General features: G+C 72.7%; 52 protein-coding genes (2 of these 52 only partly in view). 32 read left to right on the top strand and 20 right to left on the bottom strand.

Translation table 11 applies throughout. The features are described from left to right. The 5 genes from E8D34_RS12785 to E8D34_RS12765 form a co-directional block, all read left to right on the top strand. Window positions 1-974, top strand: the end of a protein-coding gene (locus tag E8D34_RS12785) for a chemotaxis protein CheA (protein ID WP_136595018.1). It extends 1402 nt beyond the left edge of the window; 974 of the gene's 2376 nt are visible here — the last part of the coding sequence; its start codon lies beyond the left edge, outside the window; the stop codon is at window positions 972-974. Then, the gene (locus E8D34_RS12780; RefSeq protein ID WP_136595017.1) at window positions 971-1465 is read left to right on the top strand and encodes a chemotaxis protein CheW; all 495 of its coding nucleotides are present in this window, start codon (window positions 971-973) and stop codon (window positions 1463-1465) included. The genes E8D34_RS12785 and E8D34_RS12780 overlap by 4 nt, the downstream gene beginning before the upstream one ends. Window positions 1466-1518: 53 nt before the next feature. Beyond that, entirely contained in the window at window positions 1519-3150 is a 1632-nt protein-coding gene (locus E8D34_RS12775; protein ID WP_168929427.1) for a methyl-accepting chemotaxis protein, read from the top strand. Between the two features lie 122 nt (window positions 3151-3272). Further along, window positions 3273-4436: a chemotaxis response regulator protein-glutamate methylesterase gene (locus E8D34_RS12770; RefSeq protein WP_136595015.1), complete on the top strand. Its 1164-nt coding sequence runs from the start codon at window positions 3273-3275 to the stop codon at window positions 4434-4436. Continuing rightward, a complete protein-coding gene (locus E8D34_RS12765) occupies window positions 4433-5293 on the top strand; it encodes a protein-glutamate O-methyltransferase CheR (protein WP_136595014.1) in 861 nt (286 codons plus the stop codon). The genes E8D34_RS12770 and E8D34_RS12765 overlap by 4 nt, the downstream gene beginning before the upstream one ends. Window positions 5294-5466: 173 nt before the next feature. On the opposite strand, the gene E8D34_RS12760 is transcribed toward E8D34_RS12765, so the two are convergent. From E8D34_RS12760 to E8D34_RS12750, 3 genes are all read right to left on the bottom strand, one after another. Next, window positions 5467-6243: a response regulator transcription factor gene (locus E8D34_RS12760; RefSeq protein ID WP_136595013.1), complete on the bottom strand. Its 777-nt coding sequence runs from the start codon at window positions 6241-6243 to the stop codon at window positions 5467-5469. 88 nt (window positions 6244-6331) lie between these two features. Beyond that, window positions 6332-6775, bottom strand: a complete 444-nt coding sequence (locus tag E8D34_RS12755; RefSeq protein WP_136595012.1) for a hypothetical protein — start codon at window positions 6773-6775, stop codon at window positions 6332-6334. Between the two features lie 146 nt (window positions 6776-6921). Next, window positions 6922-8802, bottom strand: coding sequence for a phospholipid carrier-dependent glycosyltransferase (locus tag E8D34_RS12750; RefSeq protein WP_240771326.1), 1881 nt, complete (start codon window positions 8800-8802; stop codon window positions 6922-6924). Window positions 8803-8868: 66 nt separating this feature from the next. Here E8D34_RS12750 and rsmI point away from each other — a divergent pair, with 66 nt between their 5' ends. Genes rsmI through E8D34_RS12735 form a run of 3 tightly spaced genes read left to right on the top strand, consistent with a single transcriptional unit; the run spans window position 8869 to window position 11459 of the window. Beyond that, on the top strand, window positions 8869-9750 hold the full coding sequence (gene rsmI, locus E8D34_RS12745; RefSeq protein WP_136595042.1) for a 16S rRNA (cytidine(1402)-2'-O)-methyltransferase: 882 nt from the start codon (window positions 8869-8871) through the stop codon (window positions 9748-9750). Further along, complete coding sequence (locus tag E8D34_RS12740; protein WP_240771325.1) at window positions 9737-10594, top strand: alpha/beta fold hydrolase; 858 nt, start codon at window positions 9737-9739, stop codon at window positions 10592-10594. The genes rsmI and E8D34_RS12740 overlap by 14 nt, the downstream gene beginning before the upstream one ends. A gap of 1 nt (window position 10595) precedes the next feature. Further along, window positions 10596-11459, top strand: a complete 864-nt coding sequence (locus E8D34_RS12735) for a TatD family hydrolase (protein WP_136595041.1) — start codon at window positions 10596-10598, stop codon at window positions 11457-11459. Between the two features lie 67 nt (window positions 11460-11526). On the opposite strand, the gene E8D34_RS20790 is transcribed toward E8D34_RS12735, so the two are convergent. After that, window positions 11527-13263, bottom strand: coding sequence for a hypothetical protein (locus E8D34_RS20790; RefSeq protein ID WP_168929426.1), 1737 nt, complete (start codon window positions 13261-13263; stop codon window positions 11527-11529). Between the two features lie 413 nt (window positions 13264-13676). On the opposite strand from E8D34_RS20790, the gene E8D34_RS21555 reads away from it, so the two are divergent. From E8D34_RS21555 to E8D34_RS12710, 4 genes are all read left to right on the top strand, one after another. Then, window positions 13677-14864, top strand: a complete 1188-nt coding sequence (locus E8D34_RS21555; protein ID WP_276606597.1) for a resuscitation-promoting factor — start codon at window positions 13677-13679, stop codon at window positions 14862-14864. A gap of 159 nt (window positions 14865-15023) precedes the next feature. Beyond that, window positions 15024-15944, top strand: coding sequence for a 16S rRNA (adenine(1518)-N(6)/adenine(1519)-N(6))-dimethyltransferase RsmA (gene rsmA, locus E8D34_RS12720; protein WP_136595009.1), 921 nt, complete (start codon window positions 15024-15026; stop codon window positions 15942-15944). Next, on the top strand, window positions 15941-16858 hold the full coding sequence (locus E8D34_RS12715) for a 4-(cytidine 5'-diphospho)-2-C-methyl-D-erythritol kinase (protein WP_136595008.1): 918 nt from the start codon (window positions 15941-15943) through the stop codon (window positions 16856-16858). Before rsmA ends, E8D34_RS12715 begins: the two co-directional genes overlap by 4 nt. 48 nt (window positions 16859-16906) lie before the next feature. Beyond that, window positions 16907-18757, top strand: a complete 1851-nt coding sequence (locus E8D34_RS12710; protein WP_136595007.1) for an ABC-F family ATP-binding cassette domain-containing protein — start codon at window positions 16907-16909, stop codon at window positions 18755-18757. A 393-nt stretch (window positions 18758-19150) separates the two neighbouring features. Here E8D34_RS12710 and E8D34_RS12705 read toward each other — a convergent pair whose 3' ends face one another. Next, entirely contained in the window at window positions 19151-19639 is a 489-nt protein-coding gene (locus tag E8D34_RS12705) for a MarR family transcriptional regulator (protein ID WP_136595006.1), read from the bottom strand. A 66-nt stretch (window positions 19640-19705) separates the two neighbouring features. Here E8D34_RS12705 and E8D34_RS12700 point away from each other — a divergent pair, with 66 nt between their 5' ends. The 3 genes from E8D34_RS12700 to E8D34_RS12690 all read left to right on the top strand — a co-directional run bounded on the left by E8D34_RS12700 (window position 19706) and on the right by E8D34_RS12690 (window position 22008). Next, window positions 19706-20656: an alpha/beta fold hydrolase gene (locus E8D34_RS12700; protein ID WP_136595005.1), complete on the top strand. Its 951-nt coding sequence runs from the start codon at window positions 19706-19708 to the stop codon at window positions 20654-20656. Further along, window positions 20653-21438, top strand: coding sequence for a trans-aconitate 2-methyltransferase (locus E8D34_RS12695; protein ID WP_136595004.1), 786 nt, complete (start codon window positions 20653-20655; stop codon window positions 21436-21438). The genes E8D34_RS12700 and E8D34_RS12695 overlap by 4 nt, the downstream gene beginning before the upstream one ends. An 84-nt stretch (window positions 21439-21522) precedes the next feature. Then, a complete protein-coding gene (locus E8D34_RS12690) occupies window positions 21523-22008 on the top strand; it encodes a hotdog fold domain-containing protein (protein ID WP_136595003.1) in 486 nt (161 codons plus the stop codon). Between the two features lie 6 nt (window positions 22009-22014). Here the strand turns inward: E8D34_RS12690 and E8D34_RS12685 are convergent, their stop codons facing one another. The 4 genes from E8D34_RS12685 to E8D34_RS12670 form a co-directional block, all read right to left on the bottom strand. Continuing rightward, entirely contained in the window at window positions 22015-22869 is an 855-nt protein-coding gene (locus tag E8D34_RS12685; protein WP_136595002.1) for an amino acid ABC transporter permease, read from the bottom strand. Continuing rightward, window positions 22866-23561, bottom strand: a complete 696-nt coding sequence (locus E8D34_RS12680) for an amino acid ABC transporter permease (RefSeq protein WP_136595001.1) — start codon at window positions 23559-23561, stop codon at window positions 22866-22868. Before E8D34_RS12680 ends, E8D34_RS12685 begins: the two co-directional genes overlap by 4 nt. A gap of 99 nt (window positions 23562-23660) precedes the next feature. Next, window positions 23661-24560, bottom strand: a complete 900-nt coding sequence (locus tag E8D34_RS12675) for a transporter substrate-binding domain-containing protein (RefSeq protein WP_136595000.1) — start codon at window positions 24558-24560, stop codon at window positions 23661-23663. Between the two features lie 14 nt (window positions 24561-24574). Then, window positions 24575-25336: an amino acid ABC transporter ATP-binding protein gene (locus tag E8D34_RS12670; RefSeq protein ID WP_136594999.1), complete on the bottom strand. Its 762-nt coding sequence runs from the start codon at window positions 25334-25336 to the stop codon at window positions 24575-24577. A 246-nt stretch (window positions 25337-25582) separates the two neighbouring features. Between E8D34_RS12670 and E8D34_RS12665 the strand changes: the two genes are divergently transcribed. Then, the gene (locus tag E8D34_RS12665) at window positions 25583-26497 is read left to right on the top strand and encodes a hypothetical protein (protein WP_136594998.1); all 915 of its coding nucleotides are present in this window, start codon (window positions 25583-25585) and stop codon (window positions 26495-26497) included. A 363-nt stretch (window positions 26498-26860) separates the two neighbouring features. Here E8D34_RS12665 and E8D34_RS20785 read toward each other — a convergent pair whose 3' ends face one another. Continuing rightward, window positions 26861-27262, bottom strand: a complete 402-nt coding sequence (locus tag E8D34_RS20785) for a hypothetical protein (protein ID WP_168929425.1) — start codon at window positions 27260-27262, stop codon at window positions 26861-26863. Between E8D34_RS20785 and E8D34_RS20780 the strand changes: the two genes are divergently transcribed. From E8D34_RS20780 to E8D34_RS12645, 4 genes are all read left to right on the top strand, one after another. Then, the gene (locus E8D34_RS20780) at window positions 27246-27395 is read left to right on the top strand and encodes an LPXTG cell wall anchor domain-containing protein (RefSeq protein ID WP_168929424.1); all 150 of its coding nucleotides are present in this window, start codon (window positions 27246-27248) and stop codon (window positions 27393-27395) included. The genes E8D34_RS20785 and E8D34_RS20780 overlap by 17 nt on opposite strands. A 119-nt stretch (window positions 27396-27514) precedes the next feature. Next, window positions 27515-29002, top strand: coding sequence for a tRNA (N6-isopentenyl adenosine(37)-C2)-methylthiotransferase MiaB (gene miaB, locus E8D34_RS12655; protein ID WP_206056700.1), 1488 nt, complete (start codon window positions 27515-27517; stop codon window positions 29000-29002). Window positions 29003-29171: 169 nt separating this feature from the next. Beyond that, window positions 29172-29903 carry a peptidase E gene (locus E8D34_RS12650; protein WP_136594995.1) on the top strand — a complete coding sequence of 244 codons (732 nt, stop codon included), beginning with the start codon at window positions 29172-29174 and terminating at the stop codon, window positions 29901-29903. After that, window positions 29900-30826 (top strand): aminoglycoside phosphotransferase family protein, encoded by a 927-nt coding sequence (locus tag E8D34_RS12645; RefSeq protein WP_240771324.1) that lies wholly within the window; start codon window positions 29900-29902, stop codon window positions 30824-30826. The genes E8D34_RS12650 and E8D34_RS12645 overlap by 4 nt, the downstream gene beginning before the upstream one ends. 211 nt (window positions 30827-31037) lie before the next feature. Here E8D34_RS12645 and E8D34_RS12640 read toward each other — a convergent pair whose 3' ends face one another. Next, window positions 31038-31652, bottom strand: a complete 615-nt coding sequence (locus E8D34_RS12640; RefSeq protein WP_168929423.1) for a TetR/AcrR family transcriptional regulator — start codon at window positions 31650-31652, stop codon at window positions 31038-31040. Window positions 31653-31736: 84 nt separating this feature from the next. Between E8D34_RS12640 and E8D34_RS12635 the strand changes: the two genes are divergently transcribed. Beyond that, window positions 31737-32654: a homocysteine S-methyltransferase family protein gene (locus E8D34_RS12635; RefSeq protein WP_136594993.1), complete on the top strand. Its 918-nt coding sequence runs from the start codon at window positions 31737-31739 to the stop codon at window positions 32652-32654. Between the two features lie 91 nt (window positions 32655-32745). On the opposite strand, the gene E8D34_RS12630 is transcribed toward E8D34_RS12635, so the two are convergent. Then, on the bottom strand, window positions 32746-33228 hold the full coding sequence (locus E8D34_RS12630) for an NUDIX domain-containing protein (protein WP_136594992.1): 483 nt from the start codon (window positions 33226-33228) through the stop codon (window positions 32746-32748). Between the two features lie 79 nt (window positions 33229-33307). On the opposite strand from E8D34_RS12630, the gene miaA reads away from it, so the two are divergent. The 4 genes from miaA to dapF are packed head-to-tail and all read left to right on the top strand — an operon-like array spanning window position 33308 to window position 36400. Beyond that, complete coding sequence (miaA, locus tag E8D34_RS12625) at window positions 33308-34240, top strand: tRNA (adenosine(37)-N6)-dimethylallyltransferase MiaA (RefSeq protein WP_136594991.1); 933 nt, start codon at window positions 33308-33310, stop codon at window positions 34238-34240. 29 nt (window positions 34241-34269) lie between these two features. Continuing rightward, window positions 34270-34839 (top strand): dihydrofolate reductase family protein, encoded by a 570-nt coding sequence (locus tag E8D34_RS12620; RefSeq protein WP_136594990.1) that lies wholly within the window; start codon window positions 34270-34272, stop codon window positions 34837-34839. Between the two features lie 36 nt (window positions 34840-34875). Beyond that, window positions 34876-35511, top strand: a complete 636-nt coding sequence (locus E8D34_RS12615; RefSeq protein WP_136594989.1) for a pyridoxamine 5'-phosphate oxidase family protein — start codon at window positions 34876-34878, stop codon at window positions 35509-35511. Beyond that, the gene (gene dapF, locus E8D34_RS12610) at window positions 35498-36400 is read left to right on the top strand and encodes a diaminopimelate epimerase (RefSeq protein ID WP_136594988.1); all 903 of its coding nucleotides are present in this window, start codon (window positions 35498-35500) and stop codon (window positions 36398-36400) included. Before E8D34_RS12615 ends, dapF begins: the two co-directional genes overlap by 14 nt. Window positions 36401-36433: 33 nt before the next feature. Here the strand turns inward: dapF and E8D34_RS12605 are convergent, their stop codons facing one another. Then, window positions 36434-37351: a DUF4349 domain-containing protein gene (locus E8D34_RS12605; RefSeq protein WP_136594987.1), complete on the bottom strand. Its 918-nt coding sequence runs from the start codon at window positions 37349-37351 to the stop codon at window positions 36434-36436. Between the two features lie 80 nt (window positions 37352-37431). On the opposite strand from E8D34_RS12605, the gene E8D34_RS12600 reads away from it, so the two are divergent. After that, a complete protein-coding gene (locus E8D34_RS12600) occupies window positions 37432-38208 on the top strand; it encodes an SDR family NAD(P)-dependent oxidoreductase (RefSeq protein ID WP_136594986.1) in 777 nt (258 codons plus the stop codon). Window positions 38209-38294: 86 nt separating this feature from the next. Then, entirely contained in the window at window positions 38295-39908 is a 1614-nt protein-coding gene (locus E8D34_RS12595) for a substrate-binding domain-containing protein (protein WP_136594985.1), read from the top strand. A 65-nt stretch (window positions 39909-39973) separates the two neighbouring features. Here the strand turns inward: E8D34_RS12595 and E8D34_RS12590 are convergent, their stop codons facing one another. After that, the gene (locus tag E8D34_RS12590) at window positions 39974-41335 is read right to left on the bottom strand and encodes an MFS transporter (protein WP_168929422.1); all 1362 of its coding nucleotides are present in this window, start codon (window positions 41333-41335) and stop codon (window positions 39974-39976) included. 81 nt (window positions 41336-41416) lie between these two features. On the opposite strand from E8D34_RS12590, the gene hflX reads away from it, so the two are divergent. After that, window positions 41417-42937, top strand: a complete 1521-nt coding sequence (hflX, locus tag E8D34_RS12585; protein WP_136594983.1) for a GTPase HflX — start codon at window positions 41417-41419, stop codon at window positions 42935-42937. 74 nt (window positions 42938-43011) lie between these two features. Beyond that, window positions 43012-45033 (top strand): ATP-dependent DNA helicase, encoded by a 2022-nt coding sequence (locus E8D34_RS12580; protein ID WP_136594982.1) that lies wholly within the window; start codon window positions 43012-43014, stop codon window positions 45031-45033. 27 nt (window positions 45034-45060) lie between these two features. Here the strand turns inward: E8D34_RS12580 and E8D34_RS12575 are convergent, their stop codons facing one another. After that, window positions 45061-46911, bottom strand: a complete 1851-nt coding sequence (locus E8D34_RS12575; RefSeq protein WP_136594981.1) for an MXAN_6640 family putative metalloprotease — start codon at window positions 46909-46911, stop codon at window positions 45061-45063. Window positions 46912-47042: 131 nt separating this feature from the next. Beyond that, window positions 47043-47774 (bottom strand): transcriptional repressor LexA, encoded by a 732-nt coding sequence (lexA, locus tag E8D34_RS12570; protein ID WP_136594980.1) that lies wholly within the window; start codon window positions 47772-47774, stop codon window positions 47043-47045. Window positions 47775-48100: 326 nt separating this feature from the next. Here lexA and E8D34_RS12565 point away from each other — a divergent pair, with 326 nt between their 5' ends. Continuing rightward, window positions 48101-48481 (top strand): LysM peptidoglycan-binding domain-containing protein, encoded by a 381-nt coding sequence (locus E8D34_RS12565; protein ID WP_136594979.1) that lies wholly within the window; start codon window positions 48101-48103, stop codon window positions 48479-48481. A gap of 140 nt (window positions 48482-48621) precedes the next feature. Here E8D34_RS12565 and E8D34_RS12560 read toward each other — a convergent pair whose 3' ends face one another. The 3 genes from E8D34_RS12560 to E8D34_RS12550 all read right to left on the bottom strand — a co-directional run bounded on the left by E8D34_RS12560 (window position 48622) and on the right by E8D34_RS12550 (window position 51351). Then, the gene (locus E8D34_RS12560) at window positions 48622-49158 is read right to left on the bottom strand and encodes a PKD domain-containing protein (RefSeq protein WP_136594978.1); all 537 of its coding nucleotides are present in this window, start codon (window positions 49156-49158) and stop codon (window positions 48622-48624) included. Window positions 49159-50151: 993 nt separating this feature from the next. Further along, window positions 50152-50784, bottom strand: coding sequence for a hypothetical protein (locus E8D34_RS12555; RefSeq protein WP_136594977.1), 633 nt, complete (start codon window positions 50782-50784; stop codon window positions 50152-50154). A gap of 240 nt (window positions 50785-51024) precedes the next feature. Continuing rightward, entirely contained in the window at window positions 51025-51351 is a 327-nt protein-coding gene (locus E8D34_RS12550; protein ID WP_136594976.1) for a hypothetical protein, read from the bottom strand. Window positions 51352-51702: 351 nt separating this feature from the next. Here E8D34_RS12550 and nrdR point away from each other — a divergent pair, with 351 nt between their 5' ends. Together nrdR and E8D34_RS12540 are read left to right on the top strand one after the other, a co-directional pair. Continuing rightward, the gene (gene nrdR / locus E8D34_RS12545; protein ID WP_136594975.1) at window positions 51703-52173 is read left to right on the top strand and encodes a transcriptional regulator NrdR; all 471 of its coding nucleotides are present in this window, start codon (window positions 51703-51705) and stop codon (window positions 52171-52173) included. A 158-nt stretch (window positions 52174-52331) separates the two neighbouring features. Beyond that, window positions 52332-55220: a vitamin B12-dependent ribonucleotide reductase gene (locus E8D34_RS12540; protein WP_136594974.1), complete on the top strand. Its 2889-nt coding sequence runs from the start codon at window positions 52332-52334 to the stop codon at window positions 55218-55220. Window positions 55221-56479: 1259 nt separating this feature from the next. Here the strand turns inward: E8D34_RS12540 and E8D34_RS21360 are convergent. Then, window positions 56480-56510 carry the 3' portion of a hypothetical protein gene (locus E8D34_RS21360; protein WP_240771323.1) on the bottom strand. It continues 146 nt past the right edge of the window, so 31 of the gene's 177 nt are visible here — the last part of the coding sequence; the start codon falls outside the window, past its right edge — the gene reads right to left on this strand; it ends in the stop codon at window positions 56480-56482.

Genomic DNA, 56510 nt, shown 5'->3' with positions numbered 1-56510 from the left:
CGCTCGTCGTCGAGGAGGACGGCGAGCGGTACGCCATCCCGCAGGCCAACCTGGTCGAGCTGGTCCGGCTCGAGGGGGAGGACCTCCGGCGCGACGTCGAGGTCCTCGCCGGTACGCCGGTCCTGCGCCTGCGCGGCGACCTGCTGCCGCTGGTCTCGCTCGCCGGGGCGCTCGAGCTGTCCACGGCGGAGGACCCCTCGACGGCCGAGACCATCACCGTGGTGGTGGTCCAGGCCGACGCGCTGCGGTTCGGGCTGACGGTGGCGCAGGTGCACGACACCCAGGAGATCGTGGTCAAGCCGATCGGCCGCCAGCTGAAGTCGATCCCCGTCTACGCGGGGGCGACGATCCTCGGCGACGGTCGGGTCTCCCTGATCCTCGACGTCGCGGGCCTGGCCCGGGACAGCAACGTGGAGAAGACGCACCGCCAGGTGGAGACCGAGCGCCGCAGCGAGGAGGAGGTCACGCCGATCCTGGTGCTCCAGGTCGGGCAGGGGCAGCGGGCCGCCATCCCGCTGGCCGACGTGGCCCGGCTCGAGGAGATCGACGCGAGCCGCATCGAGTACTCCGGAGCCAGCGAGGTCGCCCAGTACCGCGGCGGCATCCTGCCGCTGCTGCGGCTGGCGCCGATGCTCGGCTTCCTCGACCCCGCCGCGGGCGCCGAGGAGTCTGTCACCGTCATCGTGCACGAGCACGCCGGCGGCCTGGTCGGGCTCGTCGTCGGACGGGTGGTCGACGTCGCCGACGTGGCGTTGGACCCCAGCCCGGTCGGGGCGCGCCCCGGCGTGGTCGGCACGGTCGTGGTCCACGACAAGGTCACCGACCTGATCGACCTCGACGCCGTGCTGCGGACCTGCCTCGGGGACGTCGCCGCCGGCGGTACCGCCGTCGACGACTTCACCGACCTGCTCGAGCTGACCCACGGCCTCGACGGTGACCTCGACGGTCACCTCCTGAACGGAGCCACGCGATGAGTGAGACCACCACGCTGCCGCGCGCGGCGGCGCAGCACTGCACCTTCTGGGTCGACGGCCTGCACTTCGGGATCGACGTCCAGCACGTGCAGGAGGTGCTCCGCCAGCACCAGGTCACGGTGGTGCCGCGCGCCGCCGAGGCGGTCCGCGGCGTGATCAACCTGCGCGGTCAGATCGTGACCGCGCTGGACCTGCGCAGCCGTCTGCGGTTGCCCGGCCCGACCGCCGACGGAGCGGACGGTGCCGAGGCCGGCGCGGAGGCGCCGGTGCCTGCCATGAACGTCGTGGTCCGCAGCCGCGGCGAGGTGGTGAGCCTCGTCGTCGACGACATCGGCGACGTGATCAGCACCGGGGACCTGCCCCTCGAGCCCGCGCCGGCGACGCTCGCGGCCAGCGTCCGCGACGTACTCCACGGGGTGGTCTCGCTCGAGGAGTCGATCCTCCTCGTCCTCGATCCGCACCTCGCGGCCGACGTGAGCGGTGCAGCGTGACGACGCTGACGCCCGTCCGGTCGACCCCCACCGAGCAGATGAAGGAAAGCCCCGTGTCCCAGCCTCAGCCCCAGCGTCAGCGCCCCCTGAACGTCCTGGCCAACAGGTCCGTCGGCGCCAAGATCTTCACCATCGTCGGCATCGCGTCCCTCGCCGGCGTCATCCTGGTCGGGCTCGCCATCTTCAACCTCAAGCAGGCCTCCGACCGGGCGCACCAGCTCTCCGACGTGAGCGTGGTGGCCACCAACCGCCTCGCGATCGTCCACGAGCAGGAGCTGCACGCCCGGCTGCGGATGGCCGAGCACGTGATCGCGGCGCCGGAGCAGCGTCCCGAGCTCGAGGCCGACATGGCCGCCGACGAGGCGGACATCCAGAAGGCCTGGGCGGAGTACAAGGCCGTGACCGAGACGACGGCCGAGTCGCGCGCCGCCATCAAGGCCTTCGAGGAGGGCTGGGCGGAGTACGTCGACGTCCGCGACAACGTGCTGATCCCGGCGTCCAACGCCGGCACCGCGGCCGCGGCGAAGCGCGGCACGGCCGCCTACCTGCGGATGACGCAGGAGATCCTGCCGCCGGCCGCCTCCGCGCTCGACGCGCTGGAGGCCTACGAGGTCGAGGTCGCGCAGACCACGGCCGACGAGAGCACCGCGGCGATCAACCGAGCGATCGTCACGCTGATCGTGGCGCTGCTGGTCGCGGCCGTCTTCACCATCTGGCTGGCCACGCGGATCGTGCGGATGATCACCGTGCCGCTGCGCTCGGTCTCCGAGGCGGCGACGGGGCTCTCCCAGTTCGACCTCAGCCGGACCTCCCACGCGCCGCACGCCGACGAGGTCGGCCAGATGGCCGAGGCGTTCGAGAGCGCCCGCATGATGTTCCGTACCGCGGTCTCCGACGGCGCGGAGAAGGCGGACGACGTGGCGCGTGCCGCCGCCGACCTGCTGGCCGTCGCCGAGCAGGTCTCGGCCGCCTCGGAGGAGACCGCCGCCCAGTCGCAGGCCGTCTCCGCCGCCGCCGAGCAGGTCTCGGTGAACGTGCAGACCGTCGCGGCCGCCGCCGAGGAGATGGGGGCCTCCATCGCGGGGATCGCCCACAACGCCCAGGAGGCCGCCCGGGTCGGCGCCATCGCCGCCGAGCAGACGGCGGGCGTGCGCACCGCGATCGACAAGCTGGAGAGCGCCTCGACCCAGATCGGGTCCGCGGTCGAGTCGATCAACGCGATCGCCGAGCAGACCAAGCTGCTGGCCCTCAACGCCGCGATCGAGGCGGCGCGTGCCGGTGCCGCCGGCAAGGGCTTCGCCGTCGTGGCCACCGAGGTCAAGGACCTGGCCGGCGAGACCGCCGGGGCGACCACCGACATCGCGACCCGGATCCAGACGATCCAGGCGGAGGTCTCCAACGTCTCGGCGATCATCGGTCAGATCGTCGGCTCGATCAACGAGGTCACGGTCCACCAGTCCGACATCGCCTCGGCCGTGGAGCAGCAGACCGCGACCACCCAGGAGATGACGATGAACATCGCCCAGGCGGCCGCCGGCTCGGCGGAGATCGCCGAGAACGTGGTCACCGTCGCCACCGCCGCGGAGCAGTCCTCCCAGGCGGCCTCGCAGACCCGGACGTCGGCCCAGCACCTCACCTCGGTCGCGTCCGTCATGCAGGAGGGCTACGCCCGCTTCACCCTGTGAGCGACCGACCGTGCCCGGGACGTCCTGCGTGGCGACCCGGGCACGGTCGGCTCCACGCGCCTCGCCCACGTCCTTCCTTCGACGTCCCCGGACGTCCCCGCTCCCACGAGTAGGACCCGCAGATGACCCTCCAGCCGACCAGCGAGCCGATCCGCGTCCTCGTCGTCGACGACTCCGCCCTGATCCGACGCCTGGTCACCGGGATCCTCGAGGAGGAGCCCGGCGTGACGGTCGTCGGCACGGCCCCCAACGGCCGGATCGCGCTCGAGCGCATCGCCCAGCTGAAGCCCGACGTCGTCACGCTCGACATCGAGATGCCCGAGCTCGACGGGATCGCCACCGTCAAGGAGCTGCGTCGCACCGACCGGGCCACGCCCGTGATCATGTTCTCCACGCTCACCGAGCGCGGGGCGGCGGCCACGCTCGACGCCCTGGTCGGCGGTGCGGACGACTACGTCACGAAGCCCTCCGGCGTCTCCTCGCCCGCCGCGGCGAAGGACGTCGTACGGGATCAGCTGGTGTCGAAGGTGACGGCGCTCGGCGGTCGACGCCGGACGCTCGCGCGGCGCCTGCCGGCGGCGGCCGCCGCCGGGGCGCACCCGGCAGCGGCCCGTACGGCGCCGCGGCCCGCGCCGGTGGCCGCCGGACCCGGGGCGGTCGCACCGCCGAGCGTGACGCTCCGTCCGTCGCGTCCGGCCGGTGCCCCGCAGCTGATCGTGGTCGGCGCCTCGACCGGTGGGCCGGCGGCGCTGACCGAGCTGCTGCCGCAGCTGGCGGCCACGTTCCCGGTGCCGATCGCGATCGTGCAGCACATGCCGCCGCTGTTCACCCGCCAGTTCGCCGAGCGCCTGGACCGGATCAGCGGCCTGCGGGTCCGTGAGGCCGGCGACGGGGAGGCGCTGCTGCCCGGTGACGTGCTCGTCGCGCCGGGGGACCGCCACCTGCAGGTGGTGCGCGACGGCAGCCGGCTGGTGACCCGCTTCAACGACGGTCCACCGGAGAACTACTGCCGCCCGGCGGTGGACGTGCTGTTCCGGTCCGCGGCCGCCGCGCTCGGCCGTGCCGTGCACGGGCTGGTGCTGACCGGGATGGGGTCGGACGGGCGCGAGGGCGCCCGCGCCATCGTCGAGGCCGGAGGAGACGTGGCGGTCCAGGACGCCGCCACGTCGGTGGTCTGGGGAATGCCCGGCGCCGTCGCCACGGCCGGCCTCGCCTCGGCGGCCCTGCCGCTCAGCGCCGTGGCGGCCCACCTGCAGGAACGTGCCCACCGAAGGCGGCTCGCATGACGCTCTCTGCCCAGGCCTACGAGTTCGTCGCGGGCGTCGCGAAGGCCGGCTCGGGGCTCGCCCTGCAGCCCTCGAAGGAGTACCTGATCGAGTCCCGGCTGGCCCCGCTGGCGCGGGCCGCGGGGGCCCCGGACGTCAACGCCTGGGTGCTGGACGTCCGCCGGGCGGCGATGGCCGCGCCGGGCGCGGGCGCGCCCCTGGACCGGGGCCTCGGAGCTCGCAAGGCGATCATCGAGGCGCTCACCACCAACGAGACCTCCTGGATGCGCGACACCGCGCCGTTCACGGAGTTCATCCGGTCGGTGCTCCCGGTGATCGCGCGGGAGAACAGCGCGACCCGCCGGATCAGGATCTGGTCGGCGGCGTGCTCGACGGGCCAGGAGCCCTACTCGCTGGCGATGCTGCTCACCGACTGGAAGCGGGCCAACCCGACCTACAGCTACCGGATCCAGGCCACCGACATCGACTCCACGGTGCTGGCCACGGCCCGCGCCGGGCGGTTCAGCACGCTGGAGATGAACCGTGGCCTGCCCGCCCAGCACCTGAGCGCGCACTTCACCCGCGAGGGCGCCGCCTGGCAGCTCTCGGAGGCGATCCGGCAGCAGGTGATGTTCGCCGAGCACAACCTCGTCACCCAGCCGACCCCGCCCGGCCCGTTCGACGTCATCTTCTGCCGCAACGTGCTGATCTACTTCGACCTCGACACGAAGCGCGAGGTGCTCGCCAAGCTGCGCGGCGCGCTGCGCCCGGGCGGCTACCTCTACCTCGGCGCTGCCGAGACCGCCCTGGGCATCGACCCCGTGCTGGAGCGCGTCCAGCTGGGTCGTACGACGGTCTACCGGCGCCCCGCCCTCTGAGCGATCCGCGAGTGGGTCGTCGGCCCCGCCCGAGTCGGTCGCAAGCCCCGGCCGAGTCCGCCCCAAGCCCCGGCCGAGTCCGCAGAAAGCGACACCGCCCGGTCGCGGGGTGCGACTCGGGCGGTGCGGGTGACTGACTCGGCCGGTGCTGTCGACCGACTCGCGAGGAGGGGTCAGAGAGCGCGCTGGGCGACCGCTGCGGTGCGCGGCGCGTCCTGCGGGTGGCCCATCCGCGCGACGCGGCTGCCGTGGCCGACCGGGACGGCCGGTGCGGGCGCCGAGGACGGGCCGCCGGCGAGCGGGCCGGCGTCCTGGATGCGGACGGCGAGCAGTGCCGCCTGGGTGCGGTGCTCCAGGCCGAGGCGGGAGAGCAGGCCGGTGACGTGGTTCTTCACCGTCTTCTCGGCGAGGAAGAGCTTCTCGGCGATCTGGCGGTTGGTCAGACCCTCGGCGATCAGGAAGAAGATCCGCCGCTGCTGCGGGGTGAGCTCGCAGATGATGTCCAGCGACTTGCGCTGCATCTCCATCTGCTCGACCACGCGGGCCGCGACCGAGGGATCGATCAGGGAGTGGCCGCCGGCCACCAGGCGCACGCCGCTGACCAGCGAGGCGCCTTCGATCCGCTTGAGCACGTAGCCCGACGCGCCGGCCAGGATCGCCGAGGAGATGGCGTCCGGGTCGTCGTGCGTGGTCAGGATCATGCCGCGGATGTTCGGGTCGACCGCACGCATCTCGCGGCAGACGTCGATCCCGCTGCCGTCGGAGAGCTGGGCGTCGAGGATGACCACGTCGGGGCGGAGGTCCAGGATCTCGGGGAGCGCGATCCCGGCGCTGCCGGTCTGCCCGACCACCTCGATGCCCTCGGCCTCGGACAGCACGCTGTGGATGCCACGGCGGACGATCTCGTGGTCGTCGACGAGGTAGACACGAATGGGGAGCACTTCGGGCATGGTTGAAGTGTCCCCTAGCGCCGACGCTAGCCCGCCGGTTTTCGGGACATCAGTGGTCGTTCGACCTGTAACGCATCACCCAAATTGACTAGATCTGGCCCACCGAACGGGCTACGCCGTCGGTGGCGGGGGTGGCAGCGTACTCCCGGTAGGCGGCGGCCAGGCCCTGTTCGCTACGACGCAGCGCGGCCAGCAGGTGGGCGACGTCCCGGGTGGTGAAGCCGCCCGCGGGGCGCTCGCGGACCGGGTTCAGCCACTGGGCTGCCTCGCCGCTGGTGACCCGGGTGCCCAGCTCGATCCGGTACACGGTGTCGGTCAGCGTGAAGTCGATGTCGGCCACGATGCCGGTGAAGTGCGTGCGGGTGGCGGGGTCGTGCACCAGCACGTGCTCGCCGAGGTCCAGGCCACGGGGCAGGCCGGCGTCGGTGTGGCTGATGCCGACCGACCGGCTGCGCTGCGTGAACGGGGTCAGGGTGGCCTCGATCTGGAGGATCGGTTCGGCCACCTCGTGCTGCTGCTCGTTCTGGTTCATCGACGCTTCCCCTGAGTCTCCCCGGCCCCGGATTCTCCGGCGCCCCTCACGCTGGTCAACGTGTCCGATCGACGCAGAGTTACTGGGTACAAGGTCCCTAATTCGAGGTACGACCGGTGCAGGGGGGCGAGCGCTCGATCCAAGCGCTAGATCCAGCGGGAGAACCAGATCCGGTCCAGCCACTCCCGGTTCGTCAGCAGACCGTTGGTCCAGATGGGCCAGAACCAGGCGAAGTTGACCATCACCAGCACCACGAACGCGCCGCTGACGATCACGCCGACGGTACGCCGGGCCGACGGCAGCCGGGAGGGGCCGATCAGCGCCCCGATCGTCAGGGTCAGCGCGATCACCACGAACGGCAGGATCGCGACGGCGTAGAACAGGAAGATAGGTCGGTCGTCGTACATCATCCAGGGCAGCCAGGTCGACAGCGTTCCGACGACCGCGACCCCGAAGCGCCAGTCGCGGGTGCCCAGCCAGGCGACCACGCTGAACAGCAGTGCCAGGCAGCCGCCCCACCACAGCACCGGGTTGCCGAGCAGGATCTCCTGGCGGATGCAGTCGCTGCCGGCGGGGGCGGTGCAGCCCTGGTCGCCCGGCTGGATGTCGTTGTCGACCGCGACGCCGACCGGGCGGTTCAGCAGGAGCCACCCCGACGGCTTGGACTGGTAGAAGTGCGTGGAGCAGTTCAGGAAGTGCGTGTGGAACGTGTACACGTCCTGGTGGTAGTACCAGAGCGAGCGCAGCGACTGCCATGCCTCACCGAGGCCCCGAGCGTCCGGCTCGCCGGCGGTCGGCCACTTCTTGTCGGGGTCCAGGTCGGTGGCGACGAAGGAGTCGTCGTCCTCGGCGCAGTGGCCCTGGCCGGTGTACTGCCGGTACTGCGTGGAGCTCAGGTGCTCCTCGTACTCCCCGGCGTGGGCCAGCCAGCCGCCCCAGGTCGCGATGTAGACCAGTACGCCGACCACCACGAGGTGGAAGAACGCGGGGATCCCGTCGGCGACGGCCCCCTTCAGCACGGGCAGCCGGATGCCGAGGCTGCGCCGGGCGCCCGCGCTCCAGAACCAGCAGAGCAGGCCGAACGCGGCCAGCGGGTAGGCCGCGGTCCACTTGGTGCCCATCGCCAGGCCGAAGCAGACGCCGGCGGCCAGCAGCCATGGCCGGAACAGCACCCGCGGGCCCCAGCCGCCGGGACGCTGCGCCAGCGCGATCGGCTCGGGCCGGTCCCCGGTCGCCCCGGCGTCCTCGAGTCGCCGGCCCAGCCGGCGTTCGTGTCGGGCCAGTAGTCGGGCCCGGTGCCAGTCGCGATCCGCCACCAGGCAGGCGACCGCCATCAGCAGGAACAGCGCCAGGAAGATGTCCAGCAGTGCCAGCCGCGAGAGGACGAACTGGAGTCCGTCCAGCATCAGCAGTACGCCGGCGACGCAGCCGAGCAGCGTCGAGCCGGTCAGTCGGCGGACCAGTCTGACCATCACCAGCACCATCAGGGCGCCGGCGACCGCGGAGGCGATCCGCCATCCGAACGGGTCCATCCCGAAGGCCTTCTCGCCGAGCGCGATCATCCACTTGCCGACGTCGGGGTGCACGGCCAGGGAGGGGTCGCCGGTCCACACGCCCTGGGTGTTCCCGGCGAGGATGTCGGCGTCGATCTCGGTCTTGGGGTTGCCGTCGACGTCGGTCAGGTAGGTCTGGATGTAGCCGTTGTTGAGCAGCGACCACGCGTCCTTGGCGTAGTAGGTCTCGTCGAAGGCGAAGCGGCGCGGGGTGCCGAGGTGGTAGAGCCGGAGCGCGAAGGCGACCAGCGCGACGCCGAGCGCGGCGATCCAGCCGAGCGCCCGGTCGCCGAGGGGTCGCCGGGTGACCGGGTTGACGAGGCGGACCCGGGCCAGCGGCACCCGCCAGCCGGCGGCGGTCGCGGAGAGGCCGGACATCCGACCGGTCTCCTCGGGCCAGCCGCCCCCGTCGGAGCGGCGCTTCCTCGGCCCCCGCTTCGGTCGCTTGGCGGGCGGGTCGTCGACGACGGTCACAGTGGGGAACCCTACGGCTCCGCGGCGACGGATGGGATGATCTGACAGGTGACCTCCCCATCGTCCGTGGCCGCTGGCCGCGATTCCCAGGGTTCTGAGGCCTCCGGCGGCTCCGCGGGCGTCCTGGTCCTGGCCGGCACCCCGATCGGGCACGTCCCGGACGCGCCGGCGCGCCTGGCCGCCGAGCTGGCCGGCGCGGACGTCGTGGCCGCCGAGGACACCCGCCGGCTGCGCCGCCTGACCACCGAGCTCGGCGTCGAGCTCTCCGGGCGTGTCGTCTCCTACTTCGAGGGCAACGAGCAGGCGCGTACGCCGGCACTGGTCGAGGCGCTGGAGGCCGGCGAGCGGGTCGTCCTGGTCACCGACGCCGGGATGCCGAGCGTCTCCGACCCCGGCTACCGGCTGGTGGCGGCCGCGGTCGAGGCGGGGATCCGGGTGACCGCGGTGCCCGGGCCGTCCGCGGTGCTCACGGCGCTGGCCGTCTCGGGCCTGCCCGTGGACCGGTTCTGCTTCGAGGGCTTCCTGCCGCGCAAGGCCGGGGAGCGCGGGCGCCGCCTCGCCGACCTGGCGACCGAGCCGCGCACGATGGTCTTCTTCGAGGCGCCGCACCGCACCGAGGCGGCGTTGGCTGCGATGGCCGAGGGTCTCGGCGCGGATCGGCCGGCGGCCGTGTGTCGGGAGCTGACCAAGACCCACGAGGAGGTACGCCGCGGCCCGCTCGGCGAGCTCGCGGAGTGGGCCGCCGACGGCGTCCGCGGCGAGGTGACGATCGTCGTCGCCGGTGCCCCGCCGGCGGCTGCGCTCGACGCCGACCCCGACAGCCTCCGGGCGGCTGTCGCCGCACTCGAGGCCGACGGGATGCGGCGCAAGGAGGCGATCGCCGCGGTCGCCGTCCGTGCCGGTCTGCCCAAGCGCGAGGTCTACCAGGTGGTGCATGTCGATGGCTGAGGAGCTCGAGGGACACGTGACGACGGTGACCAACGACGGGCTGACGCTGGGGGTGCTCGACGAGGGCCCGCGCGGCGGCGAGCCGATCGTGCTGCTGCACGGGTTCCCGGAGCGGGCCACGTCCTGGCGGCTCGTCGCGCCGCTCCTGCACCAGGAGGGCTACCGCACGCTGGCGCTGGACCAGCGCGGCTACGCCCCCGGCGCTCGTCCGCCGCGGCGTCGTGACTACCGGTTGCCCCTGCTCGCCGGCGACGTGGTCGCCCTGATCGAGCAGGCGGTCGGTCCGGAGGGCCACGCCCACCTGGTCGGCCACGACTGGGGCGGCGCCGCGGCGTGGACGACCGCCGCGCTGCACCCGGACCGGGTGCGCACCCTGACCGTCTTCTCCGCCCCGCACCCTCGCGCGTTCGTGGCCGCCGCCGCGCGCTCCCCGCAGCTGCTGCGCTCGTGGTACATGGGCCTGTTCCAGGTCCCCCGGCTGGTGGAGCTGCTCGCCGGCCGCGGCGCCCTCGAACAGAGCCTGCGCAGGCTCGGGATGACCGCCGCCGAGGTCGCCGTCGTCCGTCGCGAGATCGTCGAGGATGGCGCGCTGCCGACAGCGCTGAACTGGTACCGAGCGCTGCCCCTCACCCGTCCGGGTGGCGCCGGGGACCGCGTCGTCGTGCCGACGACGATGGTCTGGAGCGACGGCGACACCGCCGTCGATCGGTGGGGCCCGGAGCACTCCGGTGAGTACGTCGACGCCGACTTCGAGTACGTCGAGCTGGCCGGCGTCAGCCACTGGATCCCGACGCAGGCGCCGGAGGCGTGCGCCGAGGCGATCCTGGAGCGGGTCCGTGGCTGAGGTGGGCGTGCGGGACCAGCGTGCGGCCGAGCGTCCGCCGGCTCCGGAGCCGCTGCCGCATCCGGTGGTCGACAACCACTGCCACCTCGACATCGTGCGAGACGCGGGCCCGGACGGCGAGGTGCCCGATCCACGGCAGGCGATCGACGCCGCCGCGGCGGTCGGCGTCACCCGGATCGTCCAGATCGGCTGCGACCTGCGCGGGGCCCGGTGGGCGGTCGCGGCGGCGGGGGAGCATCCCGAGCTGGTCGCCGGCGTGGCGCTGCACCCGAACGAGGCGCCGCGCCTGGTCGCCGACGGCACCTTCGAGGCCGCCTGGGCGGAGATCGAGGAGCTGGCGGCGGCGGACGCGGTCCGCGCCGTCGGGGAGACCGGCCTGGACGCGTTCCGCACCGGCGAGGAGGGGCGGGTGGCGCAGGTCGAGTCGTTCGCGCGCCACATCGACCTGGCCAAGCGGCTCGGCAAGACGCTGGTGATCCACGACCGCGACACGCACCGGGAGGTGCTCGACGTCCTCGACGCCGAGGGGACCCCCGAGCGCTGGGTGATGCACTGCTTCTCCGGCGACGCCGCGTTCGCCCGCGAGTGCCTGGACCGCGGCGCCCACCTGTCGTTCGCCGGCACCATCACGTTCAAGAACGCCGAGCCCCAGCGCGAGGCGCTCCGGCTGGCGCCGAGCGACCGGATCCTCGTGGAGACCGACGCGCCCTACCTCACCCCGAGCCCCCACCGCGGGCGCAGCAACGCGCCGTACCTGGTGCCGCTGACGATGCGGCGGATGGCCGAGGAGCGCGGTGCTGACCTCGCGGAGCTGTGCGCCGCGGTCGAGGCGAACACCTTCGCGGCCTTCGGCGGCGCCTGGTAGGTCGTCGGTACGTCGCCCGGCGGGCCGGCGGGCGACGTACCGGCGGGCCGCCCGCCGAGGCTGCCGATCAGCGCACGTCGAGGCGCAGCCGCAGCCGGCCGCGCACCGACAGGTCCTGGATCCGGCTGTCGCGGGTGAGCGACCGCAGGCGGTCGGGGCCACGCAGCGATCCGTCGAGCCGGACCACGTCGTCGCGGACGTCGTCGGCGAGCGCGGTGGCCAGGGAGCGCACCGTGTGCCGACCCCACAGGTCGGGCGACCCGGTGCTCTCGCCGCCGAGCAGGCGGAGCCTGGTCGAGGTGTCGCGGAAGGCCCTCGGCACGCGGACCACGAACCGCACGGTGGCCGAGCGCTCGCCCGCGGCCAGGTCGACGCGCAGGCGGAGCCGGGTGCCGGCCCGGACGGTGGCGGTCCCGCCGGTCACGTTGAGCCAGCGTCCCGCCCGCCGCTGCTCGACGCGGAGGAGCCGGTAGGGGCGCGACTCGTCGCTGACGTCCGTGACGCTGGTCGCCGAGGCGATGGCGACGCCCGGGATCTCGGTCAGCAGGTAGAGCAGGTCGGCCAGCGGGTAGCCGCCGTCGTACGCGATGTCGCTCGTGGAGCGGAACCGGTCGGCGTACCGAAGGGTGAACGGCCCGCCGTCGGGGCGCGTCCCCCGGATCGTCCAGGCCTGCGTCTCCGAGCCGGGGCCGTAGCGGTCCAGCACCGCCTCGTGGTTGCCGATCGCGGCGTAGAAGGCGACGGCGGCCAGCGCGCCCTGCCCGTAGACGTGGCTGGTGCCGACCCGGTGGGTGGAGCCGTAGGTCAGGTCGGAGACCACCCGGGCCGCGGGCGGCACCGGGCCCAGCTCGCCGGCGATGCCCAGCAGCCGGTCCTGGTCGATGGTGCCGCCCAGGTCACCGAGGTTGGTCACCTTGAAGGGATAGCCGAGCGGGTCGTCCTGGATGGTGAGCGTGTCCGCGGCCGCGAGTCCCAGCGCGGTGGGCCCGGCACCGTCGATCCAGTGCCCGAAGCCGACCACGCGTCCGGCGCACACGCTGGTCGCCGTGCCGACGCTGTAGGCGGTGACGTCCCCGCCGGACAGCACCGCGGCCAGGCTGCCGCCGGCGACGACCGTGCCGATCGGCGCCGCGGCACCGGCGCCACCGGTCCCGCCGCCCCGGACGTCGGTCGGGAGGTACGGCCGGCGCGGCGCGGGGGTGAGTCGCCTCGGGCTGACGCCGGTGACCGTCACGGGCGTCGGCAGTCGTCGGAAGCCCTCGGCCGCCTGCGCCCGGGTCGCCTCGCCGGTGGCCGCGATCCGCCGCGCGGTGGTCGCGTCGACGCGGATCCGGGTGGGGGTGCTGGTCGGGCCGAGGTAGCGCTGCATGGCCTCGAACGGGGTCAGCCCGACGATCGTCGACCCGCCGTAGCCCAGTCCCCAGGAGACGGCGCCGACCAGACGGCCGTCCGCCGCGTAGGCCGGGGAGCCCGACATGCCCTCCCAGACCCCGCCGGCACGCGCCAGTGCCGGCGAGTCGAGGTCGGCCATCACCAGGTCGCGGCCCGGGCCGAGTGCGTCGTGCAGCACGCCGAGAACGGTGCCGGTGAAGGGCTCGGGCGTGGTGCCGCGGGCCACCGTGAGGCCGTGCAGCACGTCGTCGACCTGCAGGTCGACGGTGGGGAACGGTACGGCGCAGTCGCCCGGCGGCGCGGCGGCCCGGGCAGGGGCGACGCCGCCGCCGGTAGTCGCCAGCGCGACGCCGAGGCTGAGACCGGCACCGGCTGCCGCCAGTCGGGTCAGGGATGCGCGAGGTGTGGACATGTGAGCTCCCGAGAGTGCCGGCGCGAGCGAGGTGCACGCGTCTGTCTAGACGTCCTTGACCCGTTATCGGTTGCCGCGCCGCGGAGTCGGAAACTTCCCCAATAGTGACCAAATTTGGGGTCATTCGGGCAGGCCACGGGCCCCCGAACGGTCGCGACACGCCGGTTGTCGAGGTGCCCAGGGTTTGCATTTCGGTGCTTGCTCTTGTTCGCATGGACCGCGAAGGCCGGGATCGGGAGCGATTTCGGACCAGCACCGCGGGCCCAACGGAGCGCCCCGGAGCACCTTGGTGCGACGCTGTCGCCGCCGTACGTATGGGGTACGGCGGAGCAGCGTCGCGGGTCGCAGCCCAGAGCGCGACGCGAGGGGTGGCTGGTCGCCCGAGGCCCGGGGAGTCCGACGTCTGGAGAACCGTGACTGCCGCACGCAGCACCCTCAGCACCACCCGCGCGGCGATCAGCCGCACCACCCGACGCCTGACCCGCAGCCGCACCGCGCTCGTCGCGACCTCCACGGTCGCCGCGCTCGCCGTCGCCGGCACCGCGCTCGGCTACCAGTCCCTCGAGAACACGGTCACCCTCTCCGTCGACGGCGAGACCCACCAGGTCTCCGTCATGGGCGACACCGTGGGCGACGTGCTCGCCGCCGAGGGCATCGAGCTCACCTCGCACGACGTGGTCCAGCCGGACCCCGAGGAGAGCATCTCCGACGGCAGCCGGATCTCCATCCTCTACGGCAAGCCGCTCGAGCTGACCGTCGACGGCAGGACGACCACCCACTGGGTGACCGCCACCGACGTCCAGGGCGCGTTCGCCCAGATCGGCTCGATGTACCACGACGCCCGGCTCTCCACCAGCCGCAGCCTGGAGCTCGATCGCGACGGCGCCGAGATCGAGGTCGTGACCCCCAAGAAGCTCACGCTGGCCATCGCCGGCAAGAAGCCGGTGACCCGTGAGGTCACCGCGCTCACCGTCCGCGACGTGCTGGACCGGCTCGACGTCGACGTCGACAAGAACGACATCGTCAAGCCCGGACTGGGCGCGAAGCTCTCCGACGGCGACCGGCTCACGTTCACCGACATCGAGGTGCGCAAGAAGCGTGTCGAGGGCGAGGCGATCAGCATGCCCACGGTCACCCGGGAGGACCCCGACGAGCTCGAGGGCACCGAGACCGTGGTCCGTGAGGGCAGCGCCGGCGCGCGGAACGCGACGTACCGCCTGGTGCTGCGCAACGGCGAGGTCGTGAAGCGGACGCTGGTCAGCCACCAGGTCACCGACGCCCCGGTCGCGCGGATCGTCAGCGTCGGCACCAAGGAGCCCGAGCTCGAGCCGGCGCCGGCGGCGAACTTCGCCGGCGGCAACACCGTCTGGGACAGCCTCGCCCAGTGCGAGTCCGGCGGGAACTGGGCCATCAACACCGGCAACGGCTACTACGGTGGCCTCCAGTTCAACCTGGGCACCTGGCAGGCGTACGGCGGCACCGGACTGCCCAGCCAGAACTCCCGCGAGACGCAGATCGCGGTCGCGGAGCGGCTGCGCGCGGCCTCCGGCGGCTACGGCGCCTGGCCGCACTGCTCGGCCCAGCTCGGTCTGCCCCGCTGACCGTCGCTGGTTGAGGTGCGAGGCGCCCCGGCGCCGAGGCCGCAACCGAGTCACCCGCGAGTCGGCAGGAACTGACCGCTCGCCCGCGAGTCGGCAGGAGCTTCCTGCCGACTCGCGGCGCTTTTCGCAGGTCGCGCCGCGCGCCCTAGTCTGGTGGACATGTCCGACCACCCCGCCCCGCGGCTCCTCGGCCCGGCGGAGGTGCGGGAGCTGGCCGCGAGCTTCGACATCCGGCCCACCAAGCAGCGCGGGCAGAACTTCGTGATCGACGCCAACACGGTGCGCCGGATCGTGCGCGAGTCCGGCGTCGAGGCCGGCGAGACGGTGCTCGAGGTCGGTCCCGGCCTCGGGTCGCTCACCCTCGCCCTGCTCGAGGTCGGCGCCGACGTGACCGCGATCGAGATCGACCCGGCGCTGGCGGAGGCGCTGCCCGGCACCATCGCCCGGTTCGCCCCGGGGACCGTCGACCGGTTCCGGGTGGTCCACGCCGACGCGCTGCGGGTCACTGAGGTGCCCGGACCGGCGCCCACCGCGCTGGTCGCCAACCTGCCCTACAACGTCTCGGTGCCGGTGCTGCTGCACCTGATGGCGCTGCTGCCCAGCCTGCGCCACGGCCTGGTGATGGTGCAGTCGGAGGTCGCCGACCGGCTCGCCGCGAAGCCCGGCTCCAAGACCTACGGCGTGCCGTCGGCCAAGGCCGCCTGGTTCGCCGAGGTACGTCGTGCCGGCGCGATCGGCCGCAACGTCTTCTGGCCCGCGCCCAACGTCGACTCCGGGCTGGTCGCCTGGACCCACCGCGAGCCGCCCACCACCCGGGTCTCCCGCGAGGAGGTCTTCGCCGTCATCGACGCCGCCTTCGCCCAGCGCCGCAAGGCGCTGCGCGGTGCCCTGCGCACGCTCGCCGGCTCCGCCGACGCCGCGGGATCCGCGCTCGCCGCCGCCGGCGTGGACCCCATGGCGCGGGGCGAGGCGCTCGACATCCACGCCTTCGTGGCGATCGCCGAGGCGCTCGCGGCGCAGGCGGACAGCCACGCGGACGGCCACGCCGACGGCCAGGCCGACGGCCCGGTGGGCGCATGACGGCCGCCGCGCTGCCGCCGTCGCCGGGCGTGACCGTCCGCGCCCCGGCGAAGGTCAACCTGCACCTCGGCGTCGGCGCACCGCGTCCCGACGGCCTCCACCCGCTGGCCACGGTCTACCAGGCCGTCGGCCTCTACGACGACGTCACCGTGTGCGACGCCCCCGAGTGGCGCGTCGAGCTCGTCGAGCCCGACCCGTCGGTCCCGCTGGACGACGGCAACATCGCACTGCGCGCCGGGCGCGCCCTGGTCGAGCACCACGGCCTCGACCTCGCCGCCGAGATCCGGATCGACAAGGGGATCCCGGTCGCCGGCGGCATGGCCGGCGGCTCGGCCGACGCCGCGGCCACGCTCGTCGCGCTCGACCGGCTGTGGGGGCTCGACACCAGCGACACCGACCTGCTGCGGATCGCCGCTGAGCTGGGCAGCGACGTCCCGTTCGCGCTGATCGGCGGCACCGCGATGGGCACCGGCCGCGGCGAGCTGGTCGAGCCGCTCGCGGACGCCACCGACCTCTGGTGGGTGGTGGTGCTCTCCGACGACGGGCTGAGCACGCCCGCCGCCTACCGCCACTTCGACGAGCTGCACCCCGACGCGCCGAGCGAGCCGCCGCACCCCGACGCGCTGGTCGCGGCGCTGGCGGCGGGTGACGTCGCCGCCGTCGCCGACCGGCTCGAGAACGACCTGTGGGCCGCGGCCCGCGACCTGCGCCCCGACCTGGTCGAGGTCGAGGCCGACCTGCGCTCCATGGACCCGCTCGCGGTGCTGCTGTCGGGCTCCGGTCCGACGCTGCTGATGCTGTTCGGCGACGTCGACGCGGCCCGCGCGGCCCTCGCCGACGTGACGGCGCTGGGGCACCGCGCCAGCATCGCGCCCGGACCGGTCGCCGGCGCGCACGTCGTCCACTACGGATAGCCGATCCACCACCCGCCAGCCCCCGAAGAGTCAGTACGGACAGCCCTGATGAGCAACCTGATCAACCTCGAGCGCGTCTCCAAGGCGTTCGGCGTACGACCTCTGCTGACCGACGTCTCCCTCGGCGTCGGGGCGGGGGAGCGGATCGGCATCGTCGGCCGCAACGGCGACGGCAAGTCGACGCTGCTGCGGGTGATGACCGGGCAGGAGGAGCCCGACGAGGGTCGGGTCTCGCGGCAGCGCGGGCTGCTGGTCGGCTACCTGCGCCAGAGCGACGACTTCGACGACGACCACACCGTGCGCGAGGTGGTGCTGGGCGGGCGCTCGGACCACGAGTGGGCCGCCGACCACCGGCTGCGCGAGATCGTCGAGGTGCTGCTGGCCGGCGTCGAGCTGGACCGCGCCGTCGCCGGGCTGTCGGGCGGCGAGCGCCGCCGCTGCGCCCTGGCCGGCCTGCTGCTCGGCGAGCACGACCTGATCATCCTCGACGAGCCGACCAACCACCTGGACGTGGAGGCGGTCGCCTGGCTGGCCGACCACCTGGCGAACCGGCCCTCCGCGCTGGTGGTGGTGACCCACGACCGGTGGTTCCTGGACGCGGTCTGCCAGCAGACCTGGGAGGTCCACGACGGGGTCATCGACTCCTACGAGGGCGGCTACGCGGCGTTCGTGCTCGCCAAGGCCGAGCGCCAGCGCCAGGCCGCCGCCTCGGAGGTACGCCGCCAGAACCTGGTCCGCAAGGAGCTGGCCTGGCTGCGCCGCGGCGCCCCGGCGCGGACCTCGAAGCCGAAGTTCCGGATCGACGCCGCCAACGCCCTGATCGAGGACGTGCCGCCGCCGCGCGACCGGCTGGAGCTGCAGAGGTTCGCGACCCAGCGGCTGGGCAAGGACGTGGTCGACATCGAGGACGTGGACCTGGCGCGCGGCGAGCGGAAGCTGCTCGACCACGCCACCTGGCGCCTCGGCCCCGGCGACCGGGTCGGCATCGTCGGTGTCAACGGCGCCGGCAAGACCACCCTGCTCTCGCTGCTCTCCGGGGAGCTCGCCCCCGACCACGGCAAGGTCAAGCACGGCCGCACCGTCGCGCTGCAGCACCTCGGCCAGCACGTCGCGTTCGAGGACCCCGAGGCCCGGGTGCTGGCCACCGTCGAGGGCATCCGTCGGGTCACCAGGACCGCCGACGGCGAGATCACGGCGACGTCGATGCTGGAGCGGTTCGGCTTCACCGGCGACAAGCTGACCGCCCGGATCGGCGACCTCTCCGGCGGTGAGCGGCGACGCTTCCAGCTGCTCCGGCTGCTGCTCACCGAGCCGAACGTGCTGCTGCTCGACGAGCCGACCAACGACCTCGACATCGAGACGCTCAACGTCCTCGAGGACTTCCTCGACGGCTGGCCCGGCACCCTGGTCGTGGTCTCCCACGACCGGTACTTCCTGGAGCGGGTCACCGACTCCGTCTGGGCGCTGATGGGTGACGGGCAGGTGGTGATGCTGCCCCGCGGCGTCGAGGAGTACCTGGAGCGTCGGCAGGCCAGCCTCCGGGCGGCCGAGGCCGCCGATGCCGCGGCGGCCGCCGCGGCGCGGAGCGCCGTACCTTCTGCGCCGCCGAGCCCCGCCGCCGTCGCCGCGGCCTCCGCGGCGGTCGGCCACCTCGCTCCCGGGCCGGAGAAGGCGAAGCCGGGCTCCGCCGAGGAGCGGGCCGCGAAGAAGACGCTGGCGCGGCTGGACAAGGTGCTGGCCCGGCTGCACGAGCAGGAGGCCGCGCTCACCGAGCGCCTCGCCGCCGCGGCCACCGACCCCGCCGCCCTGACCGCGATCGGGCAGGAGCTGGCCGCGCTGCAGGAGGAGAAGGAGACGGCCGAGCTGGAGTGGCTCGAGGCCGCCGAGGTCCTGGACTGACGCGCGGGCGCGGGCGCCTGGCAGGGGCGGGCGCCCGCGGCTGGCCTAGCCTGCGTCGTGTGCCTGAGGACCCTCCATACGCGGGTGTAGGGCACACGACCCGTCCCCGCGGCTGGCCTAGCCTGCGTCGTGTGCCTGAGGACCCCGCATACGCGGGTGTGGGGCACACGACCCGTCCCTGCGGCTGGCCTAGCCTGCGTCGTGTGCCTGAGGACCCCACATACGCGGGTGTGGGGCACACGACCCGTCCCTGCGGCTGGCCTAGCCTGCGTCGTGTGCCTGAGGACCCTCCATACGCAGGTGTCAGGCACACGACCCGATGCCGGGTCGTCCCAGCAGCCGCCCGGCCGCCCAGCCGCCGGCCGCCCGGCCGCCGGCCGCCCAGCCGCCCGGTCAGCCCGCGAACGGCGCCAGCAGCTGCCGTAGCAGCCCGGCCAGCGCGGCCCGGTCCTCCTCGGAGACCCCGGTGAGCAGGTCGCGCTCGGCGTCGAGGAGCGCGGCGAACGCGCCGTCGACGGCCGCCTTGCCCTCCGGGGTGAGCCGGACCAGCACGCCCCGCCGGTCGTTGGGGTCCGGACGGCGCTCGACGAGGCCGCGGGTGACCAGTCGGTCCACGCGGTTCGTCATGGTGCCGCTGGTCACCAGCGTCTCCTTGAGCAGCTTCCCGGGGGAGAGCTCGTACGGCGCGCCGGCCCGGCGCAGCGCGGCCAGCACGTCGAACTCCCAGGCCTCGATGCCGTGCGCGGTGAAGGCGGCGCGGCGGGCCCGGTCGACGTGGTGGGCGAGGCGGGAGATCCGGCTGAAGACCTCGATCGGTCCCAGGTCGAGGTCGGATCGCTCGCGTGCCCACGCATCGATCAGCTCGTCGACCTCGTCCCGCATGGCAGCACGGTAGCGGATCCACAAAGAATCTTGATGTCGAGATAAGACGGGTCTACCGCGTCGCCCATGGAGCAGCTCGCCGAGCAGCACGCCGGGCGCCACACCGTGGGCCTGCCGCAGGTCTCCCTGAGCAGCCTGGTCTGGGGCCCGATCGACGAGCGGGACCGGCCGCTCGCGGTCCTCCTGCACGGCTTCCCCGACACCGCCCACACCTGGCGCCACCTCGGGCCCGCGCTGGCCGCGGCCGGCTACCGGGTCGTCGCGCCGTTCACCCGCGGCTACGCCCCCAGCGGCCTGCCGGCCGACGGCGTTCACCACGTCGCCGCGCTGATGGCCGACGCGATCGACCTGCACGCGGCGTACGGCGGCGACGACCGCGCGGTGCTCGTCGGCCACGACTGGGGTGCGATCACCGGCAACGGCGTGGCGGCGCTGCCGGGGAGCCCGTACGGGAGGGTGGTGTCGCTCGCGGTGCCGCCGATCGCCACGCTGAGCGCGGCTCCCCGCGACGCCCTCGGCGTGATCCCGCGTCAGGCCTCGAAGAGCTGGTACACGCTCTTCAACCAGCTCCCCGCGGTGCCCGAGCGGTACGCCGAGACGCTGGTCCGGCACCTGTGGCGGCGCTGGTCGCCCGGCTACGACGCCACCGAGGACCTCGAGCACCTCTGGCGCAGCATCCCCGCCGGGCCGCATCGCTCGGCGGCGTTCGACTACTACCGCGACACGTTCCGCCGGCGCCGCTTCCCCGACGCCTACCGCGCGTGTGCGGACGCCTGGCTCGACCCGCCGACGGTCCCGCTGCTGTACCTGCACGGCACGGACGACGGCTGCTTCGACGCCGGCTGGGTGCCGAAGGTCGAGGCGGCCCTCGGGCAGGAGGGGAGCGGCGGTCGGGTCGCCGTGATCGCCGACGCCGGCCACTTCCTGCACCTCGAGCGGCCCGGCGCGGTCAACGCCCGGATCCTGGAGTTCCTCGCGCTCGAGGGTGTCGAGGGTGTCGAGGGGGAGGCGCCGTGACCGCGCACCGGTGGGACCCGGACCGCTACCTGGCCCACGCCGACGAGCGCGCCCGACCGTTCGTGGATCTCCTCGCCCGGGTCGACGCGGTCGCCCCGCAGACCGTCGTCGACCTCGGCTGCGGCCCCGGCACCCTGACCGCCCTGCTCGCCGACCGCTGGCCGTCGGCGGCGGTGGCCGGCCTGGACGCGAGCCCGGAGATGATCGACCGGGCCCGCGACGCGGTGCCGGGCCTGGACTTCGAGCTCGCCGACCTGCGTGACTGGCTCGCAGAGCCCGAGACCCGCGTCGACGTGCTCGTCTCCAACGCCACGCTGCAGTGGGTGCCGGGCCACCTCGACCTGATGCCCGCGCTGGTCGGTGCGGTCCACCCCGGCGGCTGGCTCGCCTTCCAGGTGCCGGGCAACATGACCGCGCCCAGCCACGCCCTGCTGGACGGGCTCGCCGACGAGGAGCCGTACGCCGCCCACACCCGCGGCGTCGCCCGGGTCGCGGCCCACGACGCGGCGACGTACCTGCGGGCGCTGACCGCGCTCGGCTGCACGGTGACGGCGTGGGAGACCACCTACCTGCACGTGCTGCACGGCCCCGACCCGGTGTTCAGCTGGGTCTCGGGCACCGGCGCCGGGCCCACGCTGCAGGCGCTCCCCGGCGACCTGCGGCCGCGGTTCGAGGACGAGTACAAGGCGCGGTTGCGGGCGGCGTACCCCGTCGAGCCGGACGGCAGCGTGGTCTTCGGGTTCCGTCGGGTCTTCGTCGTCGCGCGCACCCCGGCGTCGTGAGGGTGGTGTCGAGGCTCGCGTCGCTCGCACCTCGGCCACCGGCGCCGTTGCCAGGCGACGTTACTGCTGAGTAACCTCGCGCCCATGAGCCAGGTCCTGAACCTCTGGAAGACCGCCACCGGCCTGCCGCTGGTCGGCCCGAGCCTCGGCAGGCGGGTCTTCTCCTTCGCGTTCGCGCAGAAGGCGCCGTACTTCGCCTCGATCCGGCCGCGGTTCACCGTGGTCGAGCCGAACCACGTCGAGCTGATGATCCCCAAGCGCCGCGGCGTGCAGAACCACATCGGCACGGTGCACGCGATCGCGCTCTGCAACGGCCTGGAGTCGGCGATGGGCGCACTCGCCGAGGTGAGCATCCCCGCCGACAAGCGGTGGATCCCCAAGGGGATGGAGGTCTCCTACACCGCCAAGGCGACCAGCGACATCACCTGCGTGGCCGAGACCGAGCAGGCCCAGTGGGACGACGCCGACGGCGACCTGCCGGTCCGGGTCCGCGGCGTCCGCGACGACGGCACGGTGGTGATCGAGGGTGTCATCCACCTCTGGGTGACGCCCATGAGGCCGTCGAGCTAGGGACCGCTAGTCCTGGTCGCCGGCGCCCACCGCCGGCACGTCGATCCTCTTCTCGCCCACGAACCGGCGCTGCACCCAGGTGGCGACCCAGGTCAGGATGAGGTTGAGCACGACGTAGGTTGCCGCGGTGACGAGGACGACCGGAATGTGGTTCTGGCCGAAGTCGGGGTCGCTGTAGATCAGCTTCGCCACGGCGGTGAGTCCGGGCGCCGCGACCGCGTAGCCGAGGCTGGTGTCCTTCAGCGCGACGACGCACTGGCTGATCAGCGCGGGCAGCATGATCTTGACCGCCTGCGGCAGCTGGATGGTGACCATCACCTGCGTCTTGCGCATGCCCAGGGCGTACGCCGCCTCCACCTGCCCCTTCGGTACGGCGTTGATGCCGGCGCGGAAGACCTCGGCGAGCACGGCGCCGTTGTAGAGCATCAGGGCGAAGACGACGCTCCAGTAGGCGCCGGTGTAGCCGCGGTCGATGCCCCAGGCGTAGAAGATGAGGACCATCGCGAGCAGGACCGGTACCGCCCGCCAGAACTCGACGACCGCCCAGCACGGCCACCGGACCACTGCGTGCTCGGAGAGCTTCCCGACGCCCAACAACGTGCCGAAGACGACCGCGAGGATGATCGCGCTGAACGCCATCTTCACCGTCTCCAGCACCCCGTCGACGAGGAACGCCTCGAGGTAGACGGGACTGACGAACGGCTCCCACTTGCGGTACTCGAACTGGTTCTCGGCGGCCAGGCGCCAGATCATCACCGCGAGGATGGCGAGCAGCACCAGCGTGCCGACGACCGTGTAGATCCGGTGCCGCGCCCGCGCCCGCGGACCGGGCGTGTCGAAGAGGACGTTGGTGGTGCTCATGCGGTCTTCCACCGCCGCTCGAGTCGGTGGGCCGCGAAGGAGTACACCTCGACGAGCACCACGAAGATCAACGCGAACACGAGGAAGATCTGGATCCGCGCGCTCGCATAGTCGTTGGTCAGCGACCGCATCACGTTGAAGGCCTCCACCACGCCCACAGCGCCAGCCACCGTGGTGTTCTTGATCAGTGCGATCTGGACGCTGGCGAGGGGTGGCACCGTGGCTCGGAACGCCTGGGGGAGCACCACCTCGCGCATCACGCCCCCGAACGGCAGCCCGATCGCCCGCGCCGCCTCCGCCTGCCCCAGCGGCACCGCGTTGATGCCCGCCCGGATCGCCTCGGCCACGAAGGACGCGGTGTAGACGATCAGCCCGAAGAGGCAGGCGGTGAAGATGTTGTTGAGCCGGATGTCGCCGGCGCTGGTCGGGATGACGATGTCGACGAGGTTGAACGTGATGCCGACCTTGGGCAGTGCGAACCGGAACAGGATCAGGATCATCAGCAGCGGGGTGTTGCGCACCAGCGACACGTAGACGATGGCGGCGTACCGCAGCACCGGGATCGGCCCCGCGCGCATCGCGGCGATGATGGTGCCGACCACCAGCGAGCCGATGCCGGCGAGCACGAACAGCAGGATCGTGTGCGTGAAGCCGATCAGGACCGCGTCGCGGTTCTCCCAGACGACGTCCATCCAGGCGTCCTCTCTGTGCTGCTGTGCTGTGCGGGGCGGATGCTGTCGTGCCGGGTGGCCGCGGGGCCGGTCGGGCCCCGCGGCACCATCAGCGGCGGATCAGGACTGGCAGGCGTCGAGCGTCGGCGTCTCCGGCGTCTCGACGTCCTCGCCGCCCAGGGTCGCCTGGAAGGCCTCCTCCCAGGCGCCGTCGTCGAACGACTCCTGCAGGACGCCGTTGATCCACTCGCACATCTCGGGGGAGTCCTTGCTGTAGCCGACGCCGATTCGCTCCTCGGAGAACTCGTCGCCGACGACCTTCAGCTCGCCCTCGTACTGGGCCGCGAGTCCGAGCAGGATCGAGCCGTCGGTCGACATCGCCGGCACGGTGCCGTTGACCACGTCCTCGGCGCACTGGCCGTAGGTCTCCGCGGGCACGCCGACCGCGCCCTTGTCGGTGACGTTCTGCAGCGACGTGGATCCGGCGGCGGCGCAGACCTCCTCGCCCTTCAGGTCGTCGATCGACTCGACGTCGGAGTCGGTCGGGACCAGGATCTGCTGGCCGGTGACCATGTACGGCCCGGTCTGGCCGACGATCTTCCGCCGGTCGTCGGTGATCGAGTAGGAGGCGAGCACGAGGTCGACGCGGCCCGACTCCAGGTAGGGCTCGCGGTTGTCGGAGATGGTCTCCTCCCAGGTCACGCCGTCGCCGGTCGGGTCGATGCAGAGATCGGCGACCAGGAGCTTCGCGATCTCGACGTCGAAGCCGGCCGGGACGTCCGAGCCTGCGTCCTTGAAGCCGAGCCCCGGCTGGTCGTACTTGACGCCGACGGTGATCTCGCCGGCGTCGGCGAGCTCGGCCATCCGGGTGCCATCGTCGAACTTGCCGTCGCAGTCGTCCGCGGCGGACACGTCGACGCCGCCGTCGCTGTCGTCCTCGCCCGCATCGCCGCAGGCGGCGAGGGTGGTGCCGACGACCAGCAGTGCTGCCGCCGCGATACCGATTTTCAACCTGCGCATATCTCTCTCACTCCTCAGTGTTTGAGGATCTTGCCGAGGAAGTCCTTGGCTCGATCGCTCTGCGGGTTGGTGAAGAACGACTCGGGGTCGGAGGACTCGACGATCTGGCCGTCGGCCATGAAGACCACGCGGTTGGCCGCGGTGCGCGCGAAGCCCATCTCGTGGGTCACCACGATCATCGTCATGCCGCGCTCGGCGAGGTCGACCATGACGTCGAGGACCTCCTTGATCATCTCCGGGTCCAGCGCGGAGGTCGGCTCGTCGAAGAGCATCACCTTCGGCTCCATCGCCAGTGCGCGGGCGATCGCCACCCGCTGCTGCTGGCCGCCCGAGAGCTGCGCGGGGTACTTGTTCGCCTGGGCGGCGACGCCGACCCGCTCGAGCAGCTCGTGGGCACGCTTCTCGGCCGCCGCCTTGTCCTGCTTGCGGACCTTGATCGGGCCGAGGGTGACGTTCTCCAGGATCGTCTTGTGGGCGAACAGGTTGAAGGACTGGAAGACCATGCCCACGTCGGCGCGGTGCGCGGCCAGCGCCTTGCCCTCCGCCGGGAGGGGCTCGCCGTCGATGCTGATCTCGCCCTCGTCGATGGTCTCGAGCCGGTTGATCGCGCGGCACAGCGTGGACTTCCCGGACCCCGACGGACCGATCACCACGACCACCTCGCCGCGGGCCACCTCGAGGTCGATGTCCTGCAGGACATGCAGGTCGCCGAACCACTTCTGCACCGCATCCAGCCGGACGAGCGCGTCGCCGTCGGCCTTTCCCCGCGTGGTCATGCCATTGCACGCTAGACCTCCCCGGTCTGATCCGGCTAGGGCGAAGTCGGCGTCTTGCCCAATCCGTGACGTTGGCGCCGGACCGGCGGGGACGGCGCTGACCTGCGGCGACGTTCGCCGTATCCCTCCGGTGGGATCGACCGCGGCCGATCGGTACGACGGGGAGGATGGTGCCCTGCGCGCACCCGGCGCCGCCGCGCTCCCTTCGCCCGACGGCCCGTACCCGCCTCAGATCCGGAGGAACCGATGACCCGCACCCGGTCCGCCCGCCGCCCCCGCGCCCTGGCCGCGCTCGTCGCCGTCGCGGTGGCCTCCTGGCCGCTCGCGGGTTGCCGGGCCGACGAGGAGCCGGCACCCGCCAGCGCGCCGCTGGCCGACGAGGTGGCCCGGACCGGTACGACGGAGGCCGCCGCGCCGAACGGCACCGCCGAGGTCGCCGAGGCCGCCGCGGACGTCGATGCCGGGGCCCTGGTCGCGGACCTCGCCGCCGCGATCTCCGCCCGACCGAGCGCGCACGTCCGGATCGAGGTGGGCGACCTGCTCACCGTCGAGGGCGACGTCAGCTACGAGGGGGACGAGCCGGCGATGTCGGTGGAGCTCACCGCGATGGGCCAGCCCGCGACGGCGGTGGTCGCCGGCGGCGCGGTCTACCTGCGGCAGGCGGGGGCCGAGAAGTACGTGTCCGTCGACGCGGACACGCCGGTCGTCGGCCCGTTGCTGGGCCGGATCGGCGGCCTGGGCCCGCAGGGCGTCGTCGACGCCCTGGAGGCCGGGCTGAGGAAGGTGGCGCTGGTCGGCCGCGAGCGGGTCGGCGGTGAGGCGATGGACCACTATCGCTGCGTGGTGGCCACCGCGGACCTGACGGAGGCCCTCGGCGGGATGGACGTTCTCGGCGGCCTCGGCGGCCTCGGCGCCGCTGGCGCGGCCGGCCCGCCGCAGCGCGTCGAGCTCGACCTGTACGTCGACGGCGACGACCTGCTCCGCCGACTGACCGCGGAGGTGGCCGGTGCACCCGTGGTCGCCACCTTCGGCGACTGGGGCCGGTCGGTGCGGGTGACGGTGCCGCCGGCCTCCGAGGTGGAGGAGCTCACCCTGCCCACGACGTTGCCCACGGAGCTGCCGACGGACCTCGCGCCGGAGGTCCGGCCCGAGCGGGGCTGACCACGGCGCGACCGCCTCCCGCCGCGGTTCCGGACCCTCCCACAAGAAATTGCGCGCCAGGGCGAAACCAAATGTCTAGTCCGTCGTTGTAGATCGACGAGGCGCCGTGTGAGGGCTGCCAGCGGGTGATCGGGCCCCCGGTGGCGGCGCGGCGCTCTCGGGGGATCGACCGCCACCTGGCGGCGACGTCTGCCGGTGCAGCCGTGCACGGGCGGGTCCACAACTGGGGGAAATCATCATGCGCAGAATCATCATGGTCGCCGCGGCCATGACGGTGTTCGGAGCCGTCCTGTTCAACGCCGGTCCGGCGTCCGCGACGTGGGGCTACTGGCACACGGGGATCAAGTGCAGCAAGTGGTTCGGCTACCACTGCGTGGAGTGGCCGCCGCACGACCACCACAAGCTGTGCACGAAGACGCCGCCGAGCACGCCGCCGGCCACGACGCCCCCGGCGACCACGCCTCCGGCCACGACGCCTCCGGCCACGACGCCGCCGGCGACCACGCCCCCGGCCACGACGCCTCCGGCGACCACGCCCCCGGCCACGACGCCCCCGGCGACCACGCCTCCGGCCACGACGCCTCCGGCGACCACGCCTCCGGCCACCACGCCCCCGGCCACGACGCCTCCGGCCCCGACGCCTCCGGCGACCACGCCTCCGGCCACGACGCCTCCGGCGACCACGCCGCCGGCCACGACGCCGCCGGCCGAGACGCCGACCACGGTCACGGCCACCGAGACGCCCACGGTGACGAAGACGACCACGAAGACGCCGCCGCCCGCGACCACGCTGCCCAACACCGGCTCCAGCGACAGCCTCGCGATCGGCCTCGGGCTGGCCGGCGTGGCGCTGCTGGCCGGTGGCGGGCTGGTCGCCGCGGCTCGCCGACGCGCCTGACCCACGGCTGACCCGCCACCCGGCACATCGAACGCTCGCGGGGCCCGGACACACCCGGCCCCGCGAGCGTTCGCGAGTTCTCCGACGGGGACCTGCCCGCCGTACCCTTGATGACTGTCATGAGCGCGCGCACGTATGAGGTCCGCACCTACGGGTGCCAGATGAACGTCCACGACTCCGAGCGGATCGGTGGGCTGCTCGAGGGCGCCGGCTACCGCGCGGCGGGCGAGGGCGACCAGGCCGACATCGTCGTGTTCAACACCTGTGCCGTGCGCGAGAACGCCGACAACCGGCTCTACGGCAACCTCGGCCACCTGGCGCCGATCAAGGCCGCGAACCCGGGCATGCAGATCGCCGTCGGCGGCTGCCTGGCCCAGAAGGACCGCGCCACCATCACCGAGCGCGCCCCGTGGGTCGACGTCGTCTTCGGCACCCACAACATCGGCTCGCTCCCGGCACTGCTGGACCGGGCCCGCAGCCAGGAGGAGGCCCAGGTCGAGATCCTCGAGTCCCTCGAGGTCTTCCCCTCCACGCTGCCCACCAAGCGCGAGTCCGCCTACGCCGCGTGGGTCTCGGTCAGCGTCGGCTGCAACAACACCTGCACGTTCTGCATCGTCCCGAGCCTCCGCGGCAAGGAGAAGGACCGCCGTCCCGGCGAGATCCTCGCCGAGATCGAGGCGCTGGTCGCCGAGGGCGTCTCCGAGGTCACCCTGCTCGGCCAGAACGTGAACTCCTACGGCGTCGAGTTCGGCGACCGCCAGGCCTTCTCCAAGCTGCTGCGCGCCTGCGGCGACATCGAGGGCCTGGAGCGGGTCCGGTTCACGTCGCCGCATCCCGCGGAGTTCACCGACGACGTCATCGAGGCGATGGCCGAGACCCCGAACGTGATGCCGCAGCTGCACATGCCGCTCCAGTCCGGCTCCGACCGGATGCTCAAGGCGATGCGCCGCTCCTACCGGCAGTCCAAGTACCTGGGCATCATCGAGCGCGTCCGCGCCGCCATGCCCGACGCCGCGATCACCACCGACATCATCGTCGGCTTCCCCGGGGAGACCGAGGAGGACCACCAGGCCACCATCGACGTGATCCGGGCCGCGCGGTTCTCCGGCGCGTTCACCTTCCAGTACTCCAAGCGCCCCGGTACGCCGGCCGCGACCCTGCCGGACCAGATCCCGCCCGAGGTGGTCAAGGACCGCTACCAGCGGCTCGTCGACGTGGTCAACGAGATCGCCTGGGAGGAGAACAAGAAGCTCGTCGGCCGCGAGGTCGAGCTGATGGTCGCCGAGGGCGAGGGCCGCAAGGACGCCGAGACGCACCGGCTCTCCGGCCGCGGCCCCGACAACCGCCTGGTCCACTTCGAGGCCGACTTCTCCGCCGCCGGCGGCATCGCGCCGCGCCCCGGCGACATGGTCACCACGCGGATCACCTACGCCGCACCGCACCACCTCGTCGCCGACGGCCCGGTGCTGTCGGTGCGTCGCACGCGCTCCGGTGACGCCTGGGACCTGCGCCAGGCCCAGCCGGACGCCGGCCCGGGTCAGGTCGGCCTCGGCATGCCCAAGGTCGGCGTACCGGCTCCGCTGCCGCCGGCCCCCGCCTGCGGCTGACAGCCCTGAGGTGCCACGGCGTCTGCGGCTGAGCCGCCGCCGCTGGTTGAGGTGCGAGGGCGTCTGCGGTTGAGCGACCCCGCCGCCGCTGGTTGAGGTGCGAGCGCAGCGAGCCTCGAAACCGAGGCGCCACGCGCGTTGTGACGCACCCCTTTGACAGGATCGGGCCGTGCCCGCCGACGCCCCCACCATCCTCGCGACCTCCGGTGGCGTCGTCCCCGGCGCGCGGACCCGCTGGTCGGTCGGGCCGCTGACGTCGTACGCCGTCGACCTGGCGGGCGTCGACGCGCGCCCGCCGAAGGTCTGCTTCGTGGCGACCGCCTGCGGCGACGCGACCGAGGTGATCCGCGACTTCTACGACATGGCGCAGCAGGCCGGCTTCGCGGCCAGCCACCTGCAGCTGTTCACGATGCCGAACGTCGAGGACGTCACCGCGCACCTGCTCGACCAGGACGTGGTCTGGGTCTGGGGCGGCAGCGTCGCCGGGCTGCTGGCGATGTGGCGGCTGCACGGCGTCGACGAGGCGATGCGGACCGCCTGGGAGGCGGGCGTGGTGCTCACCGGCGTCTCCGCCGGCTCGATCTGCTGGCACGCGGGCGGCACCACCGACTCCTTCGGCCCCGCGCTGCGGCCGATCACCGACGGGCTCGGCCTGGTGCCCTACTCCAACGGCGTCCACCACGACTCCGAGGAGCAGCGCCGCCCGCTCTTCCAGCGGCTGATCGGTGACGGGGTGCTGCCGGCCGGGTACGCCACCGACGACGGCGCGGGGGTGCTCTACCGCGGCACCGAGCTCGCGGGCGCCTTCTCCGAGCGCCAGGGCGCCGGCGCCTACTTCGTCGAGCGGGACGCCGGCGGCGGGGTCGTGGAGACCGCGCTCGACGTACGGCTGCTCCGGTGAGCGACGCGCTCGACGGCGTGGTCGGCTTCGAGCCGCTCGCGGGCGGCCACTCCGGCGAGACCTTCCTCGCCGACACCGGCGCCGAGCGCGCCGTGGTGCGGATCTTCGCCGCGCCCCGGCACCGGTCCGACGCTCCGGAGGTCCAGGCCGCGCTGCTGCGCCTGGTCCGGGGGCTGCTGCCGGTGCCCGACGTCAAGGAGGTACGCCGGCCGCGGCTCGACCCGACGACCGGCGAGGACGCGCCCGGGCTGCTGGTCACCTCGTTCCTGCCCGGGGTGCGCGGTGACCTGCTGCTGGCGGGGCTCCGCGCCGCCGGGGACGAGGACGGCCTGCGTCGGATGGGCGCCGCGGTCGGAGGCGTGGCGGCCACGCTCGCCGGCATGCCGACGCTGCGTGCCGGGCTCTGGGCCGACCCCGACCTCGGGGTCGAGCCGTTCGCCCCGACCGTTGCGGGCTGGGTCGACGACCACGCCGCGGCGCTGGCCGAGCGGGCCTGGTCGACGGTCGACCTCGATCGCCTGCGCGCGATCGCGGAGGAGGCCGACGACGTGCTGGCCGGCCTGGAGCGGACCTGCGTCGTGCACAGCGACCTGAACCCGAAGAACCTGCTGCTCGACCCCGAGACGCTCGCGGTGACCGGGGTGCTCGACTGGGAGTACTGCCACAGCGGTCACCCGTGGACCGACCTGGGCAACCTGCTCCGCTTCGACCGGTTGCCGACCTACGCCGAGGCGGTGCTCGGCGCCTGGTGCGACCGGCACCCCGCGGACCCCGCGGAGGTGCTGCGTGGCGCCCGCGCCGCCGACCTGACGGCGCTCGTCGAGCTGGCCGCGCGGGCCGGCGCGAACCCGGTGGCCGATCGGGCCGCCGTGCTGCTGCGCGCGATCGTCGCGGCGGGCGACCTGGGGGCGAGCGAGCTGTAACACGCCGTACTCCGGTCCGGTCGGCCGTTGGCGGCTGTGACACGCCGTTCGCCGCACTCCTCGGCCGTCGGCGTCGGTAGGAGCCCGTTGCGCCGGCCTTCCAGGGTCGTGAACGGCCGACCAGATCGCGCAACAGCGTGTTGCAGCGCGCCGACCGCAGCCTCACGCCGGCCCCGGCCCCACGCCGGCCCCGCCCACGCCGCGGCGTGTCTCACGCCGCGGCAACCCCCAGCGCCGCGGCGAGCAGCCGTCGCAGCACGCCGAGCTGGGCCCGCATGTGCGCGGGCGAGCCGGTGGAGCGGCACAGCAGGAACGCGCCCTCGAAGGTGACGAAGACGTGGTCGGCGAGCGCGTCGACGTCCTCCAGCTCCAGGCCGCCGGCCGTGGCGGCCTCCGTGAGCAGGTCGGCGATCCCCTTGCGCCAGGCGGTGATCGCGGTGTTGATCAGGTCCGCGGTGCCGGCGTCGGCGAGCTGGCGCTCGGTCAGCACGGCCACGTAGAGGCAGCTGCTCTGTCCCGACATGATCTCGTCGGCCCGGTCCTCGAAGTGCCGGACGAACGCCACCACGCGCGCCGCCGGGTCGGCGACGTCGGCGGTGGCGTCGAGGGCGGCGTCCAGGTTCGTGATGTCGGCGGTGACGTAGCGGTCGGTGAGCGCCCGGGCCAGGTCGAGCTTGGAGCCGAAGTGGTGGAAGAAGGCGCCCTTGGAGGTGCCGGCCGCGCGCAGCACGTGGTCCAGCGACGTGGCCGCGTAGCCGTTCTCGATCACCAGCTTCTCGGCGGCGTCGAGGATCCGTTCGCGGTTCAGGCTTCCGTCCTTCGGCACAAACCACCTTGTATCAGACCGAATGGTCTGATACAAACAGACCGTTCAGTCTGTTACCTACCTCACATCTCTCGGAGCATTCCCATGTCCCAGCACGACCTCTCCTGGCTCGCCGCGAACCGCTACGTCAGCGACGGTGGCCTCGAGACCGACCTGATCTTCAACCACGGCGTCGACCTCCCCGAGTTCGCCTCGTTCCCGCTCGTGGAGGACGCGGCCGGACGCCGACTGCTGCACGACTACTACGACGGCTACGCCGCGGTCGCCCGCAAGGCCGGCGCCGGCCTGACGATGGAGTCGCCCACCTGGCGCGCGAACCCCGACTGGGGCGCCCGGGTCGGGTACGACGCCGCCGGCCTCGCCCGCGTCAACGCGGCCGCCATCACCTTCCTCCGCGAGGTGCGCGAGGAGTACGCCGACCTCGCCGACGCCCGCATCATCGGCGCCGTCGGCCCCCGCGGCGACGGCTACGTGGCCGGCGAGAAGGCCGACCCCGACGAGGCGGCCGACTACCACCGCGCGCAGGTCGCCGTGATGGCCGGGGCCGGGGTCGACGTGGTCGCCTCCTACACCTTCACCGGCCCCGAGGAGGGGATCGGGCTCACTCGCGCGGCCCGCCAGGTCGGCGTACCGGTGCTGGTGGGGTTCACCGTCGAGACCGACGGCCGGCTGCCCGACGGCACCACCCTGCGGTCGGCGATCGAGCAGGTCGACGCGGCCGACGCCCCCGACGGCTTCATCGTCAACTGCGCCCACCCGACCCACATCGCGCCCGGTGTCGAGGACGAGGGGGCGTGGCTGAGTCGGATCGTGCAGGTCAACCCCAACGCCTCGACCATGACCCACGACGAGCTCGACGCGGCCGAGGAGCTCGACGCCGGTGACATCGACCTGCTCGCCAGCTCGTACGACGCGCTGCGGCCGGCGCTCCCGAGCCTGGCCGTCGTGGGTGGCTGCTGCGGCACCGACGCGCGGCACGTCGCCGCGCTGTGGGGCGTCTGAGCCTGCAGGCCGTCGTCACATCCCGAATGGCCCCAGAAGTGCGAGAAAAGGCGACCAATCTGGATGTGACGACGCGGCCGGTGGCCCCGGCTCAGAAGCCGAAGTGCGACAGCGGGCTGAGGCTGTGGTCGCGGATCCCGCGCAGCACCGCGGCCTCATGCGGCACCACGGGCGAGGGAAGGTCGGAGAGCGGCCACCAGCGCAGGTCGGCGCTCTTCTCGGGCTCGACGATGTGCGGGTCGCCGATCCACGAGCGGGCGACGAAGAAGAAGTCGACCCGCTCGTCGATCGCGTGGCCGCGCTGGGTGCGCTGCATCGCGGTGACGAACTCCAGCGCCAGGTCGTGCACGCCGATCTCCTCGGCGGCCTCCCTCGCGGCCGCCGCCTCGGCGGTCTCCCCGGCCTCGATGTGGCCCGCAGCCGCGGCCGCCCAGTGGTCGTCCATGTAGCCGGTGCCCTGCCGCAGCTGCAGCAGCACCTCGGGGCCGTGCACGCAGTCGCGCAGCAGGAAGACGTACGCCGCCGGCACGATCGCGAACCGCACCTTGCCGGTCGCGGGGTCGGTCACGCTCATCGGGTCCTCCTGGGCTGATCGGGCCGCAACAGCCTACGGCGACTGGGCGCGCGACCGATCGGCCGGGGAGACTGGTGCCATGCAGTCGAGCCAGCCGGGTCGGACCCCGATCGTCGCGATCGTCGGCCCGACCGCCAGCGGCAAGACCGCGCTCTCCCTGGACCTCGCCGGGCGGTTGGGCGGGGAGATCGTCAACACCGATGCGATGCAGGTCTACCGCGGCATGGACGTCGGCACCGCGAAGCTGCCCGTCGAGGAGCGCCGCGGCATCCCGCACCACCTGCTGGACACCCTGGAGGTCCGCGACCCGGCGACCGTCGCGGAGTTCCAGCGCTGGGCCCGCGCGGAGATCGCCGCGCTGCGGGCCGCCGGGCGCCCGCCGGTGCTGGTCGGCGGCTCCGCGCTCTACACCCGCGCGATCCTGGACCGGTTCGAGTTCCCCGGCACCGACCCGGCCGTGCGCGCGCGGCTGGAGGGGGAGCTGGCCGAGGTCGGCAGCCCCGCCCTGCACCGCCGGCTCGCCGAGGCCGACCCGGCCGCCGCGGAGCGGATCGAGGTCGACAACGGCCGCCGCGTGGTCCGCGCGCTGGAGGTCATCGAGATCACCGGCCGCCCGTTCAGCGCCACCCTGCCTGTCCTGGAGTACGTCGACCCCGCGACGATCCAGATCGGCGTCGCGATCGATCGCGGCGTACTGGAGGAGCGGATCCGGCTGCGCGTCGACCTGATGTTCGCCGACGGGTTCGTCGCCGAGGTCGAGCGGCTGCTGACGGAGGGTCTGGCGGAGAGCCGCACCGCGGCCGCGGCGATCGGCTACCGCCAGGTGATGGACCACCTGGCCGGGGAGATCGACCTGGCCGAGGCCAAGGAGCGCACGGTGATCGCCACCCGGCGGTTCGCCCGCCGGCAGATGGCCTGGTGGAAGAACGACCCGCGGATCCACTGGCTGGAGTACGACGACCCCGACCGTGTCGCGAAGGCGCTGGCGCTCGTCGGCTCGGTGTCGGGCTGAGTGTCGGCGCCGGGCCCTACGGTGGCCCCATGAGTCGCGTCGTCTTCTACACCGCCACCACGCTCGACGGCTTCCTCGCCGACCCCGACGACTCGCTGGACTGGCTGATGCGCCAGGAGCAGGACCACCAGGGGGCGCTCAACTACGAGGAGTTCATCGCCGGGATCGGGGCGCTGGTGATGGGCTCGACGACCTACGAGTGGGTCCGCGACAACCTCGAGCGCTCCGGTGAGGCGTGGCCCTACGAGCTGCCCACCTGGGTGATGTCCTCCCGCGACCTCCCGGCGGTCGAGGGCGCCGACCTGCGGTTCGCCCGTGGGGATGTCCGTGCCGTCCACGCCGCGATGCTCGAGGCCGTCGGCGGACCCGCCGGCAAGGACCTGTGGGTGGTCGGCGGCGGCGACCTGGCCGGCCAGTTCGCCGACGCCGGGCTGCTCGACGAGGTGGTCGTCTACGTCGCGCCGGTGGTGCTGGGGGCTGGCCGGCCGCTGCTGCCGCGCCGGCTCGACCTCGAGCTGCTGGAGGCCACTCAGAACAAGGCGTTCGTCGCGGCGCGGTACCGGGTGCTCGGCCCGCTGGCCGAGGACCGTCCGGCCTGAGCCACCGGCCCCGCCCCGCGCCGTACCCTTGTCCGCGTGAGCGACTGGACCGAGATCGGCGACGAGGCGGCGCTCGTCGAGATCCTCGGCGAGCCGAACGAGCGCGCCCGGAACAAGGAGCGCACCGCGCTGACGGAGATCGACCGGGCGTGGCTGGCGGCGTCGCCCTTCTGCCTGCTGTCGACCGCGGCCGCCGACGGCACCTGCGACGTCTCGCCGAAGGGCGACCCGGCCGGCGGCCTGGTGCACGTCCTGGACGACAGCACCATCGCCATCGCCGAGCGACCGGGCAACCGGCGGGCGGACGGCTACCGCAACATCCTGGCCAACCCGCACGTCGGGCTGGTCTTCCTGATCCCCGGACGCGGCGACACGCTCCGGATCAACGGCAGGGCGCGGTTGGTCAGCGCCGCTCCGTTCTTCGACGCGCTGGTGGTCAAGGGCCACCGACCGCAGCTCGCGGTGGTGGTCGAGATCGAGCAGGTCTTCTTCCACTGCTCGAAGGCGTTCCTGCGCTCGCGGCTGTGGGAGCCGGAGGCCTGGGACCCCGACGGCGTGGTCCCGCGGCGCGCGGTGATCGCCGCCGAGCTGGAGCCGTCGGGCAAGACGGTCGCGGAGCTGGACGAGTACTACGGACCCGGATATGCGGAGGGCCTCTATGAACAGTGCTGACCACGCGCCCGGAGCGAGCTACCCGTTCCTCAAGGGACACGGCACCGAGAACGACTTCGTGCTGCTGCCCGACCACGACGGCGCCGTTCACGGCGAGCTGGCCGCCGAGCGGGTGCGCGCGCTCTGCGACCGGCGCGCCGGCATCGGCGGCGACGGCGTACTGCGGGTGATCCGCACCGCCGCGATCCAGTCGATCTCGGGGGTCGGCCTCGGCCAGGACGCCGAGTGGTTCATGGACTACCGCAACAGCGACGGATCGATCTCGGAGATGTGCGGCAACGGCATCCGGGTCTTCGGCCGCCACCTGGCGCTGGCCGGCCTGGTCGACCCCGTCGGGCCCGTCCCGGTCGCCACCCGCGACGGGGTGAAGGTGCTGACCTTCGCCGACGGCGCGGCCGACGGCGCGATCACCGTCGACATGGGCGCCCCGAAGGTGCTCGGCGAGACCGCGGTCTCCATCGGGGAGCGGACCTGGCCCGCGGTCCACGTCGACATGGGCAACCCCCACGCGGTCGCGTTCCTCGGGGACGCGGGAGCCGGCGGGGACCTGGCCGAGGTCGGCGCCTTGATCGAGGCCCCGGTCCACGACCCGGCGGTCTACCCGCACGGGGTCAACGTCGAGTTCGTCGTACGGCGCGGGCCGGCCCACGTCGCGATGCGGGTCCACGAGCGTGGCTCGGGGGAGACCCGCTCCTGCGGCACCGGTGCCTGCGCGGTCGCGGTCGCCACCGCCCTGGCCGACGCCACGGCCGGTGGCGGGGACCGGCGCGACACCGACTACCGGGTCGACCTGCCCGGCGGCACGCTGACGATCCGCTGGACCGCCGACGACCGGGTCCTGATGACCGGACCCGCCCTGGTCGTCGCCGCGGGCACCACCACCCTCTGACCCGACCCGGGGGTCAGGCACCGCCCGGGTCGGTCAGGTGGTGGCGGGTCGGCGGCGGCGCCGGACGAGCAGCACCGGCACCCCCACCAGCAGCAGTACGACGGCGAAGGGCAGCGCCCAGCCGGCCACGGTGGCCGCGGCGACCGCCACTGCGACCAGGGCGTGCCAGCCGTCGGCGAGTCCGCCGAGGAAGCCCCGGGCCTCCTCCGGCTCCGGCGCCGGCTCGGCGTCCGTGCGCTGCACGGTGAGCGTGATCGTGGACTTCGAGGTCTGGTCGGCCAGGTAGGCCTGCTGCTGCTCCAGCGAGTCGAGATCGGCCTGGCGGCGGGTCAGCTCGGACTCGATCCGGACGATGTCGCCGATGCTGGTCGCGCGGTCCAGCAGCTCCTCGACCCGCTGCAGGCTGCGGCGCTGGGCGCGGATCCGGACCTGGACGTCGATCACCTGCGTGGTGACGTCCTCGCTGCTGGAGCTGGAGCGCTCCAGGTCGGCGACCTCCTGCAGCTCCTGGTACGCGTCGGCGAAGTGCTCGGCGGGCACCCGGATCACCATCCGCACCGAGCGCACCTCGCCGTCGTCGTCGGTACGGGTGGTCTGCTCGGTGACCTCCCCGCGGTACTGGTCGACCACCTGCTGCGCCTCGAAGCCGGACTGCTCGACGTCATCGCTGAGCAGCGCGACGTTGCCGGTGGAGATGATCGCCTTCTCGGCGACGTACCCCTCGCCGCCGCGCGCCTCCCGGTCGGCCGCCGAACCGGCTCTGGGCTCGTCGAGCGCGACGGCGCCGGCGTCCAGGCCGTCGGAGAGGTCCCCGACGGCCATCTCGGGGCCGCCGTCGACGGCCGCCGGGGCGGCGGAACCGGCGTCGGAGGAGTCCTCGGAACCGGAGCAGGCGCCGAACGCGAGCACCGGGACGAGCAGCAGCGGCATCAGGGATCGGGCGTTGGTCATATCGCACAGACGGCGCTGCCACGTGGACGGTTCCCGGACAGCCGTTCGGTTTTCCGGCAGTTGTCGCTAACCTCCCGGCCATGGAACTCTCCGGATCCTCCGCCATCGTCACCGGCGGCGCCTCGGGCATCGGCGCCGCCGCGGCCCGCCAGCTGGCCGCCAAGGGCGCCACCGTCGTGGTCGCCGACCTCCAGGCCGAGAAGGGCGAAGCGCTCGCCGCCGAGATCAACGGCGTCTTCGCCCTGGTCGACGTCACCAACACCGAGCAGATCGCCGGCGCGGTCAAGGCCGCCGCCGAGATCGCGCCGCTGCGGGCCGTCGTCAACTCGGCCGGCATCGGCTGGGCCCAGCGCACCATCGGTCGCGACGGCACCGTCGAGTCCGCGCACTCGCTGGAGGCCTTCACGAAGGTGATCGCCATCAACCTGATCGGCACCTTCGACATGGTCCGTCAGGCCGCCACCGCGATGAGCCTCAACGAGCCCGACGAGGACGGCTGCCGCGGCGCGATCGTCAACCTCGCCTCGGTGGCCGCCTTCGACGGTCAGATCGGGCAGGCGTCGTACTCCGCCTCCAAGGGTGGCGTGGTCGGCATGACGCTCCCGGTGGCCCGCGACCTCGCGGCGGCCGGCATCCGCCTCAACACCGTCGCGCCCGGTCTGATCGACACCCCGATCTACGGCGAGGGCGAGCAGGCGGAGGCGTTCAAGGCCAAGCTGGGCGAGAGCGTGCTCTTCCCGAAGCGCCTCGGCTCGGGCGCCGAGCTCGCGAGCATGGTGATGGAGTGCCTCACGAACTCGTACATGAACGGCGAGGTCATCCGCGTCGACGGCGGCATCAGGATGCCCCCGAAGTAGCACCCGGCTGCGGGGCGGGCGCGAGGGAGCGCCCGCCCCGCTCGGGGAATCACCCGGCTCGGGAGCAACCAGGGAGGAGACAGGTCGTGGTGCGCGAGGAGATGGCCCGGCACCGGCGGGTGCGTGAGCGGAGGTCCGTGGGCCCCGTCGCGCTGGTGCTGCTGATCGTGGTCGCCGGTGTGCTCGGAGCCGGCGCCATGCGCCTGATCGGATCCGGAGGCGCCGACGCCGACAGCGGCGCCGGCCCCGACGTCTGTCCCGGCCCGAGCATCGTGGTCGCTGCCGCGCCCGAGATCGCCACCACCCTCCAGGGGGTCGTCGCCGACGCCGGGTGCGACCAGGTCACCGTGAACCCGGTGGCGCCGGCGCTCGTCAGCGCCCGGGTCGCGGCCGGCAAGGACACCCCCGACGTCTGGATCCCGGACTCCTCCAGCTGGGTCGCGCGGGCCGCCACGGCCGCGCCCGAGACGCCGCAGCCGCTCGTCGAGTCGCTGGCCACCTCGCCGGTGGTGCTCGTCTCCGCGGACGGTGAGCCGCCCAGCAGCTGGCTCGAGGCGCTCTCCTCGACCGACCTGATCCCCGGGGACCCGCTGACCTCCGCCGCCGCGGCGGTCCCGCTGGTGGCGGGCTCCGCCGAGGCGCGCGCGACCGGCGTCGACCTGGCGGCCACGCTGGTCCCGCTGGCCCAGTCCCAGGCGGACGCGCGCCAGGCCGCGCCGGACGACGTGACCCGGTTGAAGAAGATCGCCTCCGCCGGGGCGGGACTGACCGCGGTCAGCGAGCAGGAGTACCTCGACACCGCTCCCGCGGGCGTCGTCGCCGCCGTCCCCGACGCCGGGACCGTGATGCTCGACTACCCGGTGCTGCTCACCACGGGCGAGGAGCGTCGCGCCGACATCGACCAGACCACCCGCTCGCTGGTGGAGGCGCTCGGCACCGACGCGGCGCGCACGGCGCTCACCGAGGCCGGCTTCCGCGCCCCCGACGGCGCCCTGGTGAAGGGCGGCGTCGGCGACGTGACCGTCCTGAGGGCGAAGGCCGAGGACGTCGGCGCGGTGCTGCGCGCGTGGACCACGCTGGTGATGCCGACCCGCGCCCTCTCCGTCGTGGACGTCTCGGGGTCGATGGACTACCCGGTCGCCGGCGACCAGACGCGGATCCAGCTCCTGATGGCGGCGACCTCGCAGGGTCTCGGGCTGTTCCCCGATGCCGCCGCGATCGGCCTGTGGGCGTTCTCCGAGCGCCTGGACGGCGACACCGACTACCGCGAGCTCGTGCCGATCCGAGGCCTCGGCGAGAAGGTGCGCAACGGCACGCAGCGCGACGCGATCCAGGCCGGCACGGCCTCCCTGGCCGGCCTCACGGGCAACGGCACGGGGCTCTACGACACCACGCTGGCGGCGTACCGGGAGGTGCTGTCGGGGTACGACCCGGACGCGTCGAACGCGGTGATGCTCTTCACCGACGGCGCCAACGACGACCCCGGCAGCATCAGCCTCCGGGAGCTGCTGGCGGAGCTGCGCGAGCTGGCGGACCCGGCCCGTCCGGTGCGGATCATCGCGATCGGCATCTCCGGCGACGCCGACGAGGACGCGTTGCGCACCATCGCCCAGGCCACCGGCGGGCAGTCCTACATCGCGAAGAACCCCGCCGACATGCCGAAGGTGTTCAGCGAGGCGATGGGCGCGCGCACCGGCTGAGGATCGGCCGGCGGTCGGGTACGGCGAGCCGTCGACCCCGAGCCACGGCTCCCGGACCGATCCGGCTACGCCACGCGCGCGACCGCGTCCTCCACGGACCCGCCGCGCACGATCGCCGCGCCGAAGACGCCGATCAGGGCCGCGAGCACCGCCATCACCAGCACCGGCGCCGTCCACGAGCCGGTGGCGTCGTGCAGCACGCCGGCGCCGAAGGTGGCGACGCTGGCGCCGAGGTAGCCGACGCCCTGGGTGAGTGCGGAGAGCTGGGAGGTGCCCTGCGGCGTCCGGCTGTGGTGGGCGACCATCGCCAGGATCCAGGTGAACGCGCCGCCGCCGAATCCCAGGAGGACGGCCCACGGGAAGCCGCCGAGGGCCAGCGGTGCGGCCAGCAGGCCCGCCCAGCCGGCGATCGTCGCGGCGGCGAACAGGACCGGCAGCGCGATCGAGCCGCGGGTCATCCGGATCAGCGTCGGCAGCGCCAGGGTGACCGGGATGCCGACGCCGGTGATCATGCCCAGCAGCAGCCCCGCCCGGGAGGCGTCGGCCCCGGCGTCGGCGAGGATCGAGCCCCACCAGCCGAACTGGACGTAGGCCTGGCCGGCCTGGATCGCGAAGCAGCCGCCGAAGGCCCAGCCGAGCGGGGTGCGGGCGACGGCGGCCAGGGTGATCGCGGGCGCCGGGCCGGCCGGCGGGTGCGTCGTCGCCGTGGGTCCGACGGTGGGTCCGACGGTGGGTTCGACCGTGGGTTCGACGGCGGGTCCTGCTGCTGACGCGGCGGCTGCGGCGGCCCGCGCGTCGGCGCGGTCCGAGCGCAGCGTGGGCAGCCACAGCACCGCCGCGACGGCGGGCACCAGCGCCCAGCAGGCCAGGCCGACCCGCCACCCGCCGAGCGCCTCGCCCACCGGCACGGTGGCCATCGCGGCGAGCGTCGCGCCGCCCACGATGGTGGCGCCGTACAGGGAGCTCACCGTCGTCGCGCTGATCCGCGAGCCCGGCTGCCTGAAGTGCCGGTTCGCCAGCGGAGGCAGCACCACGTTCCCGACGGCCACCGCGGCCATCGCGACCACGGTGGCCCCCAGGAAGACCATCGGGCTGCCGGTCAGCGCACGCCCGACCAGTCCCGCCGCGATGACGAGCAGCAGCACCACGGTGACCCGGTGCACGCCGTGGCGCAGGACCAGGCGGCCCGCCCCGAGGCCGACCACCGCGAAGCACAGCGGCGGCAGGGTGGTCAGCAGGCTGACGCCCGTCGCGGAGAAGCCCAGCTCGTCGCGGACGGTGGGCAGCAGCACGCTGAGGCTGCCGATGCCGGTACGCAACGAGAGGGCGAGCAGCAACACCGCCAGCAGCAGTACGGCGGCGCCGACCCGGTCGCTGCGCGGCCGGTCGGCGTCCGGCGGACCGGGAACGGCGGGGGAGACGGGCACCCGGTGATTCTCCCGACGCGGTGCAGGGGCCGGATAATCGGGAAGCAAACGGGGCCGCCCGTGGTTAACCTGAACGGACCCATGACGAATAACGCACACGACTTCTCCCTGCAGGCCGAGCTCGACGCGACCGAGGCGTGGGACGACGCCGAGTCCCTCGGGCTCGACGCCGATCTCGACGACGATCCGCTCGACGGCCCGCTCGACGACGGCTCCGGCGACGACCCCGAGGACGACCCCACGCTGGGCGCGATGGACCTGGCCGAGCGCCACCAGCTGCGCCGCGTCGCCGGCCTGCGCACCGAGCTCGAGGACATCACCGAGGTCGAGTACCGCCAGCTGCGCCTGGAGCGCGTCGTCCTGGTCGGCGTCTGGACCGAGGGCACGGTGGAGGACGCCGAGAACTCGATGGCCGAGCTCGCGCTGCTCGCCGAGACCGCCGGCTCCGACGTGCTCGAGGCGATCTACCAGCGCCGGCAGAACCCCGACCCGGCGACGTACGTCGGCCGCGGCAAGGTCGAGGCGATCCGCGAGATCGTGCAGGCCACCGGCGCCGACACCGTGATCTGCGACGGCGAGCTCGCCCCCTCCCAGCTGCGCAACCTGGAGGACCGGGTCAAGGTCAAGGTGGTCGACCGGACCGCGCTGATCCTCGACATCTTCGCCCAGCACGCGAAGTCCAAGGAGGGCAAGGCGCAGGTCGAGCTGGCCCAGCTCAACTACATGAAGCAGCGGCTGCGCGGCTGGGGTGGCAACCTCTCCCGCCAGGCCGGTGGCCGCGCCGCGGGCGGCGAGGGCATCGGCGGCCGTGGCCCCGGTGAGACCAAGATCGAGACCGACCGGCGCCGGATCAACGACCGGATCGCCAAGCTGCGCCGCGAGCTCAAGGCGCTGGAGGGCACCCGCGCCACGATGCGCCAGGAGCGCCGGCGCAACGAGATCCCCTCGGTGGCGATCGCGGGCTACACCAACGCCGGCAAGTCCTCCCTGCTCAACCGGCTCACCGGCGCCGGGGTGCTGGTCGAGGACGCGCTGTTCGCGACGCTGGACCCGACCACCCGTCGTACGACGACCGCCGACGGCCGCATCTACACGATGAGCGACACCGTCGGGTTCGTGCGCCACCTGCCGCACCAGCTGGTCGAGGCGTTCCGCTCGACCCTGGAGGAGGTCGCCCAGTCCGACCTGATCGTGCACGTGGTGGACGGCTCCCACCCCGACCCGGAGGGCCAGCTCTCCGCGGTCCGCGGGGTGCTCGCCGAGATCGGCGCCGGAGACCTCCCCGAGCTGGTCGTGATCAACAAGACCGACATCGCCGACCCGATGACGGTCACCCGGCTGCTGCGCAACGAGCCGCACTCGGTGGCCGTCTCCGCACACAGCGGCGAGGGGATCGAGGAGGCGATCAAGGCCGTCGAGGCCGACCTGCCCCGTCCGGGCGTCGCCTTCGACGCGCTGGTGCCCTACGCCCGCGGCGACCTGATCGACCGGATCCACAAGGACGGCGAGATCCGCAGCATGGAGCACACCGCCGAGGGCACGCGGGTGGCCGGACTGGCCACGGAGGCGCTCGCCGGCGACCTGGCGGCGTACGCCGTCTGAGCCGGTCCCCGATCGAGCGGGCGCCTGTGGAGCGTCGATGCGGCGCGGTCGGACCGCGCGGCTAGGGTTCTCGGGTGTCCGCTGAGCCCGCCGCCTCCCCCCGCTCCTCGGCCAGCAGCCCGGTCCGCGACACGCTGGCGACAGCGGTCGGCGCCCTCGGCGGCCAGCAGCGCGACGGCCAGGTGGCGATGGCGGAGGCGGTCGCCTCGTCGATGGCCGACCGGCGGCACCTGCTGATCCAGGCGGGCACCGGCACCGGCAAGTCGCTGGGCTACCTGGTCCCGGCGCTGCTGCACGACGACCGGGTGGTGGTCGCCACCGCCACGCTGGCGCTCCAGCACCAGCTGGTCGAGCGGGACCTGCCGCGGCTGATCGACGCGATCGGCACCGTGCCCGGCGTGGACACCTCCTTCGCCGTGCTCAAGGGGCGCTCCAACTACGCCTGCCTGCACCGGGTCCGCGAGGGAGCCCCCGACGACCAGGGCGAGCTGATCCAGCTGCCCGAGGGGTCGATGGGCAAGAAGGTGCTCGAGCTGCGGGCCTGGGCCGAGCAGCAGGCCGAGGACGGCGGCTCGGGGGAGAAGGACGCCGCGCCGCGGCACACCGAGAAGGAGTGGCGCCAGGTCAGCGTCAGCCACCGGGAGTGCCTCAGCGCCGCGAAGTGCCCGTTCGGGCAGGAGTGCTTCGTCGAGCAGGCCCGGGAGAAGGCGCACCGCTCGCACCTGATCGTCACCAACCACTCGCTGCTCGCGATCGACGCGATCGAGGGCGTGCCGATGATCCCCGAGTACGACACGGTGGTGATCGACGAGGCGCACGAGCTGACCGCCCGGGTCACCCAGGCGGCGACCGACGAGCTGTGGGTGGCCGAGGTGGACCGCACCGCGCGCCGCGCGGCCCGTCACGCCGACGGCGACGCCGCGACCGACCTGGGCGACGCCGCGGACACCCTGCGCGACGCCATGGCCGAGGCGCGGCCGGGCCGCTTCGACCCGGTCCCCGAGGCGATCGCGGACGCCCTCGCGCTGGTCCGCGACGCTGCCCGCGCCTGCGTCTCGGCGTTCCCGAAGCAGAAGGACGGGGAGGCCGACGCCGCCTTCACCCAGGCCAAGGGTGCCGTGCAGGAGCTGTTCGCCACCGCCGAGCGGATGGCCGCCGGCTCCGACGCCGACGTGCTCTGGATGACCGAGGGCACCGACCGGCTGCCACCGCGCCTCTGCGTCGCGCCGCTGCAGGTGTGGGGGCCGATGCGCGACAAGCTGCTGGCCGACAAGACCGTGGTGATGACGTCGGCGACGCTGATGCTCGGCGGCGACTTCTCCTCGGTGGCCACCGGCGTCGGGCTCAAGCCCACCGAGCGGGTCGAGGCCGGGTCGCCGCGCACGAAGGCGCCCGAGGGCGTGGAGCCGTGGGTCGGCCTGGACGTGGGCAGCCCGTTCGACTACCGCAAGCAGGGCATCCTGTACGTCGCCAAGCACCTGCCGCAGCCGGGCCGCGACGGCCTGGCGCAGGCCCACCTGGACGAGATCGTGGAGCTGGTGGACGCCGCCGACGGCCGCGCGCTCGGGCTCTTCTCGAGCCGTCGCGCCGCGGAGACGGCCGCCGAGGAGGTACGCCGCCGGCTGCCCCACCTCACCACGCTGGCCCAGGGCGACGCGCAGCTGCCCGAGCTCGCGCGCCAGTTCGTCGACGACCCGCACACCTGCCTGTTCGGCACGCTCGGGCTGTGGCAGGGCCTCGACGTGCCCGGCGACACCTGCCAGCTGGTGATCATCGACCGGATCCCGTTCCCGCGCCCCGACGACCCGCTGATGAGCGCGCGGCAGCGTGCCGCCGACCGGGCCGGCGGCAACGGCTTCATGCAGGTGGCGGCCACCCACGCGGCGCTGTTGCTGGCCCAGGGCGCGGGCCGGCTGATCCGGACCCACGCCGATCGCGGCGTCGTCGCCGTACTGGACCCGCGGATCGCGACGGCGCGGTACGGCGGCTTTCTCACGTCCAGCCTGCCGCCGATGTGGCCGACCACGGATCCCGCGGTGGTGCGCAAGGCGCTCGGCCGACTCGCCGGTGAGGCGCCGGCCGAGCAGACCGGCTGACCGGACCGCCGGGCCCGGTCGGCCGGGTCAGCGGATCAGCGTCGCGGTGACCGACTGCGGTTGCCGGTCGGAGAGGGAGACGCCCTGGCAGGTGGCGGTCAGCCCCTCGCCCTGGTCGCACCGGTAGCGGCTGCCGGCGTTGACGACCGTCACCTCCACCCACTGCACGGTGCCGCGGTCGAAGTCGATCCGCTTGGTCCGGCGGCCCTGGGGGTTGATGTTGAACCGGATCCGCTTCGGCGGCTTCCCGACCCGCTTGATCCTGACCACGGCGACACCGCCCTGGGCGGGGCGGGTGCCGTCCACGGTGAGCCGAAGCCGCTGCGCGCCGCTGCCGGCCTTGAACCGGAGGTGGCGGGCGGTCAGGTGGTTGAGCCGGAACTTCCTCGTGACGCTGCTCCTGCGGCGGTCGAGGGTGGCGCTCCTGAGCAGGCCGGCGTGCGGGTACCTGTTGGCCGCGCCCTCCTCGTAGGACTGCTTCGGGGTGCGGTTCGCGACCGCGAACCTCGCGAACTCCTTGTTCAGCGTCGTGCCCTGGCGGACCAGCTCGCGACGGATCGCCTGGACCGAGTACCGGGACTTGTGGCCGGGGCCGCTGTGGGCCATCGCCTCCCACAGCCGCCGCACCAGCACCGGGAGCCCGCCCTTCTCGGCGGGGAAGCGCTCGGTCAGGTACCGGAAGAAGATCCAGCTGCCGTACTGGAAGCCGGAGAGGTCGTAGGTGTCCAGCGGCTGGCCGTTGCGCCGCAGCGGGCCGTAGCGCAGGTAGGTGACGTTGTCGTTGACGTCGTCGTACAGCTCGTCCTCGACCCAGGTGGCCGTCGCCTCGAGGATCCACGCGTCGGCGTCGACGTCGTAGCCGAACTGCACCGCGTGGAAGAACTCGTGGGCGGCGGTGACCTGCAGGTTCTCCAGCGGCGTGTGCCGGGAGTAGGCGCTGTCGGTGTAGTCGTTGTCGAGCACGCAGTAGGACCAGGTCGACAGGTGCTTGGTGGCCGACCGGTCGCCCTCGATCACCGCCGGTGCATCCGGGACGCAATAGCCGTAGAGGCCCTGCGAGCTGAGCTCGGCGAGGTAGATGTCGGTCTTGTTGGAGCCGCCGTAGCCCTTGTCCGAGGGGACCGGCCGGTAGCCGGCGTTCCGGTAGGTGCCCGCGACGTTGGCCATCACGCCGAGCACGACGTCGACGTAGTCGGGGAGCCCGTTGCCGGCGACCCCCGCGTAGGCGCCGCCGGCCGATCCGTCGTCGTCGGCCGGTACGCCGTTCGTGTTGTCGGGGATGTCGCCCTCGGCGATGCCGCCCGCACGGGTGGCGGCGGTGGTGTTGACCCAGTGCACGCAGACCTCGGCGTTGCACGTGCGGTTCGGGGTGGCCGAGGGCTTGAAGCAGGCGTAGTCGTAGTAGTCGACCTGGGCGGTCGTGCAGTAGCCCGTCGGCCCGTCGCCGGCGGGGCGGGCCAGCAGTCGGGCGGCCCGCTTGCGCTGCGCGCGCGGCAGGGCGCTGGCCTGGGTGGCCAGGGCCTGCAGGGCCAGCGTCGCGTCCACCGGCGCGCCCTGGGCATCGGTGGGCGCCTCGCCGGCCTTCAGGCCCTCGACGGTCGCCAGCGCCTCCTGCGCCTGCTCGACCTCGGTCTGGGCATCGGCGGCGGGGCCCTCGGACCGGTCGCCCGGGTCGCCCGGGTCGCCCTGGTCGCCCTGGTCGCCCTGGTCGCCCTGGTCGTCCTGGCTTGTCTGGCCGTCCGGCGCGGCAGGGGCCGCATCGGCCCCGTCGGCGGCCGCCACGGCGGATGCCACCTCCGCCGGTGCCACGGGCGCGATCACCAGCGTGCCGGAGATCGCGATCAGCAGTCCGCCGAGGGCGGTTCGTCGAAGGCGCACGAGAGGCTCGGCTTTCGAGTGGGGCGAGGAGGGACGGCCTCGACCCTATGCAGGGGGTGGTGGCGCGGCCACATCCTCGTCGCCCGAGGCGTGTCGTCGGCAGCGGGTGGCGCGGCCGACGACACGCGGGGTCAGACCCGACGCAGGACGGCGGTCACCTTGCCGAGGATCGTCGCGTTGGTGCCGTCGATCGGCTCGAACGCCGGGTTGTGCGGCATCAGCCAGACCTTGCCGTCCTTGCGCTGGAAGGTCTTGACCGTGGCCTCCCCGTCCAGCATCGCTGCGACGATCTCGCCGTTCTCGGCGGTGCTCTGCTGGCGGATGACGACGTAGTCGCCGTTGCAGATCGCTGCTTCGATCATCGACTCGCCGCTGACCTCGAGCAGGAACAGCTGGCCGTCGCCGACGAGCTGCCGCGGGAGCGGGAAGACGTCCTCGATGCGCTCCTCGGCCAGGATCGGGCCACCGGCGGCGATCCGGCCGACGACGGGGACGTTGGTCGCCGTGGGGTTCAGGTCGCCGATCCCGGTCTCGTCGATCGCGGTGTCGTCGGCGGCCGAGATCGAACGGCGGGCGGCCATCACCTCGGGCAGGAACACCTCGATCGCGCGGGGACGGTTGGGGTCCCGCTTCAGGAAGCCCTTCTCCTCCAGCATGCGCAGCTGGTGCGCTACGCTCGAGGTGCTGGTCAGGCCGACGGAGGAGCCGATCTCGCGCATGCTCGGCGGGTAGCCGCGCTGCTCGATGGAGTCCTTGATGGTCGCCAGGATCCGCTGCTGGCGCGGCGTGAGCCCGGTGGCGTCGGGTGGTCCGTCCGGAAGCTCGCGGACGGCGCTCTTGGCGCCCGTTCTCTTGTCCGTCATCGGGGGTCCTCCTAGGAACCTGACTGCGCGAGGGCTGGTGGTCCGACCGTAACGTGACCGCCGCCGGCGATCAAACACGTGTTCGAAGTCGCGTGTCGTGTCGCGCCCGTCAGGCGTTCGAGCACCTCATCGAACAAAGTTTCGAACAGTCCTTGACCTTGTTCGAACACCTGCTCTAACCTCGTACATGTGTTCGATCGAACGGATGATCGACGGCCGGTTCGCAGCTCCTCCCGGAGTTCTGTCGGAGGGGCCGAGCAGAGTCCAGTTCACAGCAGATAGCCCCGAGGCTCCGAACGTCGGAGCCACTTCCCCCGGAGGTCACGATGAGCACCACCCTCACCAGCGCCAACGTCACCCGCATCGCCCGGACCGCCCGGCCCGCCCGCACGGCCCGGCCCGCGCGGGGCGGCGTCCGACTGACCCGCCGTGGTCGCCTCGTGGTCTTCGTGGTCGGCCTGCTCATCGCCTTCGGCCTCGGCATCCTGCTGGCCTCCGGATCGATCGCGACCGGCGAGCAGGGCACGCCGCAGGTGGAGGTCGTCACCGTCGCCCCCGGTGACACGCTGTGGGGCATCGCTGGCGAGGCGGTCCGGGAGACCGGCTCGTCCGACGTCCGCGCGATGATCCGGCGCATCCAGGAGCTCAACGCGCTCGACACCAGCAGCGTGTACGCCGGCCAGGAGCTGCGCGTCCCCACCGCGTGACCACCCGGCGCCCCGACGGGGCGCCCCACTGACACGTCCGTCGCCTCGACCCCGGCGGACGGGGGCCTGCCACGGCCCACGGGGAAAGACGAGGGGCGGGATCTCCACGGAGATCCCGCCCCTCGCGCGTTCGCGAGCGGTCAGCGGTAGTCGACGAGGGTCGGGGTGGCCTCGAGGGCGCGGAGGGCGGTGGGGGTGCCGGCGATGGTGACGGTGCCGTCGACGGGTTGCCAGGGGCCGTCGTCGACGCGGTAGTCGGCGGCGTAGGTGGCGTCGAGCCGTGGTCGGTACCGGGCGGCGCGGAGGTAGGTGTGGGTGAGGGTGAGGGCGGGGTACGGCGCGCCGGGGGACGTGGTCTCGCGGGTGGTGCCGTCGCCGAAGTCCCAGTGGTAGGTCGCGACGCGGATGCGGAGGTCGACGCGTCGCCCGAGGAGGGTGACGGTGCGGTCGAGGGTCTGGTCGGGGGAGTAGAAGTTGGTGGGGAGGTTGACCAGGGTGCGGCCGTCGGGCGGCTCGATGATCAGCCGGGCCTCGGGGAGCGGGAGGCGGCGGAAGGCCTCGAGGACGAGGCCGGGGGTGAGCTCGGCGGGCGCATCTTCGACCGTGGTGTCTGTCGGGCAGTAGGTGCCGTCGGAGATGGTTTCGCCGGTCGCCGGATCGGTCGTCCAGAAGACCATCTGAACTGACCCGTCCGGACAATAAGCGGGGGCGTCGCAGGTGGTTGCTCCGCCCACCGTGCAAGCCGGCAGTTCGTGATACAGCGGTGGGTTGCTGCCGCTCACCGCGGCCGTCCCGCTGGTGTCCGTGTCCCCTGTGCGCTCGTGGGCACTGACCATGAGGCCACCTTCTCCGGGGTGTACATCAGTGTCCGCGACGGCGGGTGCTGCACTGATGAATGCGATGGTGGCTCCGGTCGCGACCAGCCTCGTCCAGGTCGCCACTAACCATCACGCCAAGAACTGATGAGCCAACCATCGTTGCTCCGAGCGACTGTGTGCGTCACTCTCACGCGGTCGACGCCAAAGCGTCGCGGGCTCTGGCCGGGGCGGCGATCCACTGTTGGCTTGACGGTCACCTGGGCCACCACGATCCATCGGTCGCGATGCTCAGGAAATGGCATTGCGCTCGCATCGGTGACTGTGTGTCGACCGCCGCGGATATGCCCGCCCGCCGAGTAGACCTCGTCAATCCACTCTCGGGCGCCGGTGCACAACTTGCAGTTGGGGGCCTGCAGACTCCGCAGGAGGTCGGTGTCCCCAGAGGCCTGGGCGTATGACGCGACCTCCCAGTAGTAGGCCACGAACGCCTCGGCGCCGGCGGCGTTCTCCTTCCGGGCGGCCTCGGGGAGCGTGGGCTCCACCGGCCCCGGCTCGATGGTCGGCCTCGCGGCCGTCGGCGACGCCGGCGTACTGGGGGAAGGCGCGGGTGCCGGCTCGGCGTCGGCAGAGCAGGCGCCGAGGGCGAGCAGGGCGGCGAGCAGGGCAGCGCAGGTCGAGCGTCTCGGCACGGTTCCTCCTGGGAGTCGCCTGGCCAGTCGTGCGAAGGGAGCGGGTCGCGAAACTACCGCGATCGCTCCCGCGCCGGCGGCGTTCGGCCGGATCCCTGTGGAAAAGTGCCGCGGCCCCGGCTGTCCCCGAGGACAGCCGGGGCCGTTCGAGCCAAGGAGCGGGTCAGCTCTTCGGCTCGTCCTCCACCGCGTCGATGCAGACGACGTAGGTGCGGACGTTGACGGGGGTGTCGAGGTAGTTGGTGTAGCCGACGATCCAGCTCTTGCCGTAGCCGGCGGTGCCGACGGCGTCGGCGGTGTTCTTGTTCAGGGTGGCGACGACGCCGCCCTTGTACTTGTTGGTCTGGTAGCCGCCGCCGACGGCGAGCTTGTCACCGGGGCAGGTCGCGGTGACCTCGACGTAGCCGGGCATGTAGGTCGGGTCGGTCGGGTCGGCCTGCGCGTACGGCTTGTTGGCGGCCGGGACGGTGCCGCCCGCCGACCAGTGCGCCATGCCCGCCGAGGCGGGGTCGCCCGGGTCGCCCTTGTCGCCCTTCGGGCCCGGCGCGCCGTCCTTGCCGTCGACGCCGTCCTTGATGTCCAGCGCGTCGCGCAGCGAGGCGATGGCCCGGTCGGTCAGGTTGGCGAACGGGTTGCTCAGGTCGTAGGTGTACCCGACGGACTCGACGGTGTCGGTCGGTGCCGGGGCGTCGCCGACCTGGTTCGCCAGGACGGCGCCTCCGGCGCCGCCGATCATCGTCAGCGCGATGCCGGCGCCCGCGAGCGACAGGGCAGAGGCGATGGTGACCTTCTTCATGCTGCATTCCCCCCAAGGAGTCATGTGGGCCCGCGAGCACGGCTGCCCGCGGGTCGAGCGGTCGCGCCGTCTTCCCTGGCGCGGGCTCGGCGTCCTCATGGCCGAGCCGTCGGAGCTGCTGCTCCGGCCCTGGTGTGATCAACGGGAGCCGCTGGCCGGGGTTACATACCTGCAACTGGGTAATTGAGGCGCAAATCAGGGACAGCGGTGCGGCGCGCCTGTATAAGCGCCGTCCTCGGGCTAGCGGGAGGCGCGCTTGCCGCCCTTGGGCAGGTCCGGATCCCGCTTCGGCTTGGGCTCGGGGCCCTGGGTGATGCCCATCAGCCGGACCAGCCGCACGATCAGCATGAAGGCCAGGAACAGGCAGGCCATGGCGCCGATCGAGGCCATCGCGAGGAAGACCCAGGCGCTGCCGTCGCCGTCCTGGCGCGCCGCGGCGCCGAAGTCGATGGCGGCGTAGACGAGATAGCCCCAGGCCAGGGCGCTGAGCGTGATCCCGACTGCGAGCACCGCGTACGCCGGTCGGAACGACCGTCGCTGCCGTGCTCCCGCCCGCTTCCCCGCCACGGCGTCCATTGTTCCCGATCCCCCTGTGCGGCCCCGCCTCGGGCCATCCTCGGGCGCGGCGCGGTGGGCTTTCTTTCAGGTGCCCTCCGCAGCTCGCGACGCGCCGCGGATCGGCCCGGAAGGCGGGCTGACCTGCACAAACGTCCCTCGGTGCCGTCGTACCGAATTCTGATGAGCGCGAAACCTTGCACGCCTAGTGGTCCGGGCGTACGGTTGCCACTACATCTAGTAGTTACAGCGTTGTAGTTCTCCACATCTAGTTCACAGAACGGGTGCTGGAGTTGCACAGGTCACTGCTGGGTTTCCACAAGCAGACCGCAGATTTCCACAGGACGCCGAGAGGAGGGCCCGATGCACTGCCCCTACTGCAAGCACTGCGACACCAAGGTCCTCGACTCGCGTGTGGCCGACGACGGCGGCTCGATCCGCCGCCGCCGTATGTGCCTGTCCTGCGAGAAGCGGTTCACCACGGTCGAGGCGATGCAGCTGACCGTGCTCAAGCGGTCCGGCACCACCGAGGCCTTCAACCGCGACAAGGCGATCTCCGGTGTTCGGAAGGCCTGCAAGGGGCGCCCGGTGTCGGAGGACGCGCTGGCTCGTCTGGGCCAGGAGGTGGAGGACCACCTGCGCCAGGCGGGTAGCCCGGAGGTGGCTGCCCACGAGGTGGGCATGGCCATCCTGGCCCCGCTGCGGGCCCTGGACGAGGTCGCCTACCTCCGCTTCGCCAGCGTCTATCGCGGCTTCGAGTCGGCTGACGACTTCGAGTCCGAGATCGCCCTGCTCCGTGCGGAGCGGGCCCTCAGTCCGGCACCGCCGGGCTGACCACCAGCTACCCGGCAGGTAGTGGGGAAGCTGCCTGCCGGGTACCCAAACTCGCGCTCCGACAGTGTCGGAGCCCACCGCAACACTGATTCATGGGACTCATGCGGCATCGACAGTTCAAGCGCCAGTCGCACACAACCAGGGGAGAGCGAAGGAAAATGACGGAGACCGTGAGCAGCGCCGCGGAGACGGGGGCGACCAAGGGGCTGAAGGTCGAGCGCGTCTTCAGCACGAAGGGCGTGCACCCGTACGACGAGATCACCTGGGAGCGGCGCGACGTCGTCCAGACCAACTGGAAGACCGGCGAGACCGTCTTCGAGCAGACCGGCGTCGAGTTCCCCGACTTCTGGTCGGTCAACGCCTCCACCATCGTCACCACCAAGTACTTCCGCGGTGCCGTCGGCACCCCGGCGCGCGAGCGCAGCCTCAAGGACCTGATCGACCGGGTCGTGAAGACCTACACCAAGGCCGGCCTCGAGCACGGCTACTTCGCGACCGAGGCCGACGCCGAGATCTTCGAGCACGAGCTCACCTGGCTGCTGGCGCACCAGTACTTCTCCTTCAACTCCCCGGTCTGGTTCAACGTCGGCACCCAGTCGCCGCAGCAGGTCAGCGCCTGCTTCATCCTCTCGGTCGACGACTCCATGGACTCGATCCTGAACTGGTACAAGGAAGAGGGCTTCATCTTCAAGGGCGGCTCCGGCGCCGGCCTGAACCTCTCCCGCATCCGCTCCTCCAAGGAGCTCCTGACCTCCGGCGGCACCGCGTCCGGCCCGGTCTCCTTCATGCGCGGCGCCGACGCCTCTGCCGGCACCATCAAGTCCGGCGGCGCCACTCGGCGCGCGGCGAAGATGGTCGTCCTCGACGTCGACCACCCGGACATCGAGGAGTTCGTGGCGACCAAGGCGCGCGAGGAGGACAAGATCCGCGCGCTGCGCGACGCCGGCTTCGACATGGACCTGGGTGGCGCCGACATCACCTCGGTGCAGTACCAGAACGCCAACAACTCGGTCCGCGTCAGCGACGAGTTCATGCGTGCGGTCGAGGACGGCACCGAGTTCGGCCTGCGCTCGCGGACCACCGGCGAGATCATCGAGAAGGTCGACGCCCGCGACCTGTTCAAGAAGATCAGCCAGGCCGCCTGGGAGTGCGCCGACCCGGGCCTGCAGTACGACGACACCATCAACGACTGGCACACGAACCCCGAGACCGGTCGGATCACCGCGTCCAACCCGTGCTCGGAGTACATGTCGCTGGACAACTCCTCGTGCAACCTGGCGTCGCTGAACCTGCTCAAGTTCCTCAAGGACGACGACACCTTCGACGCCGCGCTGTTCGGCAAGGCCGTCGAGCTGATCATCACCGCGATGGACATCTCGATCTGCTTCGCGGACTTCCCGACCGAGTCGATCGGCGAGACGACCCGCGACTACCGCCAGCTCGGCATCGGCTACGCCAACCTCGGTGCCCTGCTGATGGCGATGGGCCTGGGCTACGACTCCGAGGGCGGCCGCACCATGGCGGCGACCATCACCTCGCTGATGACCGGCACGTCGTACCGCCGCTCCGCGGAGCTCGCGGCGATCGTCGGCCCCTACAACGGGTACGCCCGCAACGCCGAGGCCCACCAGCGCGTGATGCGCAAGCACCAGGCCGCCAACGACGTGGTGCGTCCGCTGCACGTCGCCGACGCCCAGGTGCACAAGGCCGCGGCCGCCGAGTGGGCCAAGGTCGTCGAGCTCGGCAAGGCCAACGGCTTCCGCAACGCGCAGGCCTCGGTGCTCGCGCCGACCGGCACCATCGGCTTCATGATGGACTGCGACACCACCGGCATCGAGCCCGACTTCTCCCTGGTGAAGTTCAAGAAGCTCGTCGGCGGCGGCTCCATGCAGATCGTCAACCAGACCATCCCGCGGGCCCTGACCAAGCTCGGCTACCAGCCCGAGCAGGTCGAGGCGATCGTCGACTACATCGCCGAGCACGGCCACGTCGTCGACGCCCCGGGCCTGAAGACCGAGCACTACGAGGTCTTCGACACCGCCATGGGCGAGCGCTCGCTCAAGCCCATGGGCCACGTCAAGATGATGGCCGCCTGCCAGCCGTTCCTGTCCGGCGCCATCTCCAAGACCGTCAACCTGCCGGAGTCGGCGACGGTCGAGGAGATCGAGCACGTCTACATGGAGTCGTGGAAGCTCGGCCTCAAGGCCACCGCGATCTACCGCGACAACTGCAAGGTCGGCCAGCCGCTGGCCGACGGCGGCGGCAAGGCCAAGAAGGACGCCGCCGACAAGGCCGCGGCCTCCGAGGCCGTCGTGGAGAAGGTCGTCGAGAAGGTCGTCTACGCCCCGACCCGCAAGCGCCTGCCCAAGTCCCGCCAGGCCCGGACCACCTCGTTCACCGTCGCCGGTGCCGAGGGCTACATGATCTCCGGCGCCCACGACGACGACAGCCTCGGCGAGATCTTCCTCAAGCTCGGCAAGCAGGGCTCGACCCTGGCCGGCGTGATGGACGCGTTCTCGATCGCGGTCAGCATCGGCCTGCAGTACGGCGTGCCGTTGGAGACCTACGTCTCGAAGTTCACCAACCTGCGCTTCGAGCCGGCCGGCCTCACCGACGACCCGGACGTCCGGATGGCGCAGTCGATCATGGACTACGTCTTCCGCCGCCTGGCGCTGGACTACCTGCCCTTCGACGAGCGTGCCGCCCTCGGCATCTACTCGGCAGAGGAGCGCCAGCGCCACCTCGAGACCGGCTCCTACGAGCCCGTCGAGGAGACCGGCTCGGCCTCCGAGCTGGTCGAGGCCGCGCCGAAGGCCCCGAAGACCACGGTCGCCCCGGTCACGGTCGAGATCGTCACCGACGAGGACGACGACGAGGACCCCCTCGCCGACGCCCCGCAGGTCGCCCGCACCACCGCCGAGCTCCTGGAGAAGATCAGCGGCCACGCCGTCGACTCCCCGCTCTGCATGACCTGCGGTACCAAGATGCGCCCCGCCGGCTCCTGCTACGTCTGCGAGGGCTGCGGCAGCACCAGCGGCTGCAGCTGATGTCGTCGGACATTCGATGACCGGCTGAACCGGTCACGAATGTCCGAGGATCGGTCACGAATGTCCAGGTTCAGGTCAATCCGGACATGGCGACCCTGAAGCACCACCAGAGGGCCCGGCCCCGCTTCGGCGGGACCGGGCCTTCTGCACGCTTGGGGGACTCCGCACCAGGTCGGCTCCGACTGTTCGAGCGCTGCTGCGCACGTCGTGCGGCGGCTTGACGGAGGCATGCCCGAGTTCCGCAGGACGATCGGCGTACGGTCACGCTCCGCGTGACGATCCGCACCCGGGGCCTGGGCTGGCCTGTAACACGCTGTTGCACGCGCTGGTCGGTCGTTGAGGGCGCTTCGATCCCGTTGGAACGGGCTGGAAGCAGCGCCAACGGCCTGTCAGAGCACGCAGCAGCGTGTTACATGGGCCCTCCGCACGGCGGCGCAGACCCGGAGGCGGGTCGTGTGCCCCACACCCCGGCATAGCGGGTTCTCGGGCACACGACCCACCTCACGCGCCCGCACGAGCACACCCCGTAAGCCGAACCCCACGTGGGGACGTCGCAGGACCGCGCCTGCATCGGCGGTGGCCGCGTCCCGCAAGGGCCGTCCGGAGGTGCGTTCCGGGACGGGATCGCCTTACGGCACCGCGGGGGAGTTCCTTCGCGCGCAACTTTCTGGCTCACGAGGAGCCAGCGACCTGACGGCGTCGGCTGCCAGATCTGCCGGACATTCCGTGACCGGGAGTTGGCCATGGATGGCCGACGACAGCTGATCCGAGCAGCAGGAGGCCAGGTCCCGCTTCGGCGGGGCCGGGCCTTCCGGCGCACCGACCGTCCACTCAGGCGCGGGGCCCGCGATGGTCGTGTGCAGGGCGAGCGCGACAGCGCCGACCGGACCGATGACGGTGTCCGGACTCATCCCCGCGGTGGATCGGTCTCATCCCGGGGGCGGTTGTGGACACGTGCCACGGATCGACAGTCTGGCGCGGTCGGGTCTCGGTCGTGCGTGATCGGAGTGCACCATGCGTCGCTGTGCCGTTCTGGTTGTCTTGCTGCTTGCCGCCACGCTGGGGCTGACGGCGGTCCCTGCGTCCGCCGCTGCGCGCCTGCCGGACCTGCGGGTCTCATCGATCTCGGCCCCGAGGACGATGGTCTCGGGCGCGACGGTCGCCTTGAGCGCGAAGGTGCGCAACGGAGGCACTGCGCGGGCGGCCAGGTCCATGGTCCGGTGGTATCTCTCGACCGACCGTCGGGGTGGGCGCGGTGATCACCTGCTGGCCAAGCGGGCGGTCCGCAGG

Origin of the sequence: Nocardioides sp. GY 10113 (assembly GCF_004919105.1) — a bacterium.
In the GTDB taxonomy this organism is placed as follows: Bacteria; Actinomycetota; Actinomycetes; order Propionibacteriales; family Nocardioidaceae; genus Nocardioides.
The sequence above is the reverse complement of the archived record's forward strand: the minus strand, read 5'-3'. Positions and strand labels throughout refer to the sequence as shown.

Bases quoted from the DNA above. Each gene is read 5' to 3' on its own strand.
- E8D34_RS12780 (WP_136595017.1), top strand. From the start codon at position 971: ATGAGTGAGACCACCACGCTGCCGCGCGCGGCGGCGCAGCACTGCACC.
- E8D34_RS12770 (WP_136595015.1), top strand. From the start codon at position 3,273: ATGACCCTCCAGCCGACCAGCGAGCCGATCCGCGTCCTCGTCGTCGAC.
- E8D34_RS12765 (WP_136595014.1), top strand. From the start codon at position 4,433: ATGACGCTCTCTGCCCAGGCCTACGAGTTCGTCGCGGGCGTCGCGAAG.
- E8D34_RS12760 (WP_136595013.1), bottom strand. From the start codon at position 6,243: ATGCCCGAAGTGCTCCCCATTCGTGTCTACCTCGTCGACGACCACGAG.
- E8D34_RS12755 (WP_136595012.1), bottom strand. From the start codon at position 6,775: ATGAACCAGAACGAGCAGCAGCACGAGGTGGCCGAACCGATCCTCCAG.
- E8D34_RS12740 (WP_240771325.1), top strand. From the start codon at position 9,737: ATGTCGATGGCTGAGGAGCTCGAGGGACACGTGACGACGGTGACCAAC.
- E8D34_RS20790 (WP_168929426.1), bottom strand. From the start codon at position 13,263: ATGTCCACACCTCGCGCATCCCTGACCCGACTGGCGGCAGCCGGTGCC.
- rsmA (WP_136595009.1), top strand. From the start codon at position 15,024: ATGTCCGACCACCCCGCCCCGCGGCTCCTCGGCCCGGCGGAGGTGCGG.
- E8D34_RS12715 (WP_136595008.1), top strand. From the start codon at position 15,941: ATGACGGCCGCCGCGCTGCCGCCGTCGCCGGGCGTGACCGTCCGCGCC.
- E8D34_RS12710 (WP_136595007.1), top strand. From the start codon at position 16,907: ATGAGCAACCTGATCAACCTCGAGCGCGTCTCCAAGGCGTTCGGCGTA.
- E8D34_RS12705 (WP_136595006.1), bottom strand. From the start codon at position 19,639: ATGCGGGACGAGGTCGACGAGCTGATCGATGCGTGGGCACGCGAGCGA.
- E8D34_RS12700 (WP_136595005.1), top strand. From the start codon at position 19,706: ATGGAGCAGCTCGCCGAGCAGCACGCCGGGCGCCACACCGTGGGCCTG.
- E8D34_RS12690 (WP_136595003.1), top strand. From the start codon at position 21,523: ATGAGCCAGGTCCTGAACCTCTGGAAGACCGCCACCGGCCTGCCGCTG.
- E8D34_RS12685 (WP_136595002.1), bottom strand. From the start codon at position 22,869: ATGAGCACCACCAACGTCCTCTTCGACACGCCCGGTCCGCGGGCGCGG.
- E8D34_RS12680 (WP_136595001.1), bottom strand. From the start codon at position 23,561: ATGGACGTCGTCTGGGAGAACCGCGACGCGGTCCTGATCGGCTTCACG.
- E8D34_RS12675 (WP_136595000.1), bottom strand. From the start codon at position 24,560: ATGCGCAGGTTGAAAATCGGTATCGCGGCGGCAGCACTGCTGGTCGTC.
- E8D34_RS12670 (WP_136594999.1), bottom strand. From the start codon at position 25,336: ATGACCACGCGGGGAAAGGCCGACGGCGACGCGCTCGTCCGGCTGGAT.
- E8D34_RS12665 (WP_136594998.1), top strand. From the start codon at position 25,583: ATGACCCGCACCCGGTCCGCCCGCCGCCCCCGCGCCCTGGCCGCGCTC.
- miaB (WP_206056700.1), top strand. From the start codon at position 27,515: ATGAGCGCGCGCACGTATGAGGTCCGCACCTACGGGTGCCAGATGAAC.
- E8D34_RS12635 (WP_136594993.1), top strand. From the start codon at position 31,737: ATGTCCCAGCACGACCTCTCCTGGCTCGCCGCGAACCGCTACGTCAGC.
- E8D34_RS12630 (WP_136594992.1), bottom strand. From the start codon at position 33,228: ATGAGCGTGACCGACCCCGCGACCGGCAAGGTGCGGTTCGCGATCGTG.
- miaA (WP_136594991.1), top strand. From the start codon at position 33,308: ATGCAGTCGAGCCAGCCGGGTCGGACCCCGATCGTCGCGATCGTCGGC.
- E8D34_RS12620 (WP_136594990.1), top strand. From the start codon at position 34,270: ATGAGTCGCGTCGTCTTCTACACCGCCACCACGCTCGACGGCTTCCTC.
- dapF (WP_136594988.1), top strand. From the start codon at position 35,498: ATGAACAGTGCTGACCACGCGCCCGGAGCGAGCTACCCGTTCCTCAAG.
- E8D34_RS12605 (WP_136594987.1), bottom strand. From the start codon at position 37,351: ATGACCAACGCCCGATCCCTGATGCCGCTGCTGCTCGTCCCGGTGCTC.
- E8D34_RS12600 (WP_136594986.1), top strand. From the start codon at position 37,432: ATGGAACTCTCCGGATCCTCCGCCATCGTCACCGGCGGCGCCTCGGGC.
- hflX (WP_136594983.1), top strand. From the start codon at position 41,417: ATGACGAATAACGCACACGACTTCTCCCTGCAGGCCGAGCTCGACGCG.
- lexA (WP_136594980.1), bottom strand. From the start codon at position 47,774: ATGACGGACAAGAGAACGGGCGCCAAGAGCGCCGTCCGCGAGCTTCCG.
- E8D34_RS12565 (WP_136594979.1), top strand. From the start codon at position 48,101: ATGAGCACCACCCTCACCAGCGCCAACGTCACCCGCATCGCCCGGACC.
- E8D34_RS12560 (WP_136594978.1), bottom strand. From the start codon at position 49,158: ATGGTCTTCTGGACGACCGATCCGGCGACCGGCGAAACCATCTCCGAC.
- E8D34_RS12555 (WP_136594977.1), bottom strand. From the start codon at position 50,784: ATGAAGAAGGTCACCATCGCCTCTGCCCTGTCGCTCGCGGGCGCCGGC.
- nrdR (WP_136594975.1), top strand. From the start codon at position 51,703: ATGCACTGCCCCTACTGCAAGCACTGCGACACCAAGGTCCTCGACTCG.
- E8D34_RS12540 (WP_136594974.1), top strand. From the start codon at position 52,332: ATGACGGAGACCGTGAGCAGCGCCGCGGAGACGGGGGCGACCAAGGGG.